Annotated in this window: 54 protein-coding genes, 1 tRNA gene and 3 pseudogenes (1 of these 58 cut by a window edge); 17 read left to right on the top strand and 41 right to left on the bottom strand. The window is 62.6% G+C overall.

Annotated features, from left to right (window positions below; translation table 11 throughout):
- The first annotated feature begins 337 nt into the window (after positions 1 to 337).
- Positions 338 to 2,296, top strand: a complete 1,959-nt coding sequence (locus NKJ08_RS05330; RefSeq protein WP_352525051.1) for a M23 family metallopeptidase — start codon at positions 338 to 340, stop codon at positions 2,294 to 2,296.
- A gap of 14 nt (positions 2,297 to 2,310) precedes the next feature.
- Here NKJ08_RS05330 and NKJ08_RS05325 read toward each other — a convergent pair whose 3' ends face one another.
- On the bottom strand, positions 2,311 to 3,876 hold the full coding sequence (locus tag NKJ08_RS05325; protein ID WP_352525049.1) for an MFS transporter: 1,566 nt from the start codon (positions 3,874 to 3,876) through the stop codon (positions 2,311 to 2,313).
- A 167-nt stretch (positions 3,877 to 4,043) separates the two neighbouring features.
- Between NKJ08_RS05325 and NKJ08_RS05320 the strand changes: the two genes are divergently transcribed.
- The gene (locus tag NKJ08_RS05320; RefSeq protein ID WP_352525047.1) at positions 4,044 to 4,676 is read left to right on the top strand and encodes a TMEM175 family protein; all 633 of its coding nucleotides are present in this window, start codon (positions 4,044 to 4,046) and stop codon (positions 4,674 to 4,676) included.
- A 20-nt stretch (positions 4,677 to 4,696) separates the two neighbouring features.
- On the opposite strand, the gene NKJ08_RS05315 is transcribed toward NKJ08_RS05320, so the two are convergent.
- From NKJ08_RS05315 to NKJ08_RS05275, 9 genes are all read right to left on the bottom strand, one after another.
- Positions 4,697 to 6,163 (bottom strand): L,D-transpeptidase family protein, encoded by a 1,467-nt coding sequence (locus tag NKJ08_RS05315; protein ID WP_352525045.1) that lies wholly within the window; start codon positions 6,161 to 6,163, stop codon positions 4,697 to 4,699.
- A gap of 240 nt (positions 6,164 to 6,403) precedes the next feature.
- Complete coding sequence (locus NKJ08_RS05310; protein ID WP_352525043.1) at positions 6,404 to 6,769, bottom strand: MmcQ/YjbR family DNA-binding protein; 366 nt, start codon at positions 6,767 to 6,769, stop codon at positions 6,404 to 6,406.
- 148 nt (positions 6,770 to 6,917) lie between these two features.
- Positions 6,918 to 9,524: an ATP-dependent chaperone ClpB gene (gene clpB / locus NKJ08_RS05305; protein WP_352525041.1), complete on the bottom strand. Its 2,607-nt coding sequence runs from the start codon at positions 9,522 to 9,524 to the stop codon at positions 6,918 to 6,920.
- Positions 9,525 to 9,761: 237 nt separating this feature from the next.
- Positions 9,762 to 10,673: a DUF4167 domain-containing protein gene (locus tag NKJ08_RS05300; RefSeq protein WP_352525039.1), complete on the bottom strand. Its 912-nt coding sequence runs from the start codon at positions 10,671 to 10,673 to the stop codon at positions 9,762 to 9,764.
- A gap of 340 nt (positions 10,674 to 11,013) precedes the next feature.
- Positions 11,014 to 11,883: a peptide chain release factor N(5)-glutamine methyltransferase gene (gene prmC, locus NKJ08_RS05295; RefSeq protein ID WP_352525038.1), complete on the bottom strand. Its 870-nt coding sequence runs from the start codon at positions 11,881 to 11,883 to the stop codon at positions 11,014 to 11,016.
- Positions 11,876 to 12,955 (bottom strand): peptide chain release factor 1, encoded by a 1,080-nt coding sequence (prfA, locus tag NKJ08_RS05290; protein ID WP_352525037.1) that lies wholly within the window; start codon positions 12,953 to 12,955, stop codon positions 11,876 to 11,878. Before prfA ends, prmC begins: the two co-directional genes overlap by 8 nt.
- 9 nt (positions 12,956 to 12,964) lie before the next feature.
- On the bottom strand, positions 12,965 to 15,235 hold the full coding sequence (ptsP, locus tag NKJ08_RS05285) for a phosphoenolpyruvate--protein phosphotransferase (RefSeq protein WP_352525035.1): 2,271 nt from the start codon (positions 15,233 to 15,235) through the stop codon (positions 12,965 to 12,967).
- A 181-nt stretch (positions 15,236 to 15,416) separates the two neighbouring features.
- A complete protein-coding gene (locus NKJ08_RS05280; protein ID WP_352525033.1) occupies positions 15,417 to 16,670 on the bottom strand; it encodes an aspartate kinase in 1,254 nt (417 codons plus the stop codon).
- A 197-nt stretch (positions 16,671 to 16,867) separates the two neighbouring features.
- Positions 16,868 to 17,437 carry a putative glycolipid-binding domain-containing protein gene (locus tag NKJ08_RS05275; RefSeq protein WP_352777102.1) on the bottom strand — a complete coding sequence of 190 codons (570 nt, stop codon included), beginning with the start codon at positions 17,435 to 17,437 and terminating at the stop codon, positions 16,868 to 16,870.
- 216 nt (positions 17,438 to 17,653) lie between these two features.
- On the opposite strand from NKJ08_RS05275, the gene ubiG reads away from it, so the two are divergent.
- A complete protein-coding gene (gene ubiG / locus NKJ08_RS05270) occupies positions 17,654 to 18,403 on the top strand; it encodes a bifunctional 2-polyprenyl-6-hydroxyphenol methylase/3-demethylubiquinol 3-O-methyltransferase UbiG (protein WP_352525029.1) in 750 nt (249 codons plus the stop codon).
- 3 nt (positions 18,404 to 18,406) lie between these two features.
- On the opposite strand, the gene NKJ08_RS05265 is transcribed toward ubiG, so the two are convergent.
- Positions 18,407 to 19,297: a DMT family transporter gene (locus tag NKJ08_RS05265; RefSeq protein ID WP_352525028.1), complete on the bottom strand. Its 891-nt coding sequence runs from the start codon at positions 19,295 to 19,297 to the stop codon at positions 18,407 to 18,409.
- 101 nt (positions 19,298 to 19,398) lie between these two features.
- Here NKJ08_RS05265 and NKJ08_RS05260 point away from each other — a divergent pair, with 101 nt between their 5' ends.
- Positions 19,399 to 19,884 carry a MarR family winged helix-turn-helix transcriptional regulator gene (locus NKJ08_RS05260; RefSeq protein WP_352525026.1) on the top strand — a complete coding sequence of 162 codons (486 nt, stop codon included), beginning with the start codon at positions 19,399 to 19,401 and terminating at the stop codon, positions 19,882 to 19,884.
- Positions 19,885 to 19,923: 39 nt separating this feature from the next.
- Here the strand turns inward: NKJ08_RS05260 and NKJ08_RS05255 are convergent, their stop codons facing one another.
- Positions 19,924 to 20,577 carry a Vgb family protein gene (locus tag NKJ08_RS05255; RefSeq protein WP_352525024.1) on the bottom strand — a complete coding sequence of 218 codons (654 nt, stop codon included), beginning with the start codon at positions 20,575 to 20,577 and terminating at the stop codon, positions 19,924 to 19,926.
- Positions 20,578 to 20,586: 9 nt separating this feature from the next.
- Complete coding sequence (locus NKJ08_RS05250; RefSeq protein ID WP_352525023.1) at positions 20,587 to 21,807, bottom strand: helix-turn-helix domain-containing protein; 1,221 nt, start codon at positions 21,805 to 21,807, stop codon at positions 20,587 to 20,589.
- Between the two features lie 160 nt (positions 21,808 to 21,967).
- Here NKJ08_RS05250 and NKJ08_RS05245 point away from each other — a divergent pair, with 160 nt between their 5' ends.
- Complete coding sequence (locus NKJ08_RS05245) at positions 21,968 to 22,750, top strand: SDR family NAD(P)-dependent oxidoreductase (protein WP_352777107.1); 783 nt, start codon at positions 21,968 to 21,970, stop codon at positions 22,748 to 22,750.
- Positions 22,751 to 22,894: 144 nt separating this feature from the next.
- On the opposite strand, the gene NKJ08_RS05240 is transcribed toward NKJ08_RS05245, so the two are convergent.
- The 4 genes and pseudogenes from NKJ08_RS05240 to NKJ08_RS05225 form a co-directional block, all read right to left on the bottom strand.
- Complete coding sequence (locus tag NKJ08_RS05240; protein ID WP_352525020.1) at positions 22,895 to 23,320, bottom strand: DUF1178 family protein; 426 nt, start codon at positions 23,318 to 23,320, stop codon at positions 22,895 to 22,897.
- Positions 23,317 to 24,183, bottom strand: coding sequence for a carbon-nitrogen hydrolase family protein (locus NKJ08_RS05235; RefSeq protein ID WP_352525018.1), 867 nt, complete (start codon positions 24,181 to 24,183; stop codon positions 23,317 to 23,319). Before NKJ08_RS05235 ends, NKJ08_RS05240 begins: the two co-directional genes overlap by 4 nt.
- 10 nt (positions 24,184 to 24,193) lie before the next feature.
- On the bottom strand, positions 24,194 to 24,463 hold the full coding sequence (gene grxC / locus NKJ08_RS05230) for a glutaredoxin 3 (RefSeq protein WP_352525016.1): 270 nt from the start codon (positions 24,461 to 24,463) through the stop codon (positions 24,194 to 24,196).
- A 37-nt stretch (positions 24,464 to 24,500) separates the two neighbouring features.
- A pseudogene (locus NKJ08_RS05225) lies at positions 24,501 to 25,300 on the bottom strand (ComF family protein).
- A gap of 54 nt (positions 25,301 to 25,354) precedes the next feature.
- On the opposite strand from NKJ08_RS05225, the gene NKJ08_RS05220 reads away from it, so the two are divergent.
- Positions 25,355 to 26,227, top strand: coding sequence for a class I SAM-dependent methyltransferase (locus NKJ08_RS05220; RefSeq protein ID WP_352781513.1), 873 nt, complete (start codon positions 25,355 to 25,357; stop codon positions 26,225 to 26,227).
- Between the two features lie 5 nt (positions 26,228 to 26,232).
- Here NKJ08_RS05220 and NKJ08_RS05215 read toward each other — a convergent pair whose 3' ends face one another.
- The 5 genes from NKJ08_RS05215 to argJ form a co-directional block, all read right to left on the bottom strand.
- Entirely contained in the window at positions 26,233 to 26,412 is a 180-nt protein-coding gene (locus NKJ08_RS05215) for a Flp family type IVb pilin (protein WP_352525013.1), read from the bottom strand.
- Between the two features lie 110 nt (positions 26,413 to 26,522).
- Positions 26,523 to 26,840, bottom strand: a complete 318-nt coding sequence (locus tag NKJ08_RS05210; RefSeq protein WP_352525012.1) for a hypothetical protein — start codon at positions 26,838 to 26,840, stop codon at positions 26,523 to 26,525.
- A 126-nt stretch (positions 26,841 to 26,966) separates the two neighbouring features.
- A complete protein-coding gene (locus NKJ08_RS05205) occupies positions 26,967 to 27,389 on the bottom strand; it encodes a (deoxy)nucleoside triphosphate pyrophosphohydrolase (protein WP_352525011.1) in 423 nt (140 codons plus the stop codon).
- Positions 27,386 to 28,165, bottom strand: coding sequence for a GNAT family N-acetyltransferase (locus NKJ08_RS05200; RefSeq protein ID WP_352525009.1), 780 nt, complete (start codon positions 28,163 to 28,165; stop codon positions 27,386 to 27,388). Before NKJ08_RS05200 ends, NKJ08_RS05205 begins: the two co-directional genes overlap by 4 nt.
- Positions 28,165 to 29,406 carry a bifunctional glutamate N-acetyltransferase/amino-acid acetyltransferase ArgJ gene (gene argJ, locus NKJ08_RS05195; protein WP_352781512.1) on the bottom strand — a complete coding sequence of 414 codons (1,242 nt, stop codon included), beginning with the start codon at positions 29,404 to 29,406 and terminating at the stop codon, positions 28,165 to 28,167. The genes NKJ08_RS05200 and argJ overlap by 1 nt, the downstream gene beginning before the upstream one ends.
- A gap of 193 nt (positions 29,407 to 29,599) precedes the next feature.
- Between argJ and NKJ08_RS05190 the strand changes: the two genes are divergently transcribed.
- The gene (locus NKJ08_RS05190) at positions 29,600 to 30,814 is read left to right on the top strand and encodes a caspase family protein (RefSeq protein WP_352525215.1); all 1,215 of its coding nucleotides are present in this window, start codon (positions 29,600 to 29,602) and stop codon (positions 30,812 to 30,814) included.
- Positions 30,815 to 30,817: 3 nt separating this feature from the next.
- On the opposite strand, the gene NKJ08_RS05185 is transcribed toward NKJ08_RS05190, so the two are convergent.
- Positions 30,818 to 31,054 carry a putative antibiotic biosynthesis monooxygenase gene (locus tag NKJ08_RS05185; RefSeq protein WP_352525007.1) on the bottom strand — a complete coding sequence of 79 codons (237 nt, stop codon included), beginning with the start codon at positions 31,052 to 31,054 and terminating at the stop codon, positions 30,818 to 30,820.
- Between the two features lie 110 nt (positions 31,055 to 31,164).
- Here NKJ08_RS05185 and NKJ08_RS05180 point away from each other — a divergent pair, with 110 nt between their 5' ends.
- Positions 31,165 to 31,821 (top strand): TetR/AcrR family transcriptional regulator, encoded by a 657-nt coding sequence (locus NKJ08_RS05180; protein ID WP_352525005.1) that lies wholly within the window; start codon positions 31,165 to 31,167, stop codon positions 31,819 to 31,821.
- 67 nt (positions 31,822 to 31,888) lie between these two features.
- Here NKJ08_RS05180 and NKJ08_RS05175 read toward each other — a convergent pair whose 3' ends face one another.
- Positions 31,889 to 32,806 (bottom strand): peptidylprolyl isomerase, encoded by a 918-nt coding sequence (locus NKJ08_RS05175; protein WP_352525003.1) that lies wholly within the window; start codon positions 32,804 to 32,806, stop codon positions 31,889 to 31,891.
- Between the two features lie 251 nt (positions 32,807 to 33,057).
- Between NKJ08_RS05175 and secA the strand changes: the two genes are divergently transcribed.
- Positions 33,058 to 35,790, top strand: a complete 2,733-nt coding sequence (gene secA / locus NKJ08_RS05170) for a preprotein translocase subunit SecA (protein ID WP_352525002.1) — start codon at positions 33,058 to 33,060, stop codon at positions 35,788 to 35,790.
- Between the two features lie 255 nt (positions 35,791 to 36,045).
- Here secA and NKJ08_RS05165 read toward each other — a convergent pair whose 3' ends face one another.
- The gene (locus NKJ08_RS05165) at positions 36,046 to 36,996 is read right to left on the bottom strand and encodes a 2-hydroxyacid dehydrogenase (RefSeq protein ID WP_352780379.1); all 951 of its coding nucleotides are present in this window, start codon (positions 36,994 to 36,996) and stop codon (positions 36,046 to 36,048) included.
- 228 nt (positions 36,997 to 37,224) lie between these two features.
- Positions 37,225 to 37,382: pseudogene (locus NKJ08_RS05160) on the bottom strand (IS1380-like element ISCARN79 family transposase); the annotation flags it as partial.
- Between NKJ08_RS05160 and NKJ08_RS05155 the strand changes: the two are divergent.
- A complete protein-coding gene (locus tag NKJ08_RS05155) occupies positions 37,338 to 37,676 on the top strand; it encodes a hypothetical protein (RefSeq protein ID WP_352525227.1) in 339 nt (112 codons plus the stop codon). The pseudogene NKJ08_RS05160 and the gene NKJ08_RS05155 overlap by 45 nt on opposite strands.
- Before the next feature lie 23 nt (positions 37,677 to 37,699).
- Here NKJ08_RS05155 and NKJ08_RS05150 read toward each other — a convergent pair whose 3' ends face one another.
- Complete coding sequence (locus NKJ08_RS05150; RefSeq protein ID WP_352524998.1) at positions 37,700 to 38,818, bottom strand: helix-turn-helix domain-containing protein; 1,119 nt, start codon at positions 38,816 to 38,818, stop codon at positions 37,700 to 37,702.
- 1 nt (position 38,819) lies between these two features.
- On the bottom strand, positions 38,820 to 39,362 hold the full coding sequence (locus NKJ08_RS05145) for a hypothetical protein (protein ID WP_352524997.1): 543 nt from the start codon (positions 39,360 to 39,362) through the stop codon (positions 38,820 to 38,822).
- Between the two features lie 56 nt (positions 39,363 to 39,418).
- Here NKJ08_RS05145 and NKJ08_RS05140 point away from each other — a divergent pair, with 56 nt between their 5' ends.
- Positions 39,419 to 39,610, top strand: a complete 192-nt coding sequence (locus tag NKJ08_RS05140; RefSeq protein ID WP_352524995.1) for a hypothetical protein — start codon at positions 39,419 to 39,421, stop codon at positions 39,608 to 39,610.
- Between the two features lie 62 nt (positions 39,611 to 39,672).
- Here the strand turns inward: NKJ08_RS05140 and NKJ08_RS05135 are convergent, their stop codons facing one another.
- Complete coding sequence (locus NKJ08_RS05135; protein WP_031194557.1) at positions 39,673 to 39,858, bottom strand: hypothetical protein; 186 nt, start codon at positions 39,856 to 39,858, stop codon at positions 39,673 to 39,675.
- Positions 39,859 to 40,119: 261 nt separating this feature from the next.
- Between NKJ08_RS05135 and NKJ08_RS05130 the strand changes: the two genes are divergently transcribed.
- The 4 genes from NKJ08_RS05130 to NKJ08_RS05115 all read left to right on the top strand — a co-directional run bounded on the left by NKJ08_RS05130 (position 40,120) and on the right by NKJ08_RS05115 (position 44,697).
- Positions 40,120 to 41,520, top strand: coding sequence for a lipopolysaccharide biosynthesis protein (locus tag NKJ08_RS05130; protein WP_352780377.1), 1,401 nt, complete (start codon positions 40,120 to 40,122; stop codon positions 41,518 to 41,520).
- Positions 41,520 to 42,800, top strand: a complete 1,281-nt coding sequence (locus NKJ08_RS05125; RefSeq protein WP_352524991.1) for a GNAT family N-acetyltransferase — start codon at positions 41,520 to 41,522, stop codon at positions 42,798 to 42,800. The genes NKJ08_RS05130 and NKJ08_RS05125 overlap by 1 nt, the downstream gene beginning before the upstream one ends.
- Before the next feature lie 750 nt (positions 42,801 to 43,550).
- On the top strand, positions 43,551 to 44,159 hold the full coding sequence (locus tag NKJ08_RS05120; RefSeq protein WP_352780375.1) for a hypothetical protein: 609 nt from the start codon (positions 43,551 to 43,553) through the stop codon (positions 44,157 to 44,159).
- 331 nt (positions 44,160 to 44,490) lie between these two features.
- A complete protein-coding gene (locus tag NKJ08_RS05115) occupies positions 44,491 to 44,697 on the top strand; it encodes a sugar phosphorylase (protein ID WP_352524988.1) in 207 nt (68 codons plus the stop codon).
- Between the two features lie 93 nt (positions 44,698 to 44,790).
- Here the strand turns inward: NKJ08_RS05115 and NKJ08_RS05110 are convergent, their stop codons facing one another.
- From NKJ08_RS05110 to NKJ08_RS05085, 6 genes are all read right to left on the bottom strand, one after another.
- A complete protein-coding gene (locus NKJ08_RS05110; protein ID WP_352781511.1) occupies positions 44,791 to 45,516 on the bottom strand; it encodes an SDR family NAD(P)-dependent oxidoreductase in 726 nt (241 codons plus the stop codon).
- Between the two features lie 160 nt (positions 45,517 to 45,676).
- A tRNA-Leu gene (locus NKJ08_RS05105) sits at positions 45,677 to 45,761 on the bottom strand.
- A 568-nt stretch (positions 45,762 to 46,329) separates the two neighbouring features.
- Positions 46,330 to 47,328 (bottom strand): zinc-binding dehydrogenase, encoded by a 999-nt coding sequence (locus NKJ08_RS05100; protein ID WP_352524985.1) that lies wholly within the window; start codon positions 47,326 to 47,328, stop codon positions 46,330 to 46,332.
- Between the two features lie 91 nt (positions 47,329 to 47,419).
- On the bottom strand, positions 47,420 to 47,860 hold the full coding sequence (locus NKJ08_RS05095) for a TOBE domain-containing protein (RefSeq protein WP_352524983.1): 441 nt from the start codon (positions 47,858 to 47,860) through the stop codon (positions 47,420 to 47,422).
- A gap of 157 nt (positions 47,861 to 48,017) precedes the next feature.
- Entirely contained in the window at positions 48,018 to 48,320 is a 303-nt protein-coding gene (locus NKJ08_RS05090) for a putative quinol monooxygenase (RefSeq protein WP_352524982.1), read from the bottom strand.
- A 12-nt stretch (positions 48,321 to 48,332) separates the two neighbouring features.
- A complete protein-coding gene (locus NKJ08_RS05085) occupies positions 48,333 to 49,124 on the bottom strand; it encodes an SDR family NAD(P)-dependent oxidoreductase (RefSeq protein WP_352780373.1) in 792 nt (263 codons plus the stop codon).
- 97 nt (positions 49,125 to 49,221) lie between these two features.
- Here NKJ08_RS05085 and NKJ08_RS05080 point away from each other — a divergent pair, with 97 nt between their 5' ends.
- Positions 49,222 to 50,139: a LysR family transcriptional regulator gene (locus NKJ08_RS05080; RefSeq protein WP_352781510.1), complete on the top strand. Its 918-nt coding sequence runs from the start codon at positions 49,222 to 49,224 to the stop codon at positions 50,137 to 50,139.
- Between the two features lie 502 nt (positions 50,140 to 50,641).
- On the opposite strand, the gene NKJ08_RS05075 is transcribed toward NKJ08_RS05080, so the two are convergent.
- The 4 genes and pseudogenes from NKJ08_RS05075 to NKJ08_RS05060 all read right to left on the bottom strand — a co-directional run bounded on the left by NKJ08_RS05075 (position 50,642) and on the right by NKJ08_RS05060 (position 53,313).
- Positions 50,642 to 51,214, bottom strand: a complete 573-nt coding sequence (locus NKJ08_RS05075; RefSeq protein WP_352780371.1) for an SRPBCC family protein — start codon at positions 51,212 to 51,214, stop codon at positions 50,642 to 50,644.
- A complete protein-coding gene (locus NKJ08_RS05070) occupies positions 51,211 to 52,128 on the bottom strand; it encodes an SDR family oxidoreductase (protein WP_502900773.1) in 918 nt (305 codons plus the stop codon). Before NKJ08_RS05070 ends, NKJ08_RS05075 begins: the two co-directional genes overlap by 4 nt.
- Before the next feature lie 176 nt (positions 52,129 to 52,304).
- Positions 52,305 to 52,409, bottom strand: a pseudogene (locus tag NKJ08_RS05065) (AtaL-like protein); the annotation flags it as partial.
- A 40-nt stretch (positions 52,410 to 52,449) separates the two neighbouring features.
- Complete coding sequence (locus tag NKJ08_RS05060; RefSeq protein WP_352532257.1) at positions 52,450 to 53,313, bottom strand: SDR family oxidoreductase; 864 nt, start codon at positions 53,311 to 53,313, stop codon at positions 52,450 to 52,452.
- Between the two features lie 104 nt (positions 53,314 to 53,417).
- On the opposite strand from NKJ08_RS05060, the gene NKJ08_RS05055 reads away from it, so the two are divergent.
- Complete coding sequence (locus NKJ08_RS05055) at positions 53,418 to 54,311, top strand: LysR family transcriptional regulator (RefSeq protein ID WP_352781527.1); 894 nt, start codon at positions 53,418 to 53,420, stop codon at positions 54,309 to 54,311.
- A gap of 67 nt (positions 54,312 to 54,378) precedes the next feature.
- On the opposite strand, the gene NKJ08_RS38970 is transcribed toward NKJ08_RS05055, so the two are convergent.
- Both NKJ08_RS38970 and NKJ08_RS05050 read right to left on the bottom strand, forming a co-directional pair.
- Complete coding sequence (locus NKJ08_RS38970; protein ID WP_502896227.1) at positions 54,379 to 54,594, bottom strand: hypothetical protein; 216 nt, start codon at positions 54,592 to 54,594, stop codon at positions 54,379 to 54,381.
- Between the two features lie 81 nt (positions 54,595 to 54,675).
- Positions 54,676 to 54,753, bottom strand: partial view of a glutathione S-transferase family protein gene (locus NKJ08_RS05050; RefSeq protein WP_352532253.1) — the 3' portion only. It continues 534 nt past the right edge of the window; 78 of the gene's 612 nt are visible here — the last part of the coding sequence; the start codon falls outside the window, past its right edge; its stop codon occupies positions 54,676 to 54,678.

Here is a 54,753-nt window from a genome sequence, read left to right as displayed (position 1 = left end):
ACGAAAGTTGTGGCGCCGCTTTTCTGTAGCCGACTGCCGCTGCGGCATGGGGACAACGAAGCCGGCTTTCACAGTGGAGCCCTATTGCCGCCGTATTGCGGTTTGACACCAAGGCCAACGAAGCAGGCGAAAGCGCCATCCGCGCAGAGCCTTCTATAAGAGACCAAACGGCGCCTCCTATAAGAGACTAAAGAGAACCCATAGAGACAGACGTGTGATTGGGGATTTCGGCCGGGGCCAGGCGCTTCGTTGACTTCACCCGCCGTGACAGGCAAATGTCATGGCCACAACAAGAACGACAAGCCGTTCCGCCCCGGGGAAGAAGCAGCCTTTCTGGATGCCAGACACGGAAGATGTCATAGCCGACCTCGGCAACGAGCCGCCGCTGATCGCGGACGGCCGCAGCGGCCCTCCCGACCGGCGCGAGATTTCGGCGCGCTGGCTGTCGGGCACCTTCCTTACCGGCGTGACCTCGAGCGTGCTGATGGGCGTGGCGCTGTTTGCAGCGCTTGACGGCCGCCAGCAGCTGGCGACCCCGCCCGAGATCGCCGAGCTTATCAGCCTTGCCAGCGGCGACGATTCCGGCGAGGTCGCCAAGACGACCAGGTTGGTGGCATTGCGCCAGATTGCCAAGGCCAAGGACCGCCGGCGCATGGAAGTGTCGATGGTGACCAAGGTTGGCGACCGCGACGTCATCCACACCATGCCTTTCGTGCAGATCAAGATGGCGCTTGCCGCCGGTCACACGACCAGCCGTGCCTATCCGCCTTTCGACCCGATGCAGGTGTTTGGCAACGGCGACGACAATGCCGCGCAGCCGGCAGCCGCCACCGCCAGCCAGATCTATGGCGCCAAGGTCGAAAGCGAGATGAGCTTGAAGACCGTCGATTTCCCGATCGAGACGGCGGCGTTCGACGAAAAGAGCGACCTTTCTGCCGACGAGGTGGAAAAGGTGGTGCGCGAGGCCGGCACCGATCTGAGCGACGGCGCCGTCCAGGTCGCGTCGCTGCACTATGTCGACCCACAGCGATTCGGTGACGGCTTCGCCGAGAGCATGGCCGGCTCCTATGACGTCAAGATTGTCCCGGAAAACGTCTCGGTGTCGCCGCGCGCCGCCGTCGACGACCAGGCGCCGGCCTTCGCCGAAGAAATCATTCCCTTCACCAAGGATCTCGACATTGCCGAGGCCTTCACCGATTCAGGCTATACCGGCGAGGATGCCACCGGCATGGCCGAGGCGATCGCCAAATTGCTGAATGCCACGGCCCTCAAGGCCGGAACCGTGCTGCGCGTCGGGCTCGAGGTCCATGGCGACGCCGCCAAGATCGTTCGCACCAGCGTTTACGACAGGACCCAGCACATCGTCACCATCGCGCTCGACGACCACGACCAGTACGTGCCGGCGCAGGAGCCGGAGCCAAATCCCGAATTGCTGACGGCGTTCGACGATTCGCCTGCGCCCGTGGTGCGCGGCAATCTGCCGAACGTCTATGACGGCATCTACCGCACCGCCTATTCCTACGGCATGTCCAAGGCGATGACGCAGCGGCTGATCAAGTTGCTGGCATCCAGTGTCGACTTCCAGTCGCGCCTCAATCCCACGGACCGCATCGAGGTGCTGTTCTCGCAGCCCGATGGCGACGACCAGGCGTCGGACGATTCCGAACTGCTTTACGTCTCCGCGACTTTCGGCGGCGCGACGCGAAATTTCTACCGTTTCCAGATGCAGGACGGCAGCACCGACTATTTCGACGAAAACGGCAGCAGTGCCGAGCAGTTTCTGCTGCGCAATCCCTTGCCCAATGGCCGATTTACGTCCGGGTTCGGTGCCAGGCGTCACCCTATTTTGGGGTATGTGAAAATGCATACCGGCACCGACTGGGCAGCTCCGGTGGGATCGCCGATCATTGCCGCAGGCAACGGCGTCGTCGAAAAGGCCGGCTGGGCCGGCGGCTATGGCAAGCAGATCATCCTGCGCCACGCCAATGGCTACGAGACGTCCTACAATCACCAGAGCGCCTTTGCCAAGGGCATCGAGCCGGGTGTCCGCGTTCGCCAGGGTCAGGTTATCGGTTATCTCGGCTCAACCGGCCTCTCCACCGGTCCGCATCTTCATTACGAACTGATCGTCAACGGCACCAAAGTTGATTCGATGCGCGTCCGCCTGCCGGTCGGCAAGACGCTGAAAGGCGACGATCTCGTCGCCTTCAAGCGCGAGCGCGAACGTATCGACGACCTGCTCAAGCAAGAAGACAGCAATCAACTGAAGGTCGCGAGCGCCAAAATCGAAGGCTGAGCCGATTTTCCGCTTCAGCCCTGCTGATTCGCCGTGTCGCGCGACCAAGGCAGCCGCTCACCGGAAACCGTCGTCCAGGCGGTCATTGCCGAAAGCAGGCAAAGCAGCGCGGTCACCGCGGCAACGGCCGCGAATGCCGCGTCGCTGGCGGCAAGCCTTGCCGCATCGAGGCCGGGCGCCAGGCCGGCGGGCGCCGGTTCGCCGAAACCCGGAATGCCGGAGCCGGCACCCGTGCCGCGCACGGCAGCATAGACCCAGGCCGCCAGCGATCCCATCGCCGCCACGGCGATCAAGCCGCCGATGCGCGAGACGGCGTTGTTGATGCCCGAGGCCGCACCCGTATCCTTGTCCTCGACCGCCGTCATGATGGCGGTCGACAGCGGCGACACCACCAGCGCCATGCCGAGCCCCATCAGCGCCATCAGCGGGAATACCCCCAACCAGAAATTGTGGATGCCCCAATAGGCCAGCAAGGCAAGCCCGGCAAAGGCAAGAGCCACCACCAGACTGCCGCTGGCGATCGGAAAGCGAGGCCCGATGCGGTCGGACCACTGGCCGACCGGACCGGACAGCAGCGCGATCAATGCCGACAGCGGCAGGAAGATGAAGCCGACCTCGGCCGTGCTCAGCCCCCATCCGGCGATCATCAGCATCGGCAGATAGAATAGATTGGCCGACAGCGCGAAATATAGGAAGAAGGTCGCCACATTGGCACCGGCGAAAGCGCCGATCCGAAACAGCGACAGGTCGATCATCGGCTCGCGCCGCCGGCGTTCGAAGACGATGAACACGACGAGCAAAACTGCGCCGGCGGCAATACTCGGGCCGGACATCAGCCCCTCCCCGTCGCCGCTCATCGAGGTCAGGCCGTAAGCGAGCGCTCCGAACGCCAATATGGCGAGTGCTGCGCCGCCGAGATCGAGGCTGCGCTTTTCCGCTGGCGCGTCGGCAGGGACCTTGGCCAGCAGAAGATAGATCGAGACAAGACCGAGCGGCAGGTTGATGGCGAAGATCGCTCGCCAGATGCCGTCGCCGAAGGCCGACAGCACGAAGCCGCCCAGCACCGGGCCGAGCGCTGTCGTCAGCGCCGATGCCGCCGCCCAGATGCCGATCGCCCGGCCGCGTTCCTTTTTCGGATAGGCTTTGGCGATAATGGCCAGGCTGCCCGGCACCATGACGGCCGCTCCAACACCCTGGATAGCCCGAAACGCAATAAGCACCGCCGGGTTAGGCGCCAACGCGCAGGCAAGCGAGGCGGCGACGAACAGGACGATGCCGGCGACGAAGGAATGGCGCAGGCCGAAGCGATCGCCAGCGGCGCCGCCGACGAGAATGAGGGCTGAAAGCGTCAATGCATAGGCATTGGAAATCCATTGCGCCTCGGCGAGGCTGGCGCCGAGATCGACGCGGATCGCCGGCGTCGCAATGGCCAGGACCGATCCGTCGATAAAGCCCAGCGCGGAAGCCAGGATCGCGGCGATCAGCACGAACCGCCGCTGCGCCTGCGGGCAGAACGTATCGGCCGGAAGTGAGCCGGTCAGGGGAACGGCGCCGATACCGACTTTGGTTGGCGTGTGCATGCCGCCTTACCTAGACCGCCGGCACGCCGCCGACAACCGGCCAGCAGGCTGTTCTCATTGAAACCAGGCCGAACCTGACCATACAGGCAGGATTACGCCAACCCGGATGCAAACGGCAGATGCCGTGCTAGATTTCCCGCAACGCTGCAACAAGGGGGAAATACCGCATGAAACGACCGCTCGAACCCTCGGCGGAAGGACGCGGGCGCGTCGTCGGCATCACCGATGGCGTGTTCGCCATTGCGCTCACCCTGATCGTTCTCGAGATCAGGGTGCCGGCGCATGAAACAGTGCATTCCGAAGGCGAACTGATTGCAGCGGTCGCAGCACTGGCGCCGCGCTTCCTGACCTATGCGCTCAGCTTCCTGACGCTGACCATCTTCTGGTTCGGCCAGCAGGCGCAGCACGGGCTGATCGCGAAGTCCGACCGGCGGCTTGCCACGCTGAACCTCTGTTTCCTCGGCTTCATCGCCTTGCTGCCGTTCTCGACCGACCTTCTCGCCGACTTCCTCGAATTCAGAACCGCGGTGCTCGTCTACTGGCTCAATCTTTTGATGCTGGGATTAACGCTGCTCGCCAGTTGGCGCTATGCGGACAAAAACGGCTTCCTGGCGGAAGGCGTCGACGCGGAGACCACCCGAACGGTCTATCTGCGCATCGTCAAAGCGCAGATCCTGTGGGCTGTCGGGGCCGCACTCTGTCTGGTCAGCCCGTTGCTCAGCGTCGGCTTCATCCTGGTGGTGCAGCTGATCTATGCGGCGGCGCTGCGCGCGCCACTGCTGCGAAAGATCATCGGCTGAATGGAGCGAAGACGTTCAGCTCAGTCGACGAACTCCACCGTGACGCCAGGCGACACGATCTTGGCCAGCTCGCGCGCGTCCCAATTGGTCAGCCGCACGCAGCCATGGCTTTCGGTCTTGCCGATCTTCGACGGATCCGGCGTGCCGTGAATGCCGTAGGTCGGCTTGTCCAGCGCAATCCAGACCGAGCCGACCGGGCCGTTCGGCCCCGGCGGGATGGTCAGGATCCTGTCGTTTTCGCCCTGCTTGAAATTGATGTTCGGGTTATACGTGTAGTTCGGGTCAAACGCGACACGTGATACCGCATGCGTGCCGGACGGCGACGGCGTGTCCGACGAGCCAATTGTCGCCGGATAGGCGGCGACCAGCTTGCCCGCTGCATCGTAGGCGCGGACCTGCTTATTGGCCTTGTCGGCAATGATGCGCGCCACCGGCGTCGCCACCAGCCTGCCGAAATTGGCGACCTTGATGATGGTGCCAGGGCGGTTGAAATTGGCGTCCGGGTTAAGCTTCTTCAGATAGTTTTCATCCATATGGAAGCGCTCGGCGATCGCCTCCGTGACGGAGACGTAGCCCATGCGGTCGAGCTGGGCCTTTTGGCTGTAGTCCTCCGGTATCGCAGCGACATAGGGGCCGGCCGCATCCTCGGGCGTGATCGTGTAGGAGGCGAATGCATCGCCACCGGATTGCGCCAGGGCGGCCTGGATTCCGACCGCGTCGGTGGATTTCAGATTGCTGCCGGTGATTTCATTGTAGGCGGCGAGTGCCTTGTCGACATTCGAGCCGAAGCGTCCGTCGATGACGCCGGGCGAAGAACCGGCACGGTCGAGCAGCACCTGCAGCTCCGCCACATCCTGGCGGGCGCCGAGCGAAAGCGACGGGTCGACTGCCGTCTTGCCGCCGGTGTTTGGCGGCAAGGCCGCCTGATCGTTCGGCACCGTCGGCTCGACCGGCTCGATCGAGGCCTCGTTGAGCGGCTGGCGCTCGATGGTGTGCGGTTTTACCGGCTGCAGTGCCTCCGGAGAATTGTTGCCATAGCTGCCGTCATCCCGCGGCGCTTCGGGGAAGGCTTCCACCGAATTGTCGCCATAGGGGTCGTACTCGTCAGCCGGCGGTATGATGACCCTGCCCTCGTCTTCCAACTGCCTGCGGCGGAACCGCGCCGTGTCCTCAGGGTCGTCGAGATAATAGGGGTCGTCCTCGACCGGTCCGAGGTTGCGCAAGCGCTCGCGGCGCAAGGCGCGGCGGTCGAGTCTGGTCTGCGGCGGCTGGATGGCGATGACCTTGCCGGTCTCCGCATCGACGATGACGCGGTTTCCCCTGGCGTCGTAATAGATGTCGAGATTGCTGTTCTGGGCGACAAGAATGCCGCCGTCATCGGCAGCACGAACCACCCGTGGCGCGGTATCTGCCATTGGCGAGGCCATCGCATTCGACGCCAGCAGCCCGGCAGCAAGCGCTGAAAGGGTGAAGATGGTGCGCAACATGATGGCCAAAATTCTCCGGTCCGTAATTGCCGCCGCCGGCATTGTCTCTTTAGAGCGCCGCGCGTCTTTTTGGACGCGCAAAGGACGTTCTAACGCTTTAAATCTCCGCATCGTGCTTTCCGAAAATCGCATTCGATTTTCGGGCCGACGCGTAGGCGAACCCCTCTTCGCCAGCAAATCAGTTGCCAACGATAATGTTCCAATATGAACCGGGCATGAAGATGGCGGATTTCTGACCGATCAACCGGCAGCGAACCCCAATTCCTTGCGCGCCTGTTTCGTCAGCTTAAGCACGACAAGACGGTGGCTTTCGCGCAGATAATCCTTCAGCGCGCCATCATCCATGCTTTCGCTGGTCTGGCGCTGGATCCATTTCATGCCGCGTGAGGCAAGATACGGCGCCGGCCGAAGGCCCGGCTGCTCCCTCAACACGTCATAGGCGATGTCGGAGCATTTGAAGGTGACGAACGGCTCTTTGCCTTCACTCCAGCCGCCGATCGCAAAGACCTTGCCGCCGACTTTCCAGACATGGGCGCCGCCCCACTGCACGACATGGCTCGTCGAAGGCAGCGAGGCGCAGAAGCCGTTATAGTCGTCCAGCGTCATCTGCGCCCCGCCAGTGATGTTAGACCATGATCCCGAACCGAAGCGTAGCAAAAAGTGGATGCCGGTTTTCGGAAAAGATCATGGTCAAAAAAGAAGATAGGAGCCCCATCCCGATTCCATCGGGATGGAACAGGCTCTCGGCTTAAAGTCAGGCAGCCGCTTCGGTTGCCACGACTGCCGGCTTCGAGCGGAAGTTCAAGCGGTCGGACCCAGCGGTGACCTTGACGGTCGAGCCGTCGAGGATCTCGCCGAGCAGGATCTTTTCCGCCAGCGGGTCCTGCAATTCCTTCTGCATCACCCGCTTCAGCGGCCGCGCGCCATAGGCAGGGTCATAGCCCTTGGCCGCCAGCCAATCGATCGCCTCCTGATCGAGCGAAAGCGCGATCTTGCGGTCGACAAGCAGGTTTTCCAGGCGCTTGAGCTGGATCTCGACGATACGATCCATATCCTGCCGGCGCAGCCGGTGGAACAGGATCACCTCGTCGATGCGGTTGAGGAATTCCGGCCGGAACGAAGCCCTGACGACATTCATCACCTCGTCGCGCACGACGTCGACATCCTGGTCCTCGCCGAGATTGACCAGATATTCGCCGCCGAGATTGGACGTCATGATGATCAGCGTGTTGCGGAAGTCGACCGTGCGGCCCTGCCCGTCGGTCAGCCGGCCGTCGTCCAGCACCTGCAGCAGCACGTTGAACACGTCCGGATGTGCCTTCTCGATCTCGTCGAACAGCACGACCTGATAGGGCCGGCGCCGTATCGCTTCGGTCAGCGCGCCGCCCTCCTCATAGCCGACATAGCCGGGAGGCGCGCCGATCAGCCGGGCGACCGAGTGCTTCTCCATGAACTCCGACATGTCGATGCGCACCATGGCGCTCTCGTCGTCGAACAGGAAGCTGGCCAGCGCCTTCGTCAGTTCGGTCTTGCCGACGCCCGTCGGCCCGAGGAACATGAACGAGCCGAGCGGCCGGTTCGGGTCCTGCAGGCCGGCGCGCGCACGGCGTACCGCTTTCGACACCGCCTGCACCGCCTCGCCCTGGCCGACCACGCGCTTGCCGACCTCGTCTTCCATGCGCAACAGCTTGTCGCGCTCGCCTTCCAGCATCTTGTCGACCGGGATGCCCGTCCAGCGCGAGACGATATGGGCGACGTGATCGGGGCCGACCACTTCTTCGACCATGCCGGCCTTGCCATCCCTGGCTTCGGCCTGCTTCAACTGCTTTTCGAGTTCCGGAATCTTGCCATAGGCAAGTTCGCCGGCGCGCTGGAATTCACCCTTGCGCTGAGCGATGGCAAGTTCGTTGCGCGCTTCGTCGAGCTGCTTCTTGAGGTCGGCGGCAAGCCCGAGCTTCTGCTTCTCGGCCTGCCATTTCGAGGTCAGCTCCGTCGATTCCTCCTCCAGGTTCGAGAGCTCCTTCTCGAGCCGGGCGAGCCGGTCCTTCGACGCATCGTCCTTCTCGACCTTCAGCGCCTCGCGCTCGATCTTGAGCTGCATGATGCGACGGTCGATCTCGTCCAGCGCCTCGGGCTTCGAATCGACCTGCATCCTGAGCCGCGACGCGGCCTCGTCGACGAGATCGATTGCCTTGTCCGGCAAGAAGCGGTCGGCGATGTAGCGGTTGGACAGCGTTGCGGCCGCGACCAGCGCCGAATCCGAGATGCGTACCTTGTGGTGCTGCTCGTATTTCTCCTTCAGGCCGCGCAGGATCGAGACGGTGTCTTCGACTGTCGGCTCATTGACGAAGACCGGCTGGAAGCGGCGGGCAAGGGCCGCATCCTTCTCGACATGCTTGCGGTATTCGTCGAGCGTGGTGGCGCCGACGCAGTGCAGTTCGCCGCGTGCCAGGGCCGGCTTCAGCAGGTTCGACGCATCCATGGCGCCATCCGCCTTGCCGGCGCCGACCAGCGTGTGCATCTCGTCGATGAACAGGATGATGCCGCCGGCGGCAGACGTGACTTCGGAAAGCACCGCCTTCAGCCGCTCCTCGAACTCGCCGCGATATTTGGCGCCGGCAATCAGCGACCCCATGTCGAGCGCCATCAGCTGCTTGTCCTTGAGCGATTCCGGCACGTCGCCATTGACGATGCGCAGCGCCAGCCCTTCGGCGATCGCCGTCTTGCCGACACCGGGTTCGCCGATCAGCACCGGGTTGTTCTTGGTGCGGCGCGACAGCACCTGGATGGTGCGGCGGATCTCGTCGTCACGGCCGATGACCGGATCGAGCTTGCCCGCGCGGGCGTCCGCCGTCAGGTCGCGCGCGTATTTCTTCAGCGCGTCATAGCCCTGCTCGGCGCTCGCAGAATCGGCGGTACGACCCTTGCGTACGTCGTTGATGACCTGATTCAGCGCCTGCGGCGTGACACCGGCCTTGGCCAGGATGCCGGCAGTCTTGGCCGATTTTTCCATGGCGAGCGCCTGCAAAAGCCGTTCGACGGTGACGAAGCTGTCACCGGCCTTCGTGGCCAGCTCCTCGGCGGTCGAGAACACCTTGGCCAGCGGCTGCGCGAGATAGAGCTGGCCATTGCCGCCCTCGACCTTGGGCATTGCCTCCAGTGCCGTTTCGACGCCGAGCTTGACGTCACGGCCATTGCCGCCGGCGCGCTCGATCAGCGACGCAGCCAGGCCCTCGTCGTCATCGACAAGGACCTTGAGGATATGCTCGGGGGTGAATTGCTGGTGATTGCGGGAAAGCGCCATGGTTTGCGCGGACTGGATAAAACCGCGCACGCGCTCGGAATATTTTTCAAGATTCATGCCTGTCTCCTTCCGTCACCGGCCCGCTTCGCGGCACCGGATCAGATTGCGGTGACGGACCCGCCCGTTCGAGCCGGATCCTGTACACGCAAGATATGGGACGCAAACCACGGACCCTCAAGACGCCTCGACACTGGCGAACGCATAATATCCCGAGCGCGCAAACAAAAACGGCGGAGATTTCTCTCCGCCGTCTAGGGTAAAGGATGCGCTAAGATCGCCTGAACGTTTCTTCGATCAATTCTCGACGTCGGCAATAATAGGTTGACCGCCAGCGCCTTCAGCCGGCGCCGCATCGGCATTGCCAGTCTCGGCACTGTCAGGGCCGGCGTTGTCGTTGCCGCCATTTGCCTGCTCGACATCGACGCGTGGGCGACGCGGACGCCTGGGGCGGCGTGCGGGGCTGTTTTCGGCAGCGGCTTCGTTGAGCTCGGCCTGGGCGGCGAGACCCGCCGGCGAAAAGTTTTCGAATTGCGGTGCGGGCTCGCTTACAAAGACCGGCTCAGCGGCAGGCACGGGCTCCGCCTGCGCCGGCGCCTCGTCGCGCCGTGGCTGTTCGACGCGCTGTCCACCCTGCTGCTCGCCGCGCGAGCCATACTCGCCGCGCTGGCCGTAACCGCCATTGGGGCGACGGTCGCGCTGGCGTCCGCCATTGTTGTCGCGGCCGTTATTGTCACGGTTATCGCGGCCTCGGTTGTCGCGGCTGTTTTCCTGGTTCAGAGCCAGCTCGGCCGGCGTGCCATCGATGACCGGCTGCGGGCCGGCACCTTGATTGACCGTCGAACCCGATGCCTCGTTGGCATTGTTGTTGCCGGCATTGTCAAACTCGTCGCGATCCTCGTCGCCGTCATCGTCGAAATCGTCGCGATTCTGCTGGGCGTTCTGGATCGGCATCTGCGCCTGAGCGGCTGCGATGATGCGGTTATAGTGCTCTGCATGCTGGAGATAGTTTTCTGCCATCACCCGGTCCCCGGAGCTTTGCGCGTCACGGGCAAGGGTCGCGTACTTCTCGGCAATCTGCTGAGCCGATCCGCGGATCTTCACGTCCGGGCCGTTGCTCTCGTAGTTGCGCGTCAGGGGATTCGGCCCCTTACGGTTGTTGTTATTGTTGTTGCCGCCGCCGCCGCCGTTATTGTTGCGACCGCGCATGCGCCTGTTTTGCTGTTGTGGCCTCATTAGACTCTCTTCACTTTGAAATTTTCGAAAAACTCTTCACGAACGGAGGCGCTCATGCGGCCAGCCGTTTCGTTCCTTCACCGGCGTTCGCCCGCATCGATTGCGTTGGCGCCACGTGCCATCCTGTTCCGGTTACTTCACTTGCCGGACGATTCCCGCACGAAGCTTGGGCGTCGTTTGCGCAAGAAGGCAGCTATTTCCAAGGAAAACCGAATCGCTAAGAGCACTGCCTGCTTCGTCTCATCCGGTTAAGGCGACCCTAGCCGCATTCCCCGGTATTGCCAAGCGCTTTTTTCGCACTGCATCACGGGTTTCACCGTTCGAACACAAGAACCCTGTCGTTTCCGCCGAGATCACGAAACACCCCGACCGAACAGTACCCAGCTGCGGAGAATATCTCCGTAACCTGTTGGTGCTGCGTATGGCCGATCTCGACCGCAATCCTGCCTTGGAGTTCCAAATACGCTGCCGCTCCTGCGGCGATCTTCCTGTAGGGGCTCAGACCGTCCACACCGCCATCGAGGGCCTGGCGTGGATCGAAACCGCGGACCTCGTCCTGCAGATTTCCAATGTCGTCTGAGGGTATATAGGGAGGGTTTGCGGCAATTACATGGTACCGGCCAGAAACTTTTTCAAACCAGTCGGATTTGAGCGCCGTGAACCGGCCGGCGAGCCCCACTTCCCTGGCATTGCGCGTGGCGGTGGCCAGCGCCTCTTGCGAAATGTCGACGCCGGTGGCGGTCGCGGCTGGAACGGCGCTGAGCAGCGCCAGCGCGATGGCACCGGTACCGGTCCCGAGATCGAGGATGCGGCAGCCGCCTTCGCGTGCCGCCATTGCCTTGACGAAGGGCAGCACCGCCTCGACCAGCGTTTCGGTATCCGGCCGCGGCTCCAGCGTTTCCGGCGAAAGCGACAGGCGCAAGCCGTAGAATTCGCGGTAGCCGAGGATGCGGTGCACCGGCTCGCCGGCGATGCGCCGTCGCAAGGCGGCATCGATCGCTGCCGTCACGCCCGCATCGACCGTTCGCTCGGGATCGGCGATGGCTTGCGTGCGGGTCGTGCCGGAAAAATGCTCGACGATCAGCCTGGCATCGAGCGCCGGATCCGCAACCCCGGATGCGGCAAGACGGTTTCGCGCCTCCCGCAACAGTGAGGCCAGCGTGCCGGGCAGGCTGTCAGCCATCGATACCGATATCGGCGAGCAGCTTCGACTGGTGATCGGCGATCAGCGCGTCGATGATCTCGTCGAGCTCGCCCATCAACACCCGGTCGAGCTTATAGAGCGTCAGGTTGATGCGATGGTCGGTGACGCGCCCTTGCGGAAAATTATAGGTGCGGATGCGTTCCGAGCGGTCGCCCGAGCCGACCTGCGACTTGCGCGATTCGGAGCGCTCCTCGTCCGCCTTGCCGCGCTCGAGGTCGTAGAGCCTGGCGCGCAGGATCTGCATGGCCTTCGCCCGGTTCTGGTGTTGCGACTTTTCCGCCTGCACCACCATTATGCCGGTCGGCAGATGGGTGATGCGCACGGCCGAATCGGTGGTGTTGACGTGCTGGCCGCCGGAACCCGAGGCGCGCATCGTGTCGATGCGAATGTCTTCGGCCCTGATGTCGATATCGACCTCTTCGGCTTCCGGCAGCACCGCGACCGTCGCCGCCGAGGTATGGATGCGCCCGCCCGCCTCAGTCGTCGGCACGCGCTGAACGCGGTGCACGCCGGATTCGAATTTCAGATGGGCAAAGACGCCCTTGCCCGAGACGGTGGCGATGATTTCCTTATAGCCGCCGACCTCGCCCTCGCTGGCCGACGCCGTCTCGAAACGCCAGCCATGCGCCGCGGCATAGCGTTCGTACATGCGAAACAGGTCGCCGGCGAAAAGCGCCGCCTCGTCGCCGCCGGTGCCAGCGCGGATTTCGAGGATGGCGTTCTTGTCGTCTGCGGCATCCTTGGGCAACAGCAGGATCTGGATGTCCTTCTGCAGCGCCTCGATTCGATCCTTGACCTCCGGCAGATCGGCCTCGGCCAAGGCCCGCATCTCGGCGTCGGTGCCCTTGTCGGCGAGCATCGCCTCCAGATCGGCCTGTTCGCGCTCGGCGGCGCGCAGCGACCTGATCCTTGCCGCCATCTCCTGGATGTCGGCATATTCGGAGGCCATCCGGACATAGGCGTCCGCCGCCGGCCCGGCCGACATCTGCGCCTCGAGCATGTCGAGACGCTTGACGACTTGATCCATACGGTCGCGGGGCAGGTTGATCATGGCCAAATGCTATAGCGGTATAGATCGGTCGTCGGCAAAGGCCTGCAGCAGGGCCCGCATCGGCAAGCCTTGCGCCGGCGCCATCAGATTGTCGTCGAAGAACGCTTCCAGCTCGCTGAGCGGCAGTTCCGTCAGCATCGCCTTGACCGGGCCGATCGATGCCGGCGACATTGAGATCGAGCGGTAGCCAAGGCCGATCAGCGCCATCGCCGAGATCGGCTTGCCGGCGAGTTCGCCGCACAAGGTCACCGGCGTATGGTTGCGAGCCCCGGCGTCGGCAATCTGCTTCAGGACGCGCAGGAACGGCGTCGACAGCGTGTCGAAGCGGTCGGACAGTTGGGTGTTGCCGCGATCCACCGCCATGACGAACTGGAACAGGTCGTTCGAGCCGACCGAGACGAAATCGACCGCCTTCATCAGCTCGTCGAGCTGGAACAGCAGAGACGGCACCTCCAGCATCGCCCCGACCTTGAGGCTGGTCGGCAGGTGATGGGCAAAGCGCGACAAATGCCGCACCTCGCGATCGATGATCTCGCGCGCCTGCGCGATCTCGCCGAGTTCCGTCACCATTGGCAGCATCAGCTTCAGTTCGCGCCCGCCGCACGCCTTGAGCAGCGCGCGGATCTGGGTGCGCAGCAGGCCAGGCCGGTCGAGCGTCAGGCGGATGGCCCGCCAGCCGAGCGCGGGGTTCTCTTCCTGGATCGAGCCCTTGAAATAGGGCAGCACCTTGTCGCCGCCGATATCGATGGTGCGGAACGTCACCGGCTTGTCGCGCGCCGCCTCGAGCACGTCACGGTACAAGCGTTCCTGGGCTTCGGCGCGCGGAAAGGTCGAAGCGACCATGAATTGCAGCTCGGTGCGGAACAGGCCTATGCCGGCCGCACCCGCTTCGGCCAGTTGCGGCAGATCGACCGCCAGCCCGGCATTCATCAGAAGATCGACCTGGACGCCGTCCTTGGTCACCGACGGCTTCTTGCGCAGCTCGCGGTAGACCTCCTGACGCCGCGCCCGGAAACGAACCTTTTCGGCATAGGCGGCTTCGAGGTCGGGCTGCGGGCGCAGATGGATCGCGCCTTCCACGCCATCGACGATGATGGCATCGCCGTTTTCCGCCATGGAAACGGCGCCCTTCATCTGGCCGGCGACGGGTATGCCCATGGCCCGCGCCACGATGACGACGTGGCTGGTCGCCGCGCCGTCTTCCAGCACCAGTCCGCGCAGCTTGTCTCTGGGATAGTCGAGCAGCTCGGCAGCCCCCATCGAGCGGGCGACGATGATGGCGTCCTTGGGCAGCGAGGCCGCGACGTCCTCCGGACCGCGCCCCATCAGCTGCCGCAACAGCCGGTTGGCAAGATCGTCGAAATCGCTCATCCGCTCGCGCAGATACGGATCGGTCATGTGCAGCATGCGGGCACGCATGTCGCTCTGCACCTTTTCGACCGCCGCTTCGGCCGTCAGGCCGTTGCGGATCGCCTCCTCCAGCCGGCGCACCCAGCCGCGGTCGTTGGCGAACATGCGATAGGCTTCGAGCACCTGGCGATGCTCGCCCTCGAAGGCGACATCGCGGCGCTCCAGCATGTCGTCGATGGAGAGCCTGAGCGAGCCGAGGGACGTGTCGAGCCGCCTGACCTCCTCCTCGCTGTCCTCGTTGAACAGGTTGGTGACGACGATGCGCGGCTCGTGCAGCACCACATGGCCAAGGCCAACGCCTTCGTTGAAGGACAGGCCGGTAAAGCTCACCGGACGGCGCAGATCGAGCTCGAGGCCGGGCCGGGTCAGCCGCGCCAGATCGCCCGTGGCGATCATCTCGGCGATCACCATTGCCGTCGTTTCCAGGGCCTCGACCTCGTCGTCGCGATAATGGCGCATGGTCTTGTTCTGCACGACCAGAACGCCGAGCGTCCGCCCTGCCCTCAGCACCGGCACGCCGAGGAAGGAATTGTAGATTTCTTCCCCGGTCTCCGGCAGGTAGGCGAAGGCAGGATGTTCCTGTGCATTGGAGAGGTTGAGCGGCCGCGCCGAGGCCGCGATCGTGCCGACCAGGCCTTGCCCCAGCCTGAGCTGCGCCAGGTGGACGGCGGTCGGGTTCAGGCCTTCAGTGGCGTACAGCTCGAGCACCGAATCAGAGCGCAGCACATAGAGCGAGCACACCTCGGCAACCATGTTGGAGGCGATGTCGCGCACGATGCGGTCAAGCCGCTCCTGCGGCTCCAGCGGCTCTTGCATGAGCTCGCGGAGCCGTTTCAGCAAAACGCGCGGGCCACTGGCCGTATCACGCATCGCGGCTTCTTCTCCAATGGCATGTCAGCCGGCGCAGTTTCTCCTGCGGCCGGCGCTCACGCAACAACTCAATTAGAGCGCTGTGCGTCCAATTGGACGCACAAAGGACGCTCTAAGACTTTCGATCTGCTGCATCGTGCTTTCCGAAAATCGACTCCGATTTCGGGGCCGATGCAGTCTGCTACTGCTTATCCAGACCGTAGACGGAATGCAAAGTGCGAACTGCAAGTTCCGTATAGGGACCGTCGATCAGGATCGAAATCTTGATTTCGGACGTTGTGATGGCACGGATGTTGATCGACCTGTCGGCCAGCGCCTTGAAGGCGGTGGCGGCGACGCCGGCATGGCTGCGCATGCCGATGCCGATGACCGAAACCTTCGACATGCCGGCTTCCGATTGCACCACGTCATAGCCGATCGTCGCCTTCAGCCGCTCCAGCACGGCAAGCGCCTTGTCGACGTCGCCGGATGGCACGGTGAAGGTCATGTCGGTGAACTTGCCGTCCTCGGAGATGTTCTGGACGATCATGTCGACATTGATGTTGGCCTCGGCCAGCGGCCCGAAAATGCCGGCGGCGACGCCCGGCCGATCGCCGACGCGGCGCAACGAAATCTGCGCCTCGTCCTTGGCGTAGGCAATTCCGGTGACGACCTGCTGTTCCACGATCTCTTCCTCGTCGCAAATAAGCGTTCCCGGCGGATTAAGCAAATCCCCCATTCCTGGTGCGTCGGGATCGTCGAAGGACGACCGCACGAAAGTACGCACCCTGTGCACCATGGCAAGCTCGACCGAGCGCACCTGCAGGACCTTGGCGCCGAGCGAGGCCATTTCGAGCATTTCCTCAAACGAAATCTTGGCCAGCCGCCGCGCCTTCGGCTCGATGCGCGGATCGGTCGTATAGACCCCGTCGACGTCGGTGTAGATGTCGCAACGATCGGCCTTGACCGCCGCCGCGATGGCGACTGCGCTGGTATCGGAGCCGCCACGACCGAGCGTCGCGATCCGATTGTCCGGCCCGATGCCCTGGAACCCGGCAACCACCGCCACCTGGCCTTCGCCGAAGCGCTTGATCAAGAACGCGCCGTCGATGTCGAGAATGCGCGCCGCGCCATGCGCGTTGTCGGTCTTGATCGGGATCTGCCAGCCCTGCCAGGAACGGGCATGCACGCCGATATTCTGCAGCGCGATCGCCAGCAAGCCGGCGGTGACCTGCTCGCCGGCGGCGACGACGGCGTCATATTCGCGCGCATCGTGCATGGGCGAGGCCTCGCGCGTCCATTGCACGAGTTCGTTGGTCTTGCCGGCCATTGCCGAGACCACGACGGCGACCTCATGGCCGGCGTCGACCTCGCGTTTGACATGACGCGCCACATTGCGGATGCGGGCGATGTCGGCGACGGACGTTCCGCCGAATTTCATCACGATGCGCGCCATGGAAGCGAAATGCCTTTGAATGAATGCCGGACCGAAGGCCGAAAAGCGGAAAATGCGTCCGACCGGGGCCGGACGCTCAATGCGCGGCCTCCTTAGCCAAATGATCGCGGTTTCGCAAGGCGTGCTGCCGCCGCCGCCTGGGCGACACACGAGCGCAGCATCGCGCCTGCGCTACTTCTTGGCAAATGCTGCTCGCTTCAGCCCAGCTGTGCTGTGCCTCTCCACAGGCGCGGATAGTCGACGACGAAGCCAACCGGCGAGACCTCCAGCATCTCATTGTAGCCGAACAGCGGGGCGGCATAGGCGTAGTGTGCCGCATCGACGCGCTGATAGGTCTGTTCCAGGCGAACGAGCCTGAGTTCGGGAAATGTCAGATAGGCTGTCGGGGCGGGCGTCGCCGTGCCGACATCGAGGGCAAAACGGCGGAGCGCCAAAAGGTTCGTAGCGGGCGTGAAGCCGAGATCGACATCGATGAGACCGTCGACTTCCACTTGGCGTTTGCCGTTCAGCGTCCATTGGCCGCCGGCAAGCAGTTCGATCTGGCAATGCAGCTCTTGCGTGCCGAGAAAGCCGTCGGCGCGCGCCGATCGTGTATGCCAGCCGGCATCGCAGTCCACCTCGTAGGCGATGCTGCACGGTTTGCCGTCCTGGACGAAAAGCGCATGTCCCCTGAGGTTCCGCCCCGAGCCCGATTCCGACAGCAGGCAAGCGTCGTGGCCTTCGAGATCGAGCCGGCACCAAAGAATGGAAGCTACCGTTTGCATCATTGTCCACTCCTTCGAACACGATGTCTCTGCTTCGTCCGCCAGAGCATGGGTGTTTCCTTCCGGCACACCGTCAACTGACATGTGCTGACATAAATGCAGCTGGCGAAAACGCAACGCTGGCGGGCATCACAGGCTACGCGCAGTCAGGCCGTGAATTTCGCGCCTTGACATTCGCAGCCTCGCGCCCGACTTCCTAGCGTCCGAGGAGACCACGCCATGCCAGAGCCCCGACGATCGACGATCGATGCCGGAGAGGTGGAACGCTTTTCCGCCCTTGCCGCCGAATGGTGGAACCCCAACGGCAAGTTCCGCCCGTTGCATAAGTTCAACCCGATCCGGCTTGCCTATGTCCGTGACCAGGTGGCGGCCCGCTTTGGCCGCGATCCGCGTGCGGCACGGCCGTTCGAAGGCCTGCGCTTCCTCGACATCGGCTGCGGCGGCGGGCTTTTGTGCGAGCCGATGGCGCGGCTTGGCGCCGAAGTGGTCGGCGCCGATGCCTCCGCCACCAATATCGAGGTAGCAAAACTGCATGCGGCGGAAGTCGGCGTGAGCGTTGATTACCGCGCCACGACCGCGGAAGACCTGGCCGACGCCGGCGAAAAATTCGATGTCATCCTCAACATGGAAGTGGTCGAGCATGTCGCCGACATCGACCTGTTCGTGGCCAAATGCGGCGAGATGGTCAAGCCTGGCGGCATCATGTTCGTCGCCACCATCAACCGCACGCTGAAGGCTCTTGGCCTGGCTATCATCGGCGCCGAATATGTACTGCGCTGGCTGCCCCGCGGCACCCACCAGTTCGGCAAGCTGGTGCGCCCCGAGGAGCTCGAAAAGGCGCTTGCCGGCGCCAGCCTGACCGTCATCGACCGCACCGGCGTCACCTATAACCCGCTCGCCGACCGCTGGCAGCGGTCGAAGGACATGGACGTCAACTACATGGTGCTGGCGGAGAAGGCATCCGTCTGAAACTTACGCCTTCTGGCTTTGCGCCTTGGTGGTGATGAACACGCCGGCGGTGATGATGACGGCACCAGCCCAGGTCAGCAATTGATAGCGCTCGTCGAGGAAGAGCGTCCCGGCAAACAGCCCGACCGCAGCCGCCACATAGCCGATCTGGCTGAGATAGACCGGGCCGCCGACCGCTTGCAGCCGGAAGAAGAAGGCGAACATCGCCGAGGCCGATGCCGCCTGTGCTGCAGCGACCAGCGGCACGCTGCCGAGCGAGCCGAATGCGTTGCCGCCCAGCAGAACCAGAATGCCGGCAAGCAGCATCGCGGCCGCTGCCAGATGGCTGCCGACGGCAAGCTCGATCGGGCCGGTGCCTTCGGGCCAGTCGATGGTGCGGTAGATGTTGCCGGCGGCAAGGCTGACGGGGATGAGCAGGCCCATCGCAACCCAGAAAAATTCGGCTGGCTGGCCCGCTTCGCCGCGCGTTACCGCCACCATGACCGCCCCGACGAAACCGACGGCAATGCCGACGACGCCCAGCGTGGTGGGGCGCCTGACCCCGAGCAGCATCGAGAACACCAGCGTGACGACCGGCGACAGCGTGAACATGATGCCGCTGTAGCCGGCGCCCAGATGCGGAATGGCCGAAAACATCAGCAGATTGGGGATAGCGTAGGAGACGGCCGCAGTGACCAAGAAATAGCGCAGCCTGTGCGGCGTAAGCCGGATGCGCTGCCCGTTGAGCAGCAATGCGCACAAAAGCACGCCGCCGGCACCGAGCGAGATGACGAAGGCCCAGATCATGGCGGGGACGCCGGCCGCCGTCGCGATTTTGCCGAACGGCAGCGTCAGGCCGAGCAGTCCGCCGGTGACGACTAGAAGGCCAAGCGCCGAGTCCCAGAGAAATTTCATCGCACCGTCCCGTCGCCTGTTCGCGGCCCTTGGCCAATACCACAAGCTGAGGTAAGATAATAGAAAGATTCTTCACGTTGAGATACATAACGGTGAGAGACATGGATCGCGCAGCAAAAGCGATCGAGCAATGGAAAAAGGAACGGCCGGATCTCGATGTCTCGCCGATGGCCGTGCTCGGACGGTTGAACGAGGCCGCCTCGCTGATCGCGCGAGAGCGGCTGGCGCCGCTGTTTGCACGTTACGGACTGCAATCCGGAGAGTTCGATGTGCTGGCGACGCTGCGTCGTTCCGGGTCTCCATACGCGCTGACGCCGACGGCTCTGTACGAGGCGACGATGGTGACGTCGGGCGCGATGACCAACCGCCTCGATCGGCTCGAGAAATCCGGCTTGATTCTGCGCGGGCCGCATCCGAACGATCGGCGCGGGATTGTCGTGCAGCTGACCGAAAAAGGTCTGGCGTTGATCGACGAGGCAATCGCCGCGCACGTTGCCAACGAGCACCAGATACTTTCAGGCCTGGCACGCCCAGAGCAGATCATGCTGGCACGCCTGCTCGAAAAATTGATCGCGAGCCTAGGCTAACCCAACCGGCCAAGAGGGCCGGCCGAGAGGGTGGAAAGCTCAAATCCTGGTCGCGGAACCTCGCTTGGGCCGGCGAACGGCTCTGACCTTGCCGCTGTTGCCGCCGCCACAAAAAAACTGGTCGCCGCCATCGGATTCGAGCCCTGACACGCCTGTTCCCGGCGGCATATCGAGCTTCTCCAGGACCTTTCCCGTTTCAGGATCGATCCGCCTAACATCACTCTCCTCACCCTCCCAGGTGCCATGCCACAGTTCGCCGTCGACCCAGCTGACCCCGGTGACGACGCGATTGGAAACGATGGTGCGAAGGATTGCCCCTGTCTCGGGATCGACCTGATGAATCTTTCGGCCCCGATGCTGCCCGACCCAGAGCGTTCCTTCGGCCCAGGCGAGCCCGGAGTCACCGCCATTGCCGGGCGCCGGGATCGTCGCCAGCACCTGGCCAGTCTTCGGATCGATCTTCTGGATGCGATCCTCGGCGATCTGATAGAGGTGCTGGCCGTCGAAGGCCGTCCCAGCGTGTGCCGCGACATCGATCGAGCGCACCACTTTGCCGCTCGCTGGATCGAAGGCATTCAATCTGTCGCCTGACGCAAACCAGACATGCTCGCCGTCGAAGGTAACGCCGTCCACGTGGTCGACACCCGGAAAGGGCCCGTATTCTCGGAGGATTTCGGCTGCGGATCGTTCCATGATTGTATCCTAGTAGCCCGGCAGTGGACCGGGGAGTAACAAGATTGTCGGGAAACCCGGCACCGGCGGGGTCATCCAGCGACGCGCTCGCCCGCGGCCGAACGACTGCACATTGCCGGCCTGGGCGAGCTGCTCGAGCGCCCGCTGCACGGTACGCGAACTGGCGCCAAGCGCAATCGCCAGGGCCGAACTCGACCAAGACTCGCCGTCGGCGAGGAAAGCGAGCACCGCGGCATGATCGTCCTCGACGGGCGGCGCCAGCACGACGACCTCGCCGGCGCGGCGCGGCGCCAGCGCAAAGCCCCGCTTCGTCGCGCTCACATCGGCCAAGCTCCGAAGCTCCGCGCGAAGCCGCCCGACTTCGACCCGTAACCGTGCGCGATGTGATTCGTCCGCGTCCTTTCCCCGGAAAGCGCGCGCGATAAGCGTCGATCTTGCCACGTCCCCCGGCCAGGCTTCGCCCAGCGCACGGGCCAGCGCGAACAGCACCGGGCGGGTCGCCAGCGAGACGACAGTGTCAGCGACCCGCACGACATTGCGGCATGCATCCACCACGAGCGCCTCCGACGCCAGGAGCGCTTCGACCTCGTCGAGCAGGAGGGGCCGTTCCTCGCCACGGGCGATAAGGCGTGCCGCCGGCGTGTCCAGCACCAGCGCTGCGCTCTCCACCTCCGCGATCAGCGCGGGAATGCCGGCCGCGCGCGCCGCCCGCGCCGCCACGCCAAGTGCGGCGCGCGCAGGACCGGTCCGCAAGCGGCGGATGGCGATGCCGGCGACAGCCAGTTCGTGGGCGGCCCGCGATGCGGGTGGCAGCGGCGAGGGATCAAAGCCGTCCAGCCTGCGCTCGGCTTCGTCGAGATGGCCGATCAAGAGCAGGCGCCGAACCTCGAGGTTGCGCGCATGCGCGGCGTTGACGCGGTCGCCATGCTTTTCAAGCGTCGCCCGCGCGGCGTCGAGTGCCTTGGCCGGCCAGGTGAGGTCGCGCGAGACGAGCGCGATCTCGGCCTCGGCGACGACACACCTCGCGCGGGCCACGGCCTCCCTCGGGCTGAATGCGCGCGCCGCCCTCTTGAGGAGAACCTTCGCTCGAACCAGGTCACCAAGCTGCGCCATCGCGATGCCTCTGAGCGCAAGCGCCGGCGCGTCGTCACGCAGCGCAACCCGCTTCAAGGCGCCGAGCGGATCGCCCGCCGCGAGCGCGTACGCCGCGGCCGTGATCAGCGAGTCCATCGGAATCCCGTCACACTTGTCACTCCCATGGCTTCGATATCCGGCGCTAAGTCCATCTCACCAACCCAGTCGTAGCGAGAACGGCCACTGTAGCCAACCTGAGTTGCGCCGCGATTGTGCACTGAGTTCGAACGCAACGATAAGCACTAGGAGAGACGCAATGAAAATCGAAGGTACAACTATCCTGGTAACTGGAGCCAATCGGGGCATCGGTCGGGCACTGGTCGAGGAAGCCCTGAGCAGAGGCGCGAAGCGCGTCTTTGCCGCAACCCGCAAACCCCTGGCCCACTCGGATCGGCGTGTTACGTCCCTGGCCATGGATGTAACGAACGCTGCGCAGATCCGGGAAGCCGTCGAGAAGATCGATGCTCTCGATATCCTCATCAACAACGCCGGCGTATCGCCCTTCGATGACCTCAGCGACCGTCGTGTGCTCGAACAACAGCTCGCCGTAAATCTCTTCGGCTCGTATGATGTGACTCAGGCTCTGCTGCCGTTGCTGGCTCGGTCCCGGGGAGCGATCGTCAACATTCTGTCGCTGGCCTCGATTGCCGCCGTGCCGTTCAGTCCGGCTTACTCGGTCTCGAAGGCGGCCTCATTCTCCCTGTCACAGTCGTTGCGCACCCTCTTGGCCGGACGGGGTGTCAGCGTCCACAGGGTCCTTCCTGGCCCGGTAGACACAGACATGACACGGGGTCTGGACATAGCGAAGGCCTCTCCGGAGTCTGTCGCACGGGCAATCCTGGACGGAGTGGAGAACGGCGAGGAGGAAATCTTCCCCGATCCCATGTCGGAGTCCGTGGCGGAAGGCTGGCGCAACAGTGCGGTCAAGGCGCTTGAACGCCAGTTTGCAGCATATGCGGAAGCAAGCCCGTCAAGCAGTAGGCATGAAAGAAGGAGCGAAACGATTACCCGCGAGGCCCATCCTTGCTGCTCGGCCTGAAACTACGAGCGCTTGTGCAGGGGACGGCAGCATCGCCGCCCGCGGCGCCCCCGGTCGGCTGTCGCTGGCGGCGGCGCCGACCTTCACGATCATGGCGCTGCCTGGCGGAGAGATGCCTCGTTATGTCCGGAGCAAGTTGACGGATCAGTTGCGGTCGTCGGGAAAGCTTGGAATCGGCAAGAACTCGACGCCGTCCTCGGCGAGGCTCTTGGCCTCCTCCAGCGTCGCCTCGCCATAGATGCCGCGCGGATCGCTTTCGCCGAAATGGATCTTGCGCGCTTCCTCGGCAAATTTGTCGCCGACATAATCGGCGTTTTCGCGCACCTTCTCCGCCATCGCCTTGAGCTGGGCCAGCGCCTGCTTTTGCGCCTCGCCCATGGCCAGCGCGATCTTTTCCTGGCTGCGCCCGGTCGAGACGGCGGGCGCCATCAGCGCCTTCTCGACCTTGTGCGAGCCGCAGGTCGGGCAGTCGACGAAGCCGCGCTTCTTCTGGGTGTCGAAATCGTCGTTACTGCGGAACCAGGCTTCGAATTCGTGCTCATGCTCGCAGATCAGGGAAAAGCGGATCAAGAGGCAGCACCCCTAAGACGCGGCGCCTCCGCCGAACCGGCGTTGACCGCAAAATCGCGTGCGTTCTTGAGGTTCGGTATCTTCTTGCGCGCGGCGACGGACTGCGCCGGGTCGATTTCGGCGACGATCACCGCCGGCTCGTCATGCGCCGCCTCGGCGATGACGCGCCCCCAGGGATCGACGATCAGCGAATGGCCATAGGTTTCGCGGCCGTCCTCGTGCAATCCGCCTTGCGCGGCGGCAACGACATAGGCGCCGTTCTCGATGGCGCGCGCCCTGAGCAGCACATGCCAATGCGCTTCTCCGGTCTGGCGGGTGAAGGCGGCGGGCACCGAAAGCAGATCGGCGCCGGCCAGCGCCTCGGCGCGGAACAGTTGCGGAAAGCGCAGATCGTAGCAAACCGCGAAGCCAAGCTTCGCAGCCTCGATTTCGGTGACGACGGCTTCCGTCCCCGGCTCATAAGCGGCGGATTCGCGCCAGCTCTCGCCATTGTCTAGATCGACGTCGAACATATGGATCTTGTCATAGACGGCAAGGATTGCGCCGTCCGGCCCGAACAAAAGCGCGCGGTTGGCGAGCTTGCCGTCGGCGCGCAGAATGGCGGTCGAGCCGATATGCAGGAAGATGCCGAGCTCTTTGGCCAGCTTCCGCGACGTCGAGACGATGATGTCCTTGTCCTCGGAGGTGAACGAGGCGGCCCGTGCTTGGCTGTCGCGGATCAGCGCGCCGGTCATTTCCGGGGTCTGGATATAGGTCGCGCCAAGGCCTGCCGCCTCGCGCACCAGCCGTTCCAGATCGACCGCATTGCGCTCCGGGCTGGTTCCCGAACGCATCTGGATCGCCGCCGCCTTGAAAGCACCCATGGTCATGTCCTTATCTGGTCGAGCCGTTGGCGAGCAATTTGTCCAGCCGTCCTTCCGCCTCCAATTCGTGGAGATCGTCGGAGCCGCCGACATGCGTACCGCCGACGAATATCTGCGGAAAGGTGGAACGGCCGTGGGCGCGGGAGATCATTTCCTGACGCAGTTCCGGCGAGAAGGAGGCATCGTGCTCGGTATAGGCGACACCCTTCCTGTCGAGCAGCCGCTTGGCCGCCGTGCAATAGCCGCACATCATCCGCGTGTAGATCGTCACATCGACCATCGGTCAGCAATCCTGCCTCGTTCCGCTGTCATATAGGCTATATAGGCGCCGATTCGTCTGCCCGAAAGTCCCCTGGCAGCACGCGTGCGAAGGTCAGTACGTCGACCGCGCCGGCACCGCCCTTCTTCAACGCCTTGGCGACCGCGCGGACGGTGGCGCCGGTGGTGTAGACGTCGTCGATCAGCAGCACCCGGCGGCCGGCGATTTCGATCTCCGCCTCATCCGGCACTTTGAATGCGGCGCGGACATTTTCCTCGCGTTCCGGCCGCTCCAGCCCGACCTGCTGGCGCGTGAGTTTTACGCGCTTGATGGCAGAAGGCGCGAAAGGCCGATCCCCGAGCTGCGCCACCGCCCGCGCCAGTTCCGCCGACTGGTTGAACTGCCGCCTGAAGAAACGTCGCCAGTGCAGCGGCACCGGTACGATCACGTCGGCCTCGGCGACGAGCTCGGCACCGGCGCGAAGCATCCAGCGCGCCATCCACGGCGCCAGATCGGTGCGGTCCTGGTATTTCAGCCCTTGCACCATCTGGCGGGCAACGCCGGAATAGGCGACCGCCGCCCGCGCGCGCTCGAAGGGGGCTGGTCGGCTATTGCCTCTGCCGACAGGAACCCCTCGCCCATATTGTGGGTGAACGGCGTGCCCATCACCGGGCACCACGGCCGTTCCAGCAGCCTGAGTTTCGGCCAGCAGGCGCCGCACAATACGCCCGGCTGCGAGACATGGCGACGGCAGCCGGCGCAGACCGGCGGGAACAAATGGCGCGCCGGCCAGCCCAATGCCTTTCGGGCAATGCTCTTGATCGCAATACGCTTGATCTCTGGCATCGGATCGGCCACGTGGTTGGTCCTCCGCATCACTATATCAGAGAGCGAAGAACAAGGACCTGCCCATTGCAGCCTGTAATCGACACTTCGCTCTGGCTGGCGCGCAAGCGCCGCGCACTGGCCCGTCCCATCGCCGGGGCGGATTTCCTCATGCGGCGGGCGGCCGAGGATCTTGCCGACCGGCTCGGCGCCGTCGAGCGTAGGTTCGGCAACGCAGCCTCATTGTTTTGCCAGATGCCGGCAGCAGTCGAGGTGCTCGCCGAAAGCGGGAAGGTGACGGAAATCGTGCGCGTGGAGGCCGACGCCGCTTTCCTGGATGGCCGGTCGGGACTGGTGGCGCCGCCGGAAACCGTGCCATTCGAGCCGGAAAGCCTCGATCTTGCGGTGTCGCTGCTGTCGCTGCAGGCGATGAACGACATTCCCGGCATGCTGGTGCAGATCCGCCGGGCGCTGAAGCCGGACGGGCTTTTCCTCGGCGCATTCGCCGGCACTGGGACGCTTTCCGAAATGCGCGAAAGCCTGCTTGCGGCCGAGACCGAGCTCTACGGCGGCGCCAGCCCGCGTGTCATCCCGTTCACCGACGTCCGCGACGCCGGCGCGCTCCTGCAGCGCGCCGGTCTGGCGCTACCGGTTGCCGACGTCGAGACGATCACCGTGCGCTACGATTCTCTGTTTGGCCTGATCGCCGATCTGCGCGCCATGGGCGAGACCAGCGCGCTCATCGACCGCAGCAGACGGCCGGGCACGCGAGCGCTGTTCGCGCGCGCCGCCGAAATCTATGCGGAGCGGTTTTCGGACGCCGATGGCCGCGTCAGGGCGAGTTTCTCGATGGTCTGGATGTCAGGCTGGGCGCCCGATGCCTCTCAGCAAAAGCCGCTGAAGCCGGGCTCCGCAAAAATATCGCTGAAGACGATCCTGGAAAATCCCGGCGGCCCGTAAGCGGATTACTGCGCAAAAGCGTTGGCAAGCCTGCTGCTATTGTCGCTGAACAGCCACTCGATCGCGCCGGCAGCCCGGCCGATGCCAGTGACAATGGCAAGCGACAGCACGGCAACGATCAGACCATATTCGATAGCCGTCGCACCCCTCTCGTCTTCTAAAAATCGTTGCAGCAAGATTTTCATGGGCGCCGATCCCTCTTGCCGCAACCTAGCGTCGACCCCTTAAGAAAGGTTAACGCGACAGGCTTAACGGGCAGTGAAACAGCTGCATTCTCGAGATCTGTCGACGAACGTCAGCAGTCGCCGCTGCTTCTGCCATTGGTGCGTATCATACAGATCGAACTGGGCAGCGGCTGCAGCACACTCTTGCGCAGCGTGTAGCTGTCGCGCTTGCCGATCGAGCCGGTGCTCATCGTGTCAAGACCGCTGGTAAAGCTATCGCGGGCAGATTGCGACCGGGTTCGGCTGTCGAGGTAGGGTGTCGCGATCAAGGCCAGAGCCACCGCGGCCGAGCCGAACAGCAGGGTGATGCGCAATATTCCCATGCCGGCATTAGCGGCGCCAGGAAGGCGGTCGGGCCAAGGCGAGTCCCAGTCCTTGTCGAGGCTCATGCAATCGCTCCCCAGCGGTGGAATCGGCGTAACCGCCTTGTGTCAATTTTTCACGGCCAGATAAATCTTTCATTAACGCTGCTGATATCGCGTCGCGGAGATGCCCGGTTTACAGGAGGTCGACCGTTACAGCAGATCGATGAGGAACTGGATCAGCGGGGCATCGGCCGGCGGCATTGGAAAATCGCGCATCTGGCGCGGCCGCACCCATTTCAGCACCTGCCCTTCCTTCGGCTGCGCAATGCCGCGGAAGCGACGGCAGACGAACAGCGGCATCAGCAGGTGAAAATCATCGTAGGAATGGCTGGCAAAGGTCAGCGGCGCCAGGCAAGGGATATCGGTCTCGATGCCGATCTCCTCGTACAGTTCGCGGATCAGGCATTGTTCCGGCGTCTCGCCGGGCTCGACCTTGCCGCCCGGAAACTCCCACAGGCCGGCGAGCTGCTTGCCTTCGGGCCGCTGCGCCAAAAGCACGCGTCCGTCGGCATCGACCAGCGCGCACGCGGCGACCAGGAGCAGGCGCTTGCCGACCGTGCTCGAACCGCTCATGCGCCGGATGGCCGGCGATAGTGATAGCGATAGACTTCGTCGAATCCGAGCGAGCGGTAAAGCGCCAGCGCCGGCGCGTTGTCCGCCTCGACTTGCAGCCAGGCTTCCCGCGCCCCGCGCAACCGCGCCCATTTCAGCGCCGACCGGATGAGGTGGCGGCCATGGCCCTGGTTGCGCACCGATCTGTCGGTGGCGATCTCGAACAGTCCGGCAAGGTCGCCGTCATGCACGCAGATCAACGTTGCCAGCGGCTCGCTGCCGTCCTCCAGCGCAAACAGCCCGGCCTCCGGCTGGATGGCGCCGACGATTTCCGACAGGCCTGGCCGCAGCGACACATCCGAACCGCTCACCTTGAGCGCCGCGCCGATGAAACGGCTGATGTCCTTCAACGGAATCTGGTCCATGGCATCGTCGAGCGCGGCGTCCGCCAGCGGCAGCCGCATGACCAGCGACTCGGCGAATGTGCTCCAGCCCTCGCTGTCGAGGTACTTTGAAAGATCAGGCCCCGACAGCGGCGAGATGCGAAAGGTCAGCGGCCTGCCATAGGCGTCGAAGCGGCGGCTGGCGCGACCGATGCGCTCGGCAATGTGCTGGATGTCGCCCGGATCGAGCGGATTGACCGAATTCAGCCGCTTGGCCGGATGGCCGGCCGTCAGCCGCACCACCCAGGTGCCGTCATAATGGACGGCGGCCGCAGGCCAGGCGCGAAAGCCCGCCGCCTCATAGCGGCGCACGATCGCCAACACGCTTGCCGGATGTCTGGAAGCCAACGTCATCAGCTCCGATAATCGCCATTGATGGCGACATATTCCTTGGTGAGATCGCAGGTCCACACCGTCGCCTTGCCGCGGCCGATGCCGATATCGGCGCGGATGCGGATCTCGTCGCGCTTCATATACGCCGAAGTCGCCTCTTCGGAATAGGCCGCGTCGCGCTCGCCCTGATACGCCAGACGGTTGTCGCCGAACCAGATCGACAAAAGGTCGCGGTCGGCCGGTTCACCGGCCATGCCGCCGGCCATGACGACACGGCCCCAATTGGCGTCCTCGCCGGCGACTGCCGTCTTGACCAGCGGCGAATTGGCGATCGACAGCGCGATGCGCTTGGCCGAGCGGGCCGATTTGGCCCCGGTGACGGTGACCTCGACCTGCTTGCGGGCGCCCTCGCCGTCGCGCACCACCTGCAGTGCCAGCGATTTCAGCACCTTGCCGAGGGCACGGCGGAACGCACCGAGGCGCGCATCCTTGGGGTCGGAAATTGCCGGCGCGCCGCGCCTGGCGGCAGCACCTGTGGCGAAGATCAGCAGCGTGTCGCTGGTCGAGGTGTCGCTGTCGACGGTCACCGCGTTGAAGGTCTTGGCCGTGCCGCGCGACAAAAGATCCTGCAGCACCGGTGCTGCGATCGGCGCATCGGTGGCGATGAAGGAAAGCATCGTCGCCATGTCGGGCGCGATCATGCCGGCGCCCTTGGCGATGCCGTTGATGGTGACATCGGCATCGCCGAGCTTGACCGTTGCGGTCGCCAGTTTGGGGTAGGTATCCGTGGTCATGATCGCCTTGGCGGCCTCGGTCCACAATTCCGGCCTGCCGTCCTTGACCAGCCCGGCCAGCAGATGGCTGAACTTGCCGGTGTCGAGCGGTTCGCCGATGACGCCGGTCGAGGCCAGAAACACCTCGCCCGCGGTGCAGCCGGCAGCCTTCGCCGCCGCCTCGCCCGTGAGTGCCGTCGAGGCGCGGCCTTTCTGGCCGGTAAAGGCATTGGCATTGCCGGAATTGACGACCAGCACCCGCGCCTTGCCCGCCGTGAGATTCTGCCGGCAGAAGTCGACCGGCGCCGACGGGCATTTCGACCTGGTGAACACGCCGGCGACGGAGGTGCCGGCGTCGAACACCATGGCCAGCAGGTCGGTGCGGTTCTTGTATTTTATGCCTGCCTCGGCGGTGGCGATGCGTGCGCCCTCGATGGCCGGCATCTTGGGATATTTCTTCGGCGCGAGCGGCGAAACCTGTGCGGACATGGAAGACCCCGGGGCGGGAAAAATCGCGAAAGGAACGCCGGTTTGCCCGATAGCGCGCGCCGGCGCAAGGCGTTTTCACAGCCGTTACGGGTGCCGGACGCCTGACACTGCCTCATGCCGCAAGCAAGGCTGTTGCAAATTTGTTGGGATCGCTGCGGCCGATAGCGCTATGGTCCTGCCCATGGGCAGGCGTGTGGTCTTGGCACTGGCGTTTCTAGGCTTTCTGCTGTTGCGGGCGGATGCGCAGACGGCGCGGCGCGTGGCGCTTGTGGTCGGCAACGGCAGCTACGCCGAAGCCGGCACGCTGGCCAATCCCGTCAACGATGCGCTCGACATTGCCGACAAGCTGCGCGCCATCGGTTTCGAGGTGATCGAAGGCAACGATCTCGGCAAGCGCGAGCTCGAACGCAAGATCGGCGAATTCTCCGATGCGCTGCAAGGCGCCGGTGCCGGGCTGTTCTACTATGCCGGCCACGGCCTGCAGGTCGACGGACGCAACTTCATCGTGCCGGTCGACGCCAGGCTGGATATGCCGGTCAAACTGCAGCTCGAGGCGGTACCGATCGACGAGGTCCTCGACATTATGGAGCAGCAGACCAAGGTCAGCCTGGTCTTCCTCGATGCCTGCCGCAACAACCCGTTTGCCCGAAGTCTCAGCCGCAGCGCCACGACCCGGTCGGCGACGGCCCTCGCCGGCCTTGCCCAGTTCGAGTCGACGCGCGGTTCGTTCATCGCCTTCTCGACGGCGCCCGGCGCTGTCGCAATGGACGGGACGGGGCGCAACTCGCCCTTCGCCGCCGCGCTTTTGCGGCATATGGCCGAGCCTGGCCAAAGCATCAACGACATGATGATCGCGGTGCGCCGCGACGTCGTTTCTGAAACGCGCGAGGCGCAGCGTCCCTGGGAGCAGGGATCTCTGCTCGAGCGTTTCGAATTCGTGCCGGGCGGAGACACTGCCCAGCAACCGAAACCGACCGTCAGCCCGGCGCCCGCGTCTGAGGTCGCAGCGCTCGAGCGCTCCGTCGGCGACAGGAGCGCCATCGAGAAATTCCTGCGCGACGACTATCTGGCGCCTGATGCCAGGGCGATGCGCGAGACCGTCAAGCGGCTTTACGGCTCGTCCGCCACCATCTACGGCACCCGCTACGACAGCGAGGCCATCGTCAAGGTCAAGACCGACTGGTTCGCACAATGGGCGTCGTGGTCGTTCGATCTCGAGCCCGGCAGCCTTGAGGTGACGCCGCACGGCAAGGACCGCGCCGATGCGGTTTTCGCAATGAGCTACGACTATGTGCCGAAGGACAAATCGGCGCAGCGCCTGACCGGCAAGGCACGGGTGACGCTGGAACTCGTCATGACTGACGGCGAGTGGCGCGTTGCGTCGGAAACGTCGCAAGCGCTGAAATGACCATCACCGGACGGCTGGGTTGATGAACCCGCGAAAAGCCCGCTGCACGCCCGGAATCAGTCCCCAGATCATGATCGAGACCATCAGCGGCGCGATGACCAGCGTGCGCTGCCAGATCTGCCATTCCTCGGTCAGCGGAAAGATCACGTACAGAATGGCAGTGATCAGCGGGTAGACGCCGAGCAGCACCAGCAGGGCGAAGCGCAGGCGCGAAAAACGCGTGGCGGCGGTCGATGTCATTGCTGTTCTCCTTATCGTTACGGAACGTTCCGTTATATAAAACGGATCGTTTCGTTTCGTCAAGAGGCCGTGTATGATGGCTATTGAAAATCATGGGCAAGGAGGATGAGATGGACGAAACCGCTGATCCGGGTCGCAGGTCGGTCGGCGCACGGCGCAGCCCCGAGAGCGCCGACGCCATTCTCGACGCCGCCGAGGCAGTGCTGGTCGAAGCCGGCTATTCCGGCTTCTCGATCGAGGCGGTGGCGCGGCGGGCGCGCGCGGGAAAACCAACGATCTATCGCTGGTGGCCAAGCAAGGCCGCCCTGCTGCTCGACGTTTATCAACGGCAAAAGCGCGTCGACAATCCCGATACCGGGAACCTGGAGGAGGATCTCGTCGGCTTCCTGAAGAGCTTGTTCGCGCACTGGCACGACACATCGTCGGGCAGCGTGTTCAGATCGCTGATCGCCGAGGCACAGTCGGATGAAAACGCCGCCGCCGCCCTTGCCGAATACGCGAGAGGGCGTCGTGCCCATACCGGCCAGATGGTCGAACGCGCCAAGGCAAGGGGGGAAGCGGCTGCCGACGTCGATGCCACTGTCGTCGCCGACCTGATCGCCTCGTTTGCCTGGACCCATCTTCTGACAGACCGCCTGGACGAGGACGAAGCGACCTTACGCAAGGCGGTCCGCTATGTCTTGAAAGGCATAGTCGCTGACGATGCCGGCGACGCCACGGCGGTCCGGCGGAGGCGTCGACGCGTCATCGGTCGCGCCCCCAGGTAGAGCGACAGGGCGGCAACGCGCCCTGTCGTAGCTCAATCTGCGGACTGGGCTCAGCCCGCAGGCCGGCCTACTTGGCACTTTCCAGTGCGTCGACCGTCTTCTTCAGGTTCGCATCGGGGATGTCGACCTTGGCGTTGGCGCGCAGCGACTTGACCAGCGCGAAATACTTGTCGCGGATGACCGCCTGGCGCGCCTGGTCCTTGACCTCGTCGAAGGCCGGCGGCTGCTTGGTGCGCTTGTCCTCGACCTTGATGACGTGCCAGCCGAACTGCGACTGCACCGGCTGCTCGGTATATTTGCCGACCGCCAGCACAAACACAGCTTTGTCGAATTCCGGCACCATCTGGCCGGGCCCGAACCAGCCGAGATCGCCGCCGCTGGTCTTGCCGCTCGGATCGCTGGTGTGCTCGTTGGCGAGCTTCTGGAAATCGGCGCCGCCATCGAGCTGCTTGATGATGGCGTCTGCCTCTTCCTTCGTCTTCACGAGGATGTGACGGGCGTGCACCTCATTGGTGGGCGGCGTATTGGCGATTTCCTGGTCGTAGCGGGCGCGGACCTCGGCATCGGTGACCTTGTTGACGACGCCCTTTTCGACCATTTCGCCATGCAGCGCGCGCTGCTGCAGGAACGCCATGCGGCGCTGGAACTCGGGATCCTTGTCGAGGCCGGTGGTCACCGCCTGAGCCGCCATCACCCGGATTTCGATCGCCGCCGACAGCGCCGCGGCGCGACGTTGCTCGGGCGGAAGCTGCGCGAACTGCTGCGACAGCTCGCCCTCGGCAAGCCCAAGGTCTGCCTCGGTCAGCGTCTGGCCGTTGATGGTGGCGACCACGGCGTTCGGATCGACCGGCTTGGCCGCCGGGGCGGGTGCTGCCGGCTGGGGAGGGGCGGCTTCCTGCGCCATCAACGGCGACAGCGAGAGGGCCGACAGCCCGAATGCCAGACCAAGGCTGGCGAGCGACGCGCGGCGGAACAATACGGACATTACGATTATCTCCAAAGCGGGGTAGCTAGAACGGAATGGCTTCCAGACCAGCAGGATTGTGGCGGAATTTGGCGCGCTCGACAGGGCGAGCGCGGCGTTGACATCGAATGAGCCCCCTCTTATCTGTCCAACGACTTTGCGTCCAGAACCGTTTTCCGGGCGCTTTTTGCGTTTGTCCGCGTTCATGTGGATTTGATGGGGCCGGCCGGCACCCGTCGCAATGACTTGGAAGCTATCGAAAGGACCATTGGATGGTCAGTCTCGGCGGTCTCGCCCGTAAGGTTTTCGGCTCCTCCAACGATCGTCGGGTCAAATCGACCCGGCCGCGCGTCGAGGCGATCAATGCCATGGAAAACGAGATGCAGGCGCTTTCCGACGCCGAGCTTCAGGCCCGCACGGACAAATTCCGCCAGGACATCGCCAACGGCGCCAGCCTCGACGACCTCCTGGTGCCGGCCTTCGCCACCGTGCGTGAAGCCGCCCGCCGCGTGCTCGGCATGCGCCCGTTCGACGTGCAGCTGATCGGCGGCATGGTGCTGCACAATGGCGGCATTGCCGAGATGCGCACCGGCGAAGGCAAGACGCTGGTGGCGACGCTGCCGGTCTATCTCAACGCACTCGCCGGCAATGGCGTTCATGTCGTCACCGTCAATGACTATCTGGCCACGCGCGACTCCGAATGGATGGGCCGCGTCTACAAATTCCTCGGCTTCAAGGTCGGCGTCATCGTCCATGGCCTGTCCGACGAGGAGCGCCGGGTCGCCTACGCCGCCGACGTCACCTACGCCACCAACAACGAACTCGGCTTCGACTATCTGCGCGACAACATGAAATACGAGCGCGCCCAGATGGTGCAGCGCGGCCACAGCTACGCGATCGTCGACGAGGTCGATTCGATCCTGGTCGACGAAGCGCGCACGCCGCTGATCATTTCCGGTCCGCTCGAGGACCGTTCGGAAATGTACAACACCATCGATACCTTCATCATCCAGCTGCAACCGCAGGACTACGAGATCGACGAGAAGCAGAAAACCTCGATCTTCACCGAGGAAGGCACCGAGAAGCTGGAGAACATGCTGCGCGATGCCGGCCTGCTCAAGGGCGAGTCGCTCTACGACGTCGAGAACGTCGCCATCGTCCACCACGTCAACAACGCGCTGAAGGCGCACCGGCTGTTCCAGAAGGACAAGGACTATATTGTCCGCAACGGCGAGATCGTCATCATCGACGAGTTCACCGGCCGCATGATGCCCGGCCGCCGCTATTCGGAGGGCCTGCACCAGGCGCTCGAAGCCAAGGAGCATGTGGCGATCCAGCCGGAGAACCAGACGCTCGCCTCGGTCACCTTCCAGAACTATTTCCGCCTCTACAAGAAGCTCGCCGGCATGACCGGCACGGCGCTGACCGAGGCCGAGGAATTCGCCAACATCTATAATCTCGACGTCACCGAGATCCCGACCAATCTGCCGGTCATCCGCATTGACGAGGACGACGAGGTCTACCGGACGGTCGAGGAGAAATACAAGGCGATCGTCAAGGAGATCAAGGAAGCCCGCGCCAAGGGCCAGCCGACGCTGGTCGGCACCACCTCGATTGAAAAGTCGGAGCAATTGGCCGAGCGCCTGCGCAAGGAAGGTTTTAAGGATTTCGAGGTGCTGAACGCCCGCCACCATGAGCGCGAGGCGGCGATCGTCGCCCAGGCCGGCAAACCCGGCGCCATCACCATCGCCACCAACATGGCCGGCCGCGGCACCGACATCCAGCTCGGCGGCAATGCCGACATGCGCATCGCCGACGAGCTTGGCGACATGCCGGCCGGCCCCGAGCGCGAGGCCAAGGAAAAGGAAATCCGCGACGACATCGCCCGGCTGAAGGAAAAGGCGCTCGCCGCCGGCGGTCTTTACGTGCTCGCCACCGAACGCCATGAATCGCGCCGCATCGACAATCAGTTGCGCGGCCGCTCGGGCCGCCAGGGCGACCCCGGCCGGTCAAAATTCTTCCTGTCGCTGCAGGACGATCTGATGCGCATCTTCGGCTCCGAGCGCATGGACGGCATGCTGCAGAAGCTCGGCCTCAAGGAAGACGAGGCGATCATCCACCCCTGGATCAACAAGGCGCTGGAAAAGGCGCAAAAGAAGGTCGAGGCCCGCAACTTCGACATCCGCAAGAACCTGTTGAAATATGACGACGTCTCGAACGACCAGCGCAAGGTGGTGTTCGAGCAGCGCATCGAGCTGATGGACGGCGAAGGCCTGTCCGAGACCATCACCGAGATGCGCGAGGGCGTCATCGAGGAGGTCGTCGCCAAGAACATCCCCGAAAACGCCTATGCCGAGCAGTGGAACGTCGCCGGCCTCAAGGCCGAGATCGCCGAATTCCTCAATCTCGATTTGCCGATCGAGGACTGGGTCAAGGAAGAAGGCATTGCCGAGGACGACATCCGCGAGCGCATCAGCCAAGCCGCCGACGCCGCCGCCAGGGAGCGCGCCGAGCGCTTCGGTCCCGACGTGATGACCTATGTCGAGCGTTCGGTGGTGCTGCAGACGCTCGATCATCTGTGGCGCGAGCACATCGTCAATCTCGACCATCTGCGCTCGGTCGTCGGCTTCCGCGGCTATGCCCAGCGCGATCCGCTGCAGGAGTACAAGGGCGAGGCGTTCGAGCTGTTCCAGGCAATGCTGGGCAATCTGCGCCAGGCCGTCACCGCGCAATTGATGCGCGTCGAACTGGTCCGCCAGGCGGCCGACGCGCCGCCGCCCGAAGCCCCCGACATGTTCGGCAGCCATATCGACGGCTTCACCGGCGAGGACGATTTCGACGGCGGCGAGACCGCACTTCTGGTCCGCCAGGAGACCAACGCCACCGTCGCCCCCGAAGACCGCGACCCGAACAACCCGGCGACCTGGGGCAAGGTCGGCCGCAACGAGGCCTGCCCCTGTGGTTCAGGGAAGAAGTACAAGCATTGTCATGGGGCGTTTGCGTAAAGCACCCACTCCCCTTCTCCCCGTCATACGGGGAGAAGGTGCCCGAAGGGCGGATGAGGGCCGGCGCCAGCGTTGGCGATTAGCCAATCTCCCCACCTGAGGGGGAGATGGCCGGCACGCCAGAGAGGGGCGCTGTCCCGCCGACACCAAAATACGTGTTTCAGTTTGAAATCTAATAGCCGGGTGACGCACGCGCTGAGGTCCGCGCTGCATAAGATCGGAAGCTGCTTAAGTGGGTAAAGACACTACTTCGATTCAATAACCCCGTTCGAGGTCGATTTTGTTGGACAGCGGCTCTCCTCTTGCAACTTGACCGCAGAGATCGGCGACCTGGTCGATTCCAGAATCCACCCAGAAGCTCGCGACATGAGGTGTGATGGTCACCCTGGGATGAGTCCACAAGGGCGATGAAGCCTCCAGCGGTTCACGCTCAAACACGTCAAGACAAGCACCAGAAAGCTGACCTTCGTCGAGAGCGCGGATCAGGTCGGCTTCGTTGACATGCGCGCCCCTGCCGACATTCACAAGGTAGGCACCTCGCTTCATTTTTCCAAAGGCACTGGAGTTCAGTATCCCACGAGTGTCACCAGTCAGGGGCAGTGAACAGATAACGTAGTCCCGACTTGTGAGTGCGTCCGCAAGCTGGGCACGGCCAAAGTAACTGTGTATACCAGGAAGCGTCTTTTGATGACGAGACCAGACTGCTGTGTCGTAGCCCAAGTCCGCAAACAGCTTTGCGGCCCAGCCACCGATCCGGCCCGCACCCAGCACAACAATTCTTGTCTCGGAGATCTTCCGCGGCGCGATCGGATTCCACAACTTGCGGGCTTGTAGACTCACGTAATCCGCAACATGCCGTTGCTGACAGAGAACGCGAAGGACGATGTACTGCACCACTTCCGAAGCCTGCTCACGCGTTGCGAGCCTGATGAGCTGAACACTCTTGGGAAAGCTCTGAAGATCAATACCCTCGACACCGGCTCCCAAATAGACGACGGCGCTTAGCCCCGTCATGGCATCAAAAAAGCCAGGACTGGCGCCCTTGTCGATCAGCACAATATCTATGTCACTTTTGTTCCCGGCGTCTGGCCAAAGCCTGAACTCCAGCTGCGGCACACGGGTTTTCAGCTCAGCAGCCCATACTTGTGCATCAATGTAGTCAGGATACTCATTGACCATCAGAACGGTAATGGGCTCGCCTAACACTTCGCCCCTCCCAGATTCAGGTAATCAGGCATCCACCGGATTACCGGTCTGTTGAGACTGAGGTTTGCGCAAACTGGCACCAGTTGCAAGACCAGACCCCGGCAAAAATGGCGTTGGTGATCCGCCAAAGCCGTGATGTCTGCCCGTTGCTGGCCGAGGATGTCGATTTCGCTTTCCTCAAGGCATAGCTCTCCCCTGGATTTGCTGGAACGCATGCAACCGGGCCGGTCACGCCGGTGACGGATGGGGCGATGGCCGGAGTTCCGCGATCAGCCGCAGGATGTCGGTGAAGAGTTGCCTCGGGATAGCGACCTCCGCATCTGGAAGGCGACATAACGCCCATGGCTGATAACCTCGGCACCGATCTTGATGAGCTTCTTTGTGAGCTGGTCAGTGGTGCCAGAACATCCTTCCTGTTGTCGGCACTGTGGACGTTGCCGGGACGCAGGGCACGGCGTTCGAGGTCACCTAACTGGTTGAATTCCACGCATCCCTCTTCTGGGATAGAGATTCTTGCAAAAGCCTATTTCGGCAGATGCTGCGATCAGGTTGATCGATATTTTTTCACTGGAGGCTATGAGAGAACCAGAAAACACCTAATCTGTGCTTTTCTTATATGGGCCACGCTTGCCTGGCTTTGGTGCTATGGCGCCCATCTTTTTGCAAATATCGTCCATTGATCAGAGAGTTTGCGAAAGACCGTTCACCTTACAATATGAAGCGCGGGCCTCCCTGTTTGACCTCCCGCGCCATGGGGGCCGAGCATTTTTGAACCGTACATACGCTCAAACTCGGCCTCAGAAATGTACAGCGCTTTCGCCAATTCCCTATCAGAATATCCCAATACATTCTTGTGGTAATCCACAAGCTTATTTACCTTAATCGGATATTCCTTGGGAGGTTCATACGGTTCATTCTTTCTATATCCAAGCTTGCTCATCTGTATAAAGAACGATTTCTTTTGATATGGCGTTACATAGTTCAAACGGTCTGCCCTCATGACTATGGAGGACATTGAGACCTTCCAATATTTCTTCATATTGGCAATTTGTCGGAATTCAAATTTGGTCAACTGAGACCGAATGGATTTCGCCGGCAAAAGGAATGCCCCGGCAAACTGGTCGGCTTCTTGTTCCATGACCTCATCATCCAAAAATGTGGTCGTATGCAAAACCATGTGCGCAAGTTCGTGGCAGAGGGTATGCCGTATCCGATCTGCGGGAGCATTTATGTTCACGAAGAATAGTACCGGAAGGCCATCAATCCGCTGGCTGACAGCGTCGATCAAGTCGCTATCAAAATTACATGGGATCACGATGCCTCCGTGGTCCTCGATCAAAGCGGTAACATTTTCAACGGGACCATCCGGCAGCATCCAGGCTTCGCGCAAGTGCCGAGCAGCATCTTCAATGCTGAAAGCGCGAGAAGTCGAGCCCTGATATTCATCCCGATCAATCTCCGGAATGAAGCCGTTCGTTTTGACACCACCGGATTTTAGGAGGATGCCGAGTTGGATGCGGCGGATATTCATTTCCGCGATCATCTTGTCGAGCGGCTTTTGGCCGAGCTTTTTCCGCCTTCTGTAATGGAAGGGCGGCATGCCGTACGGGCGGCCAGTCTCGAAAAAGAAATCGGGCTCATAGCCGAGGGTGCCGGCAAGGGCGACCACAAAGTCCTCTGGCGCAGCCATCAAGCCGGCCTCGATTTTTGAAATCGTGCCTTGGGCCACGCCCATCCTGTCGGCAAGCACAGACTGATTAATCCCGCGAGAATCGCGAGCGAGCGCCATCATGTGGCGATTAAAAAGTTCAATCTGCTGCATTTTAGAACCGGCGCTGCCGGGTAACCTCATGCCAAGCAGTTTCGTCGGCTGCTCTCGATTCAAACGGAACAATCGCTGCACACCACATCGCGCCCTTATTCGTTGGCAACGATATCTGCGACCGCATGAACCCCGTGCCAGTGGCGTCAAGAAGATAGCCGGCGGTCAGCCTCGTTGGCATGGGGGTCAGCCCAGGCAGTTCGTCACCGTCATCAAATGCAACGGCTTGGGGTGTTGGATAGTTGGACGACACGCCATCTTCGTCCGTCTTCTTAAAACGTATGACTGAATTGGCGGTCTCAATTAGCCATAGATTTTGCCCCCGGATTTCCATGTGCCGGACATTTGGCAAGTCATCCAGAGTTCTGTGAGCTTCCGCCAAAGTGTGCCGAAAGGTGCAGTGAGCCTGAGTGCTGGCGTCGTGGTCCAAGACAATCTCAGGCGCATAACGCTCATAGGTCGTGTGGCCATGCCGCAGGATGGCGTCGATACAGTCCAGATATGGCGACAGCCGATCCATGATGATGCCGATATCAATTTCCACGGGCCAATCTCTCCTGCCTGATTCTGTTTGGCAGGATACATCACCGCGCGACGAAAATGAAGAAAATTATTCCGAAAATTATTCCTAGCGCCTACCCATCGCTTTTCCGCAGCCTTTTTGGCGATCTCAGCGCGACGCTCTGGCGTCATATTCTCGGCCCGCTTCTTGCCGCCTTTCGCGCCCCGCGCTTTCGCGGCAGGTCTTTGCCGTCACGTCGTCGGCTTCCTCGTCAGTGGCAATGCGCATGACGCGAACGGCATTGCCGATGTTGCGGCGGAGCGCTTCTGGCCTTTAGGTCCGGTTGGCATTCCTAGTTCTCCGCATGGCTAAAGACGACAGCGCCGTTGTCCTTACGAACTTCAACGGACACGATTCCATCGTCTCCCTTTCGGGTTTGGAACATGGAGGTTGCATGATCTTTCGCGGTCTTCTCGTCGTCGAAGATCACCTTGTCGACGATGCCCTGCCTTCCATACCAGATGACAGTGTAGACCATTGTTGCTGCCATGCGTTCCGCTAAGCATATAGGCGTTTATGGGGCAAACGAGATAGGCGTTTCCGCGTATTTCAAACTGAGACACTACCGAGCAGGGTGAAGAGTTGCGCGAATATGAAGCAGCGCGCCCGCCCCTCATCCGCCTGCCGGCACCTTCTCCCCGTACAGAGACGGGGCGAAGGGCTCCCCCACCCAACCGTTTCTTAATGTGTTTTCGCTACACCCAGCCCCTGTAAATTGGCGGAAAACGGAGAGTATTGGGTGCGCTTTTCCGCGGCGACGACAGCCGGGCGGTTCCTGCCGCAGCGCCTTGCGCTGCGCATGAGGCCGCTGCTTGGCCTGATCGATGCCGTGCTGTTCACCGCCGGCGAGCGCGGCGAGGCCGGCCGCATGTCGCTGATCGCCTTTTCGGTCCGCATCGTCAGCGCCGTCATCGCCTTCGTCAGCCAGGTCTTGATGGCGCGCTGGATGGGCTCGTTCGAATACGGCATTTTCGTCCTCGTCTGGGTGACCATGGTCATCGTCGGCAATCTCGCCTGCCTCGGTTTCCACACCTCGGTCATCCGCTTCATACCCGAATATCGCGAGCGCGGCATGATGGCCGAATTGCGCGGCATCGTGCGGGCCAGCCGGCTGTTCGTGCTGATTGCCTCCACGGCGATCGCCGGCCTCGGCGCGCTCGCCGTCTGGCTGCTGTCGCCCTTTATCGAAGCCTATTATGTCGTGCCGTTCATCCTCGGCATCATCTGCCTGCCGATGATTGCCATGTCCGACCTTCTGCAAGGGCTGGCGCGGGCCAATTCCTGGGCGCTGTTTGCGCTGTCGCCGACATTCCTGGTGCGGCCGGTGCTGATCCTGGCGTTCATGGCGCTGATGCTGCTGGTGGGCTATGCGCCCGACGCCAGAACGGCGATCTTCGCGGCGATCGCCGCCACCTATGCCACCACGCTCGGTCAGCTCGTCGGCGTGACGTCGCGCATGGACAAAAGGATCCCGGCCGGGCCGATGAAGCTGCATTTCGGCCAATGGTTCATCGTGTCGCTGCCGATCTTCCTGGTCGAGAGCTTCTTCTTCCTGCTCACCAATGCCGACGTGCTGATGGTCGGCGCCTATCTCGATCCCAACGACGTCGCCGTCTATTTCGCCACGGTCAAGACGCTGGCGCTGGTGCATTTCGTCTATTTCGCGGTCAAGGCCGGCGTCGCCCAGCGCTATGCGCAGTTCACCCATGGCGAGCCGCAGAAGCTCGCCGCCTTTGCCCGCGAGACGGTGTCGTGGACCTTCTGGCCGTCGCTGGCGATGGCGCTGCTGGTGCTGGCGCTGGGCGAGCCGATGCTGACCTTGTTCGGTCCCGAATTTTCCGCCGGCTATCCGCTGCTGTTTTTGCTGGTGTTCGGCGTCGTCGCGCGGGCCGCCGTCGGCCCCTGCGAAAGCCTGCTCACCATGAGCGGCAACCAGAATATCTGCGCCGCCGTCTACGCCATGACGCTGGCCTTCAACATCGCCCTCAACGTCGTGCTGATCCCGCTCTTCGGCCTGTGGGGCGCGGCGATGGCCACCGCTTTCGCCATGATCTTCGAGGCGAGCGCGCTGTCCTTCACGGTCTGGCGCAAGCTCGGCATCGTCATGGTCATTTTCGTACCCGCCAAAGGAGCCGCCTGATGGCTGCCGTCCCCTTGCTCGAGGAAACCAGCGGTGGCCCGGCCGGCGCCATGGTGTCCGGCCTGGCCGGGCTTGCCCGCGAAGCCGATCCCGCCCATATCGAGATCCTCGCCAACAACCGGCCCGAGCGCAAGCTCGCCATCTATCCGGCCTCCGCCGGCTTCGACCTGGTCGAGGAGCTCGACTATCTCTGCACCCGCACGATCGAGCCCAATGTCTTCTTCAATCCGCGCTTCCTGGCGCCGGCAATGCCCAGGCTGGAGGACCGCGAGGTGCGGCTGGCCGTCATCCGCGACGGCGACCAGTATCGCAACCGGCTGCGCCTGCTGGTGCCGTTCTCGGTCGAGCGGCCGGCGATGCCGCTCGGCGTTCCCGTCATGCGCACCTGGTCAAGCCCGTTCGGCCCGATCGGCACGCCGCTGGTCGACCGCGACGATCCGATCGGCGTCATCGAGGATTTCTTCTCGATGCTGTCGCGGCCGCATCTCAAGCTGCCGAAAGTCTTCGTGCTGCCCGATATTCGGCTGGACGGCCCGGTGGCGAGCCTGCTCGCCAGCGTCGCCGAGACGCGCGGCCTGACGCTGGTCACCACCGGCAAGGCCGACCGCCCGGTGCTCGAAAGCGCGCTCGACGGCGAAGACTATCTGAAAACCTCGCTGCGCGCGCACCATTATCGCGAATTCCGCCGCCTGAAGCGCCGCCTCGCCGACCTCGGCCGGCTGGAACATCATGTTGCACGGGGGCCGGACGAGATCCGCCATGCCATCGAAAATTTCCTGACGCTGGAAGCTGCCGGCTGGAAAGGCCGCGAGCGCACCGCCATGGCCATCGACCGCTACCGCGCCGCCTTCGCCCGCGAGGCGGTGCATCGGCTGGCCGAGCAGGATCTCTGCCGCATCCATTCGCTGACGCTCGACGGCCGCACCATCGCCTGCCTGGTCGTCTTCGTCGAGGCCGGCGTCGCCTACACCTGGAAGACCGCCTATGACGAGACGCTCGCCGCCTATTCGCCGGGCACGCTGCTGATGATCGAGGTGACCAGGCAGCATCTCGACGACCCAAACATCATGATGACCGATTCCTGCGCCGTGCCCGACCATCCGGTGATGAGCCGGCTGTGGACGGAACGCAAGCCGATGGGCACGCTGGTGATCGGGCTGACGCCGGATGCTGACCGCCCCGCCCGCCAGGCAGCCTCGCAGCTTCACCTCTACCGCGAGACCCGCAACATGGCCCGCCTGCTGCGCAACCGGATGAAGAGCCTGTTACGGCGGCGGTAGGAGTATTCGCCTAAATCGCGTCTGCCGGCGCGAAGAAGCAGTTTTCGTGTTCTTCGGTCGGATGAAGGCAGATGTGAAAATTGTCGTCGCCGGAGGGAATTACGCTATCGTAGGGGACAAAATATCGGTCCTGATGAGTGACCTTCTAATGGTCGCCTGGCCGCAAAACGATCACATAGCCATCTGGCCGCGGTGTGACGGTTATGCTGGGAATCTTGCCGCACTCTCCTGTCAGCGGATCGCCGTGACAGCAGGCCGGTGGATAGGTCCAACCGCCATCGGAACTATGCGCAAATGCCGAAACACTCCCAAGTGCTGCAGCCGTGGCGATCACGCCTGCCAAGCTGGCCTCCATCCATCGTTTTCCGACCGCGTGCACCCGAACGGCTCCAAACGCCAATGACACTTGTGGCAATCATATATCATTAGCGCACACTAATATAGTGAAGCGGGCGTTTCCCGATACCCTTTCGAGGCGTAGGCAATGCTGCTTCCCGGCTGCGGCCAAATCAATGTCCAGCAAAATAACGCCGAGGCCCAACCTGTTCTGGTTTCTGTCCGTCTGGGGTCTTCCCGCGCCATGGGCTGGGCCTGCTCGGGCCTAGGTCGTCAGGGTTAATTCTCCCGATCAGCGGAAAGGATTAGCATCGACGCAGTCCCAATAGGGATGAGGCGATCAATTTCGGCCGCGCGTAGCATCATTGCCGCCTCGGTCTTGCACGGCCAGAAGAAAAAATCTGGGAGGAATGCATGATGAAAACAACTCACCTCAGGCGTATCGGTATCGTCGCCTTGGCAGGTCTCATTGGCGCGTGTCTGAACGCCGCCACTCCTCGGGCCGCCGAACCCGACAAGGCCGAGATCGATGCCCTGCGTCAATCGCTGTCCAGGTATGAGGACTACAAGGTTGCCATTCGCGAGCTTTATCTATCGACGGTTGGATGCGTCTTCTACAGCGGCGAAAAGGTAGAAGGGGCGATGGACTACCCGAAGGGCGCGATGGGCATCCATTTCGTCAACGTCACGACTATCGGCCCGACCGCGGATCCGACGCGTCCCAATGTGCTGATCTATGAGCCGGTCGGCGGCGACTTGCGCCTGGTCGGCGCGGAATGGCTCGTGCCCTTGACGCCCGACACCAAGGAGCCGCCGAAGCTCTTCGGACAGACGTTCCAGGGACCGATGGAGGGGCATTATCCGCTCATCCCGAAGGAGTTCCACCACTACGATCTTCACGCCTGGCTGTTCAAGGACAACCCGCTCGGAATGTTCAGCCCGACGAACCCGGACGTGAAATGCGACAATTATGCGTTTCCGATGCCGGAGCAGCCCACCAAGATGGTGCCGGGGCCGATGTAACAGCGGCTCAGGCTACGATCCGAGCTTACCAGGAAGGGCAGCCGGACCTCAAAGACGTTATCCCAGAGGACGCTCCTGGGATAACGTCCAACCAAACTCTCGAGGTTCCCCGGAAGAAAACGGTGCCCCCAGCCGGGTCGAACCGGCGACGCGTCGGCAGCCTAGGGCAATTTACCATAGGCGAGATGCCCGGGACGAGGCGGATTGCCGCGCGCATCCATTCTGCGATGGGTCTGGCACTTTCATCGGGAACCTTTCTCAAGGGACATGGTTCCGGATGTGCGGCGAAAGCATGCTGCTCCTATTCCTGCTGTCGCCAAGGAGATTCGCCATGACGCTTCGCGAGTTGTTGGATCAAGTAAAGGACCTGCCACCGGACACCTTGGTCAGTGCCGCCGAAATCGATGAAGCCTTTGGAGTCAATGTTGTTGGCGTTGAAGTCGTCGACGGCGCCAAAATCCAAAGCCGCAAACCAGATGGCACCGAAGCTGTCGAACTCGCAAACGGGACCGAGAAAGTCATCGTCATCCGCTGGTGAAACCATGGAAGTTGCGTTCAACAGCATGATTTTCCTCTCTACTGGGTGGCGCTGAATTGCGAATGCTGGCAGCGCAACGATGGCGCCGATCGCCTATGACTTGGCGGGCATGGCTTGGACGAAAGCCGCCATCTGGCGTTCGAGCGCCTTGAACGCGCTGCCGCGCCAGCTCTCGGCCATGGAGGCCGATTTTGGATCAGGGAAAATTTCCTCCTCCCCCCGCTCCATGCCGTCCAGGATACCTTTCGCGACGCTCTCCGCGGAGCTCTTCGGTATGTCGGCGTCTCTGCTCATGTCGGTGTCTATGGGACCGGACAGGACTGCATGAACGCTCACGCCACGAGCGCCGGCGAGAGCACGTAGCGATTGCGTCATGGAGAACGCGGCAGCCTTCGACAGCGAGTATGACGGAATAATCGGAAACGGAACGAGAGCCGCTTCTGATAGGATGTTAACCACGGCGCCTTGCGAATGCGTGAGCAGCGGCAGGAATGCGTGGGTTACGCCATGCACGCCGAGCAGGTTGACGGCGAGGTGTCGCTCGAGCGCAGCACGATCGCCAAGGTCGTCGTAGAGCCCGATGCCAGCGTTGTTGATGAGGATGTCGAGAGACCCGATCCGCTCGACAGCCGCCCCAATCTGCGCCGCATCGGTCACGTCCAGGATCAGCGACGTGACGCGCCGATCTGCGTGGGCGTGCGGTTTGCGCGCGCCGGCATAGACCCGCTTCGCACCCCGTTTCAATATTTCCTCGACCAGCGCCTTGCCGAGGCCGCGATTGGCCCCGGTCACGAGAACCGCTTTGTCTGTGACTTCCAACCCCCAGATTCGTAGTTCGAATCTCTGAAGAATGTTGGCGCCTCGCCGCGATTCGAACGCGAGGCCTTCGCTTTCGGAGGGCGCATGTGACGTTGCCGATGCCCGAGGAGCCGGGTTTAATTCAAACCGCCTGACTGCCGAATGCCATTGATTTAAGAAGTGGTGCGGGTGGTCGGGCTCGAACCGACACTCCTTTCGGAACTGGATTTTGAATCCAGCGCGTCTACCAATTCCACCACACCCGCATCCAGCCACCAAATCCGTTTCGCGGCCCCTTCAGTGGGGATCCCGCGACTCCGTGTGGCTCCTCGACCGCGTATGCCACAACGTATTCCATGAAGTCCAGAGTGTTTTCGCGACGAATTTCGTGCTATTTGCTCGCTCAAAGCAAAACGAAGTTACCTAGCCGTTTGGCACCAACTCCGTTCATAACCGACGGCGAGCCGCGCATCGCAAGCTCCCAGATCTCGACTAGATCGACAGATTGTCAGAACACCAACAATCTCGTTTTAACACAAACAAACTTGCTGGCGGCGATGACGGCCAGGTTTCTGACATGTTCGCCGTCGATTGATTGGCTTGGAGATTGCATTTTGTTGGCGCCGCCGCGATCTTGTTCGGCTCGTCCTTCCCGGCTGCCACCAAATCAGGAATGGCTCGGCGCGCGGAGCGATTGAGACAGCAACCCGTGGGTTCGACATTATCCAGCTGGTCAAATTGTGGGGCTCGGGATCAACTCACGTGATCCTTCCCTTATGGTCGAACAAAGATGATCGACAATGGGTCACCGTGGCCCGTTCCAGAACGCGCTTTTCACCTGACTCGGCTCCAATCGAGCACCACAAAGGGTTCATCGATCTCTCTGTTGATCAGCGCATTGTAGACGGCGGAGGGATCTCCGGGATGTAGGCTGCGCACGAGGCGATCGAGGGGAACGCGGCCCTCGGACAGCCATTTCAACGCCTTGGCCAAGCCGGAATAGGTGCTGTGCGGCGCGTTGTTGTATCCGTCGTATAGTTCTTCCCACACAAAGCCGCGCGAGAGCAGAGGAACCTCCCACTCCCAGCCGCTGCGTAAGATGACATAGTTGAAGAACACAGCGTGAAGAATCTCGTGGGCGAGCGCACCGGTATGAGGCTTCCACGGCACGCCTACCAGCACGACTTCGCCACGCTTGCGCACCACTTTGCAGCCGTCAAGCACGGCCTGTTCATGTCCCGAGCAATCGATCACCAGCGCGACCTTGCCCGCATAGGCCGGGTCACCAATCGGAACAGCTGAAAGCGTGTCGGCAATGCCTGAGTTGATGGCCTGGACGCGCCGTCGTTCGTCAGGTTCGACAAGGGTCACCTCGTATCCGGAAATTCGACACTGATGTGCCGCCAGATAGCCTACAGGGCCTGCCCCGCAGACGATAACTCTGTCCCCGGGCCGTGCCGCGGTCGTCATCAATGTGGTCATCGATACGCCCATGAGACGGGCAACAACCGCCGTTTCAGGCGACACGCCGTCGGGTAATTTCAGCAGGTAGCGGGCGTCGGTCTTCTGAGTGGAGCGATGCGCGCCCATGCACAGCAGCCTATCGCCCGGATTGATGCCGGAGACGGCCGCCCCGATGTCCTCGGCCTCGAATACGGCCGCGTAACCGGGGCGAACCGGGAAATCGCCGGCATCGGCCCATGCGAGTTCCGTGCCAGGACTGACCAGGGTCGCGAGCGTGCGGCCACGGACCTCGTTCGGCGCAGCCGGCGCATCGTCGTAGTCCAGCAGTTCGAATTTTCGCCTTCCGGTGAAAACGATCTCGCGCCCCATGGCGTCCTCCAGAAGAATCGATAGCGTTGGCGAGGCTCAAGGCCGAATGGCTAGGCCCCTTTGCGTGTCGAAAATGTGCAGTTTGTCAGGATCAAAAACGATGCGAACGCTCTTTTGCCCGTCGTCTGGCCAACGCCGGAATTTGCACCACCATTTCCTGACCGCCGACCTTGACATTGAGGAGCGCCTCGGTGCCCAGATACTCGACGACCTCGATCGCTGCGTCGTAGCCGTTTCCGGGTGTATTGCCGTTCCCCAGGCCGACATCGGATGGGCGCACGCCGATCGTGACGCGCTGCGTCGGCTTCAGGGCGGTGGCCATCACATCAGGCGCCTGTATCCGCAGCGACCCGGAAACCAGCACCGGCTCGCCGTCAGCCGTCTCGACCGTCGCCGGAAGAGGGTTCATCGACGGACTGCCGATAAAGCTCGCGACGAACAGATTATGCGGCTGCGTGAACACCATTTCCGGCGACCCAACCTGCTCGATGTAACCGTCCTTCATGATGACGATCCTGTCGGCGAGGGTCATCGCCTCGATCTGGTCGTGCGTCACATAAAGAACGGTAAGTAGCCGTCGTTCCATGATGGAATCTCTTTTTGCACGGGATTAGACGGGATTGCGCGCAGGTCCGTCGGCATATATCCCGACCCGAGCACCACCGTGTTCGGATGACGGATGCCCCATGTCAGCCTGCGACTTTGGTCAGGCGATGCAGGGCGAAATCGGCGAAATAGTCACCGACGCCTCTCGCCTGGAAGCGCTGCATCGCAGCGCCGTCCATATGGGCGCGCCACTCAGCTTCGCTTTCCCATGTCTCGACGAAGATGCGGATCCGGCCATCATCAAGCGACTGATGCAGTTCGTAGCGCAGGCAGCCGTCTTCGAGCAGCGTCTCTGCGACCAGCTTTTCCTGGGCGGCGCCGAGCGCCGCCTCCTTGCCCGGTTTGGCTGTGGTGATGGCAATGACGGTAAGCGGTGACTGTGACATCGAAAACCTCTCTCAGGCGATGGTGTTGATGAGGCCGCCCTCGGCGCGCAGGGCGGCGCCGTTGGTGGCCGATGAGCGTGGGCTGGCGAGATATGCGACGAGGCTGGCGACCTCTTCCGCTTCCACCATGCGCTGCAGGATCGAAGACGAGCGCGCGGTGGCGAAGAATTCGGCCTCGATTTGCTTGATCGGTGCGGACGGGTCGCCCGCCTGGCTGCGCAGGAAAGTCTCGATGCCGTCCGAACGGGTCGGCCCCGGCATCACCGCGTTGACCGTGACGTTGGTGCCGCGCGTAAGTTGTGCCAACCCGCGCGATATCGAGAGCTGCGCCGTCTTGGTGGTCGCGTAGTGGATCATGTCGGCCGGGACGGCGAGACCGGATTCGCTGGAGATGAAGATGATCCGGCCCCAGCTCCGCTCCAGCATGCCCGGCAGATAGGCGCGAGACAGGCGCACGCCGCTCATCACGTTGATATCGAACAGATGGTTCCAGTCCGCGTCGGTGATATCGCCAAACTGCTTGCTCTCGTAGATGCCAAGATTGTTGACGAGGATATCAATCGCTGGCGCGGCCTTGGCGATGAGGGATGCGCCCTCGGCGCTGGCGGCGTCGGCCAGGATGCCGCTGACGGCCTTGTCGCCTGACGCCTTGACGGTGGCGATCGCCGCATCGAGCTTCGCCCGGTCGCGGCCGGTGATGATGACGATTGCGCCTTCGAGCGCGAGTGCGCGGGCGATTTCGAGCCCGATGCCGGCAGTGGCGCCGGTGACAAGGGCGGTCTTGCCCCTCAGTTGCAGGTCCATGGAACGTCTCCAGATTGTGTCTGGAGGCAATCTATGATTTGAGAGTCAGGAGAACTATTGCCAATACAGGATATGCACCTGTGAATGAAGATCATCAATGCCGCGCATACTGATGGAACGGTCAGGCGAGATGGAGGTGTTCGCCCGCGTGGTGCAGGAGGGCGGCTTCTCCGCGGCGGCGCGCAAGCTCGACATTACACCGTCGGCGGTGAGCAAGCTGATCGCCCGGCTGGAAGCGCGCCTCGGCACGCGCCTTCTGTTGCGCACGACGCGTGCCATCAGGTTGACCGAGGAAGGCGAGGCCTATCATCATGCCGCGCTGAGGATCTTGCAGGATCTGAACGACGCCGATCAGGAGGCGTCTGGCGGGGCGGTTCGGGGGCGGCTGCGGGTCAACACCACGATCCCCTTCGGCACCATGTTCGTTGCCTCGGTTATGCCGGCCTTCCTCGCACGCAACCCCGACCTCGTCGTCGACCTGAGCTTCATGGATGGGATCGTCGATCTCGTCGCGGAGAAGACCGATGTCGCCATCCGCATGGGCAATTTAGCGGACAGCGGTCTGATTGCTAGGAAACTCGGGCACAGCCGGCGCGTCGTATGCGCCGCTCCACACTACATCGCGCGTCATGGCAGGCCTGCGACGCCGGCCGATCTCGAACGCCACGACTGCCTGACATTCAACTTTCGCCGCACCCGGCCATCCTGGCCCTTCCGCTTCGAAGGCAGGGATATCGGCCAATCAGTTACGGGAAGCCTCGTGGTGAACAATGGCGAGACCATGAAGCAGATGGTACTTGCCGGCGCCGGCATTGCACGGCTGGGCCTTTTCCATGTCGCCGCCGAAATAGCCGAGGGAAGGCTCGTGCCACTACTCGAAGATTGCAATCCAGGCGACCTCGAACTGGTCCATGCCATCTATGTCGGCGGCGGACCGCTGCCACACCGCGTACGTGCCTTCATTGAATATATGGTCGAGGTGCTGGACGAAACGCCCCTCCTGAAGGGGATATAGGAGCGGCGCGTCAATATTCGGGTTGTTCAGTCGTGACAGGTCGAAGCCTGATAATCGAGAACGCACCCGATGCTTTCCAGATGCATCAGTGAATCGGCACGGAAGGTTGATCCCTCGGCCCAAAGGCAACAAGTTCGTGACTTTGCTAACAATTTCGCAATCGGGGTGGCGTCAGCATCGGCGGCGATCGTGACTACGCCTGGTTTTCATTTCATTTATGCAAATCAAGGTTTTATGCAGCAAAGGCAAGGGATCAATCTTCCGTGCTGATTCACAAATGGCTTTTTGTACGCCACTGGCGCCGCGAGCAGTTGTAGACGCGGCTCCTATTCTGCACCCAGACAACTTTGCGAGGCTTTAAGGGATGAAGGTCTTATTTGTTAAGTTTGCGACACTCCGTCGCACGGTAGACAAACCCCTTTTTTAGCTTCTGCCACACCTCGAGATCGTCGAGGACGAGAATGGCTACCTTGGTATCGAACATCCGCTCAGGTCCTGTTTTTCATCGGGACGTTAGACCGCCAGCGCTGCTGTTTTTCCCCGGTGCACGTGCGGGAACAGCGGTCGGTAATGCGGCGAAAAGCTCAATGACGTTCGCCAGGCAGACGTCCATGTAGCCCTTCCATTGGCTCTTCACGAACAGAGTTAGCAGAAACTTGGTGAGACGATTCTTCGCCTGGAAGGTGTAGGTCCACTTCACCCGCGTGCCGCCACTAGCCGGTTCGAACCAGAATTGCCCGCGCGCTTCGGTCATGAGGTGCTTCAGCGCAAAGCTCGGATCACTCACCCGATAGGCGAAGTAGGAGGGCCGGTCGTAGTGCGTCAGGCCCTCGTTCGCGGTGCTGCCGTCCGCCAGATGAACGACCCGGTGGGAGCCGGGACGATCCCACGGACCCGAAATGTCCGAGGTCGACGCAACACCGGGCACCATCCCGTAGCCCGTCAGGATCTTAGGCAGGACGTCTTCGGCCGCAACGAAGTCGAAGACGTCCTGGATCGCGTGCGAGATGAACACCTCTCGCGTGACCGCCACTTTCAGCCGTGCGGCGCGGTGAAGATCAGTATCGTCCGTCATGACATTTCTCCCGAATGGTGTGGCCCTAGAGGTAACAGCACTGCAATGGGCGGCAGCCTGCGTTTTTGAACAGACCGTCCGCCCCTGAGACACGAACGAAGCCCTGAATAGGAAGCTCGAGGCTTCGGCGCCTTGCGCAGTCGCGGCTCGGTTTTCGCGCCTCTACTTGAGGACGGGTTGATCGCCGCCAAAGTATCGTCGAAGCGGTCCTCAGCCTCGGCATTGCGCATGAAGTCGACGCCTTCTACCAAGATCTCGCGCGGCGTGGGCGTCTGTTGGAAGAGCGCGATGACCTGATCGGCGAACGTGTCGAGCGGCATGAAGCGCTCGTTCGTCTTCTGGCCGGGGGTCAGGTCCGTTTGCACGGCGGGCGGAACCAGCTCGATGACCTCGATCTTGCCCTTTAGGACGGCACGGAGGGATTCCGTGTAGCTGTGGATGGCAGCCTTGATCGCCGAATAGGTCGGGGCGATCACCAGCGGCACGAAGGCGAGACCCGAGCTGATATTGACGATGACCGCATTGGGCTGGCGGCCCAGATGCTCGATCAGCGCATTGGTCACCCGAATGGGGCCGAGCAGATTGCTGGTGATGGAGGCCTCCGCATCGCTCAGATCGCGGAATTTATCGAGCGGCCCTTCCATGCGCATGATGCCGGCGCTGTTGAACAGCACGTTGACGCTTGGAAAATCGGTGACGAGCTTCTCGGCAAAAGCCGCGACGCTAGCGGCATCGTCCATATCGAGCGTCAGAGCGTGGATATTCGGCCGATCGCCGATCGCCTTCTCCAACGTTTCGATCCGTCGGCCCGCGATGATTACGGTGTTGCCGAGGTCGTGAAAGCGGTGAGCGAGCGCCTCGCCGATCCCCGTTCCACCGCCGGTGATGAGGATGGTGTTTCCGGTCGTCTGCATGGGATTAATCCTTCTGGGTTTGTACGTTTCAAAACAGGTTGTGGGGGCGGCTCTTGCGTGGATGTCGCTGGTGGCGGAACGCGTGGGGACGTGGTCCCGCTGTTCAGTTGTCGAGGGTCAGAGCTTGCCGTCCGCGAGCATCTCGCGGATGCGCTTCAGCGTGGATAGCAGGGCGCTTTCGCATCGCGCGCCTTCAGCTCAAGGCCTTTCCAGGCTTGCTCACGGGTGAGCTTGGTTTCGCCGTCCGGGTTCACCGGAACGGTGGCGGTCGAATAGATCATGGTTTGTCTCCTTGAATGGGGATGCCGTAGCCCGCGGCGATCAAGCCGTGATCTGGGCGGCGTAATCGCGATAGGAGCGCAGCGGACGGCCCAGCAGGGTAGTCAGCCGATCGACATCGCCGGCGTCCGGGACCATGCCGTCTGTGAGGAAGCGCTCGGCCATCAGGCGCATGTCGAGCGCCATCCAGCTCGGCATGAACTGCCGCAGGTTCTGCTCGAACGCCGCGGTGTCATCGCCCGGGTAGACGATCGGGCGCCCGAGGACGTCCGTCCAGATCGTTGCGGCATCGGCGCCCGTCAGCGTGTCCGGGCCGACCAGGTTGATGCGGTTGAGCGGCAGCGGCGTGGCAGACTGCTCGCGGCGGATCAGCTCGATCGCGGCGATCTCGCCGACGTCGCGCGCGTCGATCATGGCGAGGCCCTTGTTACCGATCGGCATGGGGTAGATGCCGTAGACGCTCACCACGTCCTTGATCGTGATGTCGTTGTCCATGAAGTAGGCCGGGCGCAGGATGGTGGCGTTGAGGCCCATCTGTTCGACCATCCGCTCGACGCCGAACTTGCCTGCGAAGTGCGGCACGTTCACGTACACGTCGCTGTGGATCACCGAGAGGTATACGATCCGCTCGATCTTGACCTGGCGGGCAACGGCCAGCGCGACCAGCGCCTGGGTGTATTCGTCTGCCACTACTGCGTTCAGCAGGAACAGCGTGGACACGCCCGAGAAGGCGCTGCGCAGCGCGTCGACGTCGAGCAGGTCGCCTTGGACGACGTCGACGCTGGCCGGGAAACTCGCCTTGGACGGGTCGCGGACCAGAGCGCGCACATCGGCGCCACGGTTCACGAGTTGTTCGACGACGTTGCGGCCGACATTGCCGGTCGCGCCGGTTACGAGGATGGTCATGGGGATCACTCCGATTTGGGGGCAAAAGACACCCTGTAAATTAGTGATCCACATTCATGGCAATAGACGTTATATTTGGACAGACCGTCTCACGAGTGGAACAAATGGATCTACTTGCTCTCGCTGACTTTAACCTTGTTGCCCGGCACGGCGGGTTCGGACGGGCCGCGCGGGCCGCAGCGCGTCCGAAAGCAACCCTGTTCCGGCGTGTCGCGGAACTGGAAGCCAGCCTCAACCTGCGCCTGTTCGAGCGCGGGGGTCGCGCGCTGAAGCTCACCGAGGAAGGACGGGCGCTCTACGAGCGGACGGGGGCGCTGCTTACCGAGCTCGACGAAACCGCGGCGGCGATCGCCTCGGGTGGGGACCGGCCGCAAGGCCGATTGCGCATCAGTGCACCACTGCTCTTCTCGCAGATTGCAATGGGAAAGCTCGCCGCTGAGTTCGCGGTCAAATACCCAGAAGTGAGGCTGGAAATCACGACCGAAGATCGAGCAGTCGACATGGTAGAGGAAACGTACGACTTGGTGATCCGGGTCAATCCGGAGCCAGATGAAAGTCTTGTCGGACGCATCTTTTTGCGCGACCGGCTGGTGGCTGTGGCGAGTCCGGCCGTGACGCGGCCAAGGGGTAATGTGGTTGTCCCGGCCGTGGTGCGCGGCGCGGGCGATCAGAGTGCTGTCTGGGATTTGACGACATCAGCGGGAAGATCGCGCGTCGCTGTGGATACGATCCTGCGCCTGTCATCAATGATCATGGTGCGCGATGCGGTTCGCGTTGGCGCCGGCGCCGCTCGCCTTCCAATTTCACTCGTAAGTCACGACTTGGCTGCTGGCACACTCGTGCACTGGGGTGATGTGGACGGACCAGAAATAGCCCTATGGACGCTCTATCCGTCACGGCGGCTTTTGAGCGCTCGCGTGTCGGCTTTCCTCGAACATTTGAAGGAAGCTTTTCCGAAGGGAACGCCTGACGAACTGGCGGCCTATATCGGGGCATAAGGCGGCTAACCCTGCCGACGGTCTACGGCACTTGGTGAAACCGCGAAGCAAAGGGGTTCTTGGGAAACTAAGATTTAGGTGACTCGTTGCACCGTTCCGGCGAGTGGCCGTCATTGTTCAAGCGATTAAGCAACGCTTGTATGGCCGGAATGATCACAAACACCATTGCCAGCACGATGACCGGCACGATCACAAGATGGCGCTGCCATATCGGCCAGTTCTCGGCCGACCCCTGCATCAGGTAACTTAGCGCTGTCACAAGTGGATAGACAGCCGCGAACACCAATACGCAGAAGATCAATCGCCAATTTTATACGAATATAACATGCGGGACTCCGTGATTTCTGACCGGAAGCCAGCGTCGTCAGTAATCTGCACTCGGACGTGCCCGAAAGCGGTCGTACCAAGCGTCGAGACGCGGATGAGAATTTCCGAATAGCAG

The sequence above is a fragment of the Mesorhizobium sp. M0244 genome (genome assembly GCF_040321795.1).
GTDB lineage: Bacteria > Pseudomonadota > Alphaproteobacteria > Rhizobiales > Rhizobiaceae > Mesorhizobium.
Note: the sequence above shows the minus strand (reverse complement) of the source record. Positions and strands in the feature narration are given on the sequence as shown.

Bases quoted from the DNA above. Each gene is read 5' to 3' on its own strand.
- NKJ08_RS05185 (WP_352525007.1), bottom strand. From the start codon at position 31,054: ATGACATCGACCGCCGCCACGCGTTTTTCGCGCCTGCGCTTCGCCCTG.
- NKJ08_RS05175 (WP_352525003.1), bottom strand. From the start codon at position 32,806: ATGTCCGTATTGTTCCGCCGCGCGTCGCTCGCCAGCCTTGGTCTGGCA.
- NKJ08_RS05075 (WP_352780371.1), bottom strand. From the start codon at position 51,214: ATGACGGACGATACTGATCTTCACCGCGCCGCACGGCTGAAAGTGGCG.
- grxC (WP_352525016.1), bottom strand. From the start codon at position 24,463: ATGGTCGATGTGACGATCTACACGCGGATGATGTGCGGCTATTGCACG.
- prfA (WP_352525037.1), bottom strand. From the start codon at position 12,955: ATGATCAACCTGCCCCGCGACCGTATGGATCAAGTCGTCAAGCGTCTC.
- NKJ08_RS05150 (WP_352524998.1), bottom strand. From the start codon at position 38,818: ATGCAGCAGATTGAACTTTTTAATCGCCACATGATGGCGCTCGCTCGC.
- NKJ08_RS05180 (WP_352525005.1), top strand. From the start codon at position 31,165: ATGGACGAAACCGCTGATCCGGGTCGCAGGTCGGTCGGCGCACGGCGC.
- NKJ08_RS05315 (WP_352525045.1), bottom strand. From the start codon at position 6,163: ATGTTGCGCACCATCTTCACCCTTTCAGCGCTTGCTGCCGGGCTGCTG.
- NKJ08_RS05300 (WP_352525039.1), bottom strand. From the start codon at position 10,673: ATGCGCGGTCGCAACAATAACGGCGGCGGCGGCGGCAACAACAATAAC.
- NKJ08_RS05200 (WP_352525009.1), bottom strand. From the start codon at position 28,165: ATGACGTTGGCTTCCAGACATCCGGCAAGCGTGTTGGCGATCGTGCGC.
- NKJ08_RS05205 (WP_352525011.1), bottom strand. From the start codon at position 27,389: ATGAGCGGTTCGAGCACGGTCGGCAAGCGCCTGCTCCTGGTCGCCGCG.
- NKJ08_RS05120 (WP_352780375.1), top strand. From the start codon at position 43,551: ATGATGAAAACAACTCACCTCAGGCGTATCGGTATCGTCGCCTTGGCA.
- ubiG (WP_352525029.1), top strand. From the start codon at position 17,654: ATGCCAGAGCCCCGACGATCGACGATCGATGCCGGAGAGGTGGAACGC.
- NKJ08_RS05250 (WP_352525023.1), bottom strand. From the start codon at position 21,807: ATGGACTCGCTGATCACGGCCGCGGCGTACGCGCTCGCGGCGGGCGAT.
- NKJ08_RS05310 (WP_352525043.1), bottom strand. From the start codon at position 6,769: ATGACGCTGGACGACTATAACGGCTTCTGCGCCTCGCTGCCTTCGACG.
- ptsP (WP_352525035.1), bottom strand. From the start codon at position 15,235: ATGCGTGATACGGCCAGTGGCCCGCGCGTTTTGCTGAAACGGCTCCGC.
- NKJ08_RS05210 (WP_352525012.1), bottom strand. From the start codon at position 26,840: ATGAGCCTCGACAAGGACTGGGACTCGCCTTGGCCCGACCGCCTTCCT.
- NKJ08_RS05320 (WP_352525047.1), top strand. From the start codon at position 4,044: ATGAAACGACCGCTCGAACCCTCGGCGGAAGGACGCGGGCGCGTCGTC.
- NKJ08_RS05135 (WP_031194557.1), bottom strand. From the start codon at position 39,858: ATGGTCTACACTGTCATCTGGTATGGAAGGCAGGGCATCGTCGACAAG.
- NKJ08_RS05255 (WP_352525024.1), bottom strand. From the start codon at position 20,577: ATGGAACGATCCGCAGCCGAAATCCTCCGAGAATACGGGCCCTTTCCG.
- secA (WP_352525002.1), top strand. From the start codon at position 33,058: ATGGTCAGTCTCGGCGGTCTCGCCCGTAAGGTTTTCGGCTCCTCCAAC.
- NKJ08_RS05095 (WP_352524983.1), bottom strand. From the start codon at position 47,860: ATGACCCTCGCCGACAGGATCGTCATCATGAAGGACGGTTACATCGAG.
- NKJ08_RS05215 (WP_352525013.1), bottom strand. From the start codon at position 26,412: ATGAAAATCTTGCTGCAACGATTTTTAGAAGACGAGAGGGGTGCGACG.
- NKJ08_RS05125 (WP_352524991.1), top strand. From the start codon at position 41,520: ATGGCTGCCGTCCCCTTGCTCGAGGAAACCAGCGGTGGCCCGGCCGGC.
- NKJ08_RS05235 (WP_352525018.1), bottom strand. From the start codon at position 24,183: ATGGGTGCTTTCAAGGCGGCGGCGATCCAGATGCGTTCGGGAACCAGC.
- NKJ08_RS05325 (WP_352525049.1), bottom strand. From the start codon at position 3,876: ATGCACACGCCAACCAAAGTCGGTATCGGCGCCGTTCCCCTGACCGGC.
- NKJ08_RS05265 (WP_352525028.1), bottom strand. From the start codon at position 19,297: ATGAAATTTCTCTGGGACTCGGCGCTTGGCCTTCTAGTCGTCACCGGC.
- NKJ08_RS05060 (WP_352532257.1), bottom strand. From the start codon at position 53,313: ATGACCATCCTCGTAACCGGCGCGACCGGCAATGTCGGCCGCAACGTC.
- NKJ08_RS05260 (WP_352525026.1), top strand. From the start codon at position 19,399: ATGGATCGCGCAGCAAAAGCGATCGAGCAATGGAAAAAGGAACGGCCG.
- NKJ08_RS05155 (WP_352525227.1), top strand. From the start codon at position 37,338: ATGGCTGATAACCTCGGCACCGATCTTGATGAGCTTCTTTGTGAGCTG.
- NKJ08_RS05085 (WP_352780373.1), bottom strand. From the start codon at position 49,124: ATGGACCTGCAACTGAGGGGCAAGACCGCCCTTGTCACCGGCGCCACT.
- NKJ08_RS05275 (WP_352777102.1), bottom strand. From the start codon at position 17,437: ATGATGCAAACGGTAGCTTCCATTCTTTGGTGCCGGCTCGATCTCGAA.
- NKJ08_RS05280 (WP_352525033.1), bottom strand. From the start codon at position 16,670: ATGGCGCGCATCGTGATGAAATTCGGCGGAACGTCCGTCGCCGACATC.
- clpB (WP_352525041.1), bottom strand. From the start codon at position 9,524: ATGAATCTTGAAAAATATTCCGAGCGCGTGCGCGGTTTTATCCAGTCC.
- NKJ08_RS05140 (WP_352524995.1), top strand. From the start codon at position 39,419: ATGAAGAAAATTATTCCGAAAATTATTCCTAGCGCCTACCCATCGCTT.
- prmC (WP_352525038.1), bottom strand. From the start codon at position 11,883: ATGGCTGACAGCCTGCCCGGCACGCTGGCCTCACTGTTGCGGGAGGCG.
- NKJ08_RS05055 (WP_352781527.1), top strand. From the start codon at position 53,418: ATGGATCTACTTGCTCTCGCTGACTTTAACCTTGTTGCCCGGCACGGC.
- NKJ08_RS05070 (WP_502900773.1), bottom strand. From the start codon at position 52,128: ATGCAGACGACCGGAAACACCATCCTCATCACCGGCGGTGGAACGGGG.
- NKJ08_RS05100 (WP_352524985.1), bottom strand. From the start codon at position 47,328: ATGGGGCGCGAGATCGTTTTCACCGGAAGGCGAAAATTCGAACTGCTG.
- NKJ08_RS05115 (WP_352524988.1), top strand. From the start codon at position 44,491: ATGACGCTTCGCGAGTTGTTGGATCAAGTAAAGGACCTGCCACCGGAC.
- NKJ08_RS05245 (WP_352777107.1), top strand. From the start codon at position 21,968: ATGAAAATCGAAGGTACAACTATCCTGGTAACTGGAGCCAATCGGGGC.
- argJ (WP_352781512.1), bottom strand. From the start codon at position 29,406: ATGTCCGCACAGGTTTCGCCGCTCGCGCCGAAGAAATATCCCAAGATG.
- NKJ08_RS05090 (WP_352524982.1), bottom strand. From the start codon at position 48,320: ATGTCACAGTCACCGCTTACCGTCATTGCCATCACCACAGCCAAACCG.
- NKJ08_RS05080 (WP_352781510.1), top strand. From the start codon at position 49,222: ATGCCGCGCATACTGATGGAACGGTCAGGCGAGATGGAGGTGTTCGCC.
- NKJ08_RS05330 (WP_352525051.1), top strand. From the start codon at position 338: ATGCCAGACACGGAAGATGTCATAGCCGACCTCGGCAACGAGCCGCCG.